Source organism: Candidatus Poribacteria bacterium (genome assembly GCA_009839745.1).
In the GTDB taxonomy this organism is placed as follows: Bacteria; Poribacteria; WGA-4E; order WGA-4E; family WGA-3G; genus WGA-3G.
Genome location: VXPE01000036.1, coordinates 115343 through 173013 on the forward strand (window position 1 = coordinate 115343; position 57671 = coordinate 173013).

The following is a 57671-nucleotide window of genomic DNA, read 5'->3' on the forward strand; positions in this document are numbered from 1 at the left end:
GAATGTCCATTGATGGAAATTGACGCGTGGTTCTTCGTATACGGAATGAAAATTCACCAACGCGAATCTGTAGTCCATCGTTTTCGTCTCTATAACGGTGAGCATGTCAACGAACCTCTTTTCAAGGTCGGCGAGATGTCCCAACATCTGTCTGCTACCGTCAACGACGAATACGACATCCACACTCGGGTTTTGAGCGTGCTGCGTTGCGCGTTTTGCGATGTCCTTGAGGCTTGCGCCTATATCTGCTTTGAGCACATCTTTTTCTTTTTTCGCCCCCGGATCTACCAGAATCCTGTGTTTCCGTCGAGGCGGACGAATCTGTGCCGATGCTTGCAATGTGCATAGCAACAGCCCCACTACAAGCAAGCAGCATATCCAGCCTTTTTGGTGCTGCTTGGAAACTAAACCTTGCTTAACAAAAGTCATACGATCTCCGATTAAAATTCAAGTAGAAGCTGCGGCACAATTGTCGCACTGCGTCCGGGTTTTCCGATGTTGTTCATTTGGTAAACAATCCGTGCCAATGCACCTTCTGTAAAATGCCACGTCAAAGCTCCACCGAGTGTTGTCCAAGTTTGGGCATCATCCGTCCGGTTGAAATTGAATGTTCTATACTTCTCGATGTCTGGGTTCCATACATCATATTTTAACCGAACATCCACGGTTTCTGTCAAGGGAATTTCTGCGTGTAGATAATAACCCTCCACCGCCCTCGTGCGATTGCTTGACGTTATCGGTGTTTCAGCGTATTTCGAGAGATGCATGTCTATTCCGCGTACCCATTCAGCAGCGAGATCAAATCGCCAAATCTTGAAACTCGTTACGAGCCCAACTCTGCGTTTGTAGAATAAGGTGGACGGATCCACATCACCGTTATTCGGATTGAAAGGATAACTATTGCCATCGAAATAGGAGCCCCCAAGCCAGATCCTCTTACCTAAGAGCGACAGCGTTCCATTGACATGTAGAAATATAGGTGGACTGTTGTTTTGGATGGGTTTCAAAACACCGCCACCACTGCCGTGTGGACCAATTCGGATACCAGACGTTACAGTACCATCCGTAACGGTACGGAGCGAATCCGGTCCATCTGCGAGTGATAACACGTAAGCAACGGGTCCAACATATCCATTCAACTGTAGCCCGCGATCAGAAATGAAACCGATATTTTTTCGGACTAAATTATACAACGGATTTGCGGCAGCATCCGACTTTGTATCAATGCCGAAAGTGTGTCGAAAGCGTCCCACTTTCAAAGACGCACCCTTCGGTAAAACTGGAAGCCCTGTGAGAATGGCGTAGACAAACCCATGGTCATCTGCGACCTGTGTGCCAAGAGGAGAGGTTGTCAGGAGTTGCTCCCCTAAGATCCCCACATGGTCGCCTATATTTGTTGTCAGGACGAACTCTGCGACGTGGATGAGTGTCGTACCCGTCCCCCAATTGTTTCTATCAGGCAGTAAATCGCTTCCGGGAGTGATTCGCCGAATATCCAATGCGCCACCAAAGACGAGATTCCCGAACGCGTCGTTAAAAAATCCAGAAGTATCTGTTTCTTGGGTTTCATCTGTCTCGTCAAAACTAAATATATTTTCATCATCTTCCATGAGTGCATCATCTGTTTCGGCGTTTTCTTTTAGAGGCTCGACATTTTCAGGTGTACTCGCTGGGTCACCAGGATAGGACCGGGCAATGATCTCAGCGATGTTACTAAATCCATCTTTATCGGAATCTTCCTGCGCGATTCTGATGAACGTTGACGGATTCATCCCATTATGTAAAAACGCTCTGCCGTAAGGATTCGGCGCATCGCCGCCTTTCCTTGACGCATGGCAGACATTACATCCACTCGCCCATCTATATTCGCCACGGAACATCTTGTAAAAGGCAGGTAGTGCAAACGCGGAATTCTCAGCGATCAAGGCACAAAAAAGGACTGTTAAGCAGAAAAGTAAAATTTTACGCATGATAAATTCCCTCTAAAAGGGGATGTAGGACGGAATCGCCGGACAAACCACCCTCAGTTAATATGTATCCAAGTCAATCTCTTCCTCGCTAAACCGGAGGTGTGCCTGATTGACTAAAGTAACAATGGTATCCCATTGCTCACGCGTTTCGTCAGAGATACCTTCTTTTTCAAGTGATTCAGCGAATTTAAGGAGATTTTCGCTAAATGTGTCTTGCAAGTAGCGATACTCCTCGGTTTGATCTGCGTTTTTGGGTGGCTCGAAATTGGAGATCCCCTTCGCATATTTAGCAAGTCGTTTCGCCGCTGCAATGGCTTTCTCCTTGCTCTCTTTTTCATCAAAGTAGTCAACGACAACAAAATAGTCATCTATCATCAACGCCATAAGAGTTTTCAAGTCTTCTGCTTCGGGCATCTCTTCCTCTGGTGCCTCAGGCATGGGCACTTTTGCAACATCAGGTTTCGGTTTCCGTTTCAGGAAGAGCGTATAACTCATTACCAACGTTTTTTTCGGAATCAGAGCAACGGCGTTTGAAGCAGCTTCATGCCCGTCAGCAGCCTCAACATCTTCCCCAACTTTGAAAGCGTTGTCTATGCCCATACCAACGAATTGCTTGAGAAATTCATCTCCGACAATTGCGTCTGATTCTTTGTGTTCATAGACTGCCACTTTTACAACTTTTCCCTTCATGTCAAGTCCGACTGCTCCCTCAATAACACCCAGCGGTCCTTTGGCATCAGCGAAAAACACCAAACCCATAGGCTTCTTTTTCTCACTGATTGGAATATAGAAGATCGGTTTCTGGTCTTCCGCCCGCAGTTTAGCCCCAAGTTCCTTTTCAATGGCGGCTATTTTGTCTGGGGTTAGTACAGCATTGCGCTGGACGAATTTCTTCGCTTCTGGGAAGATAGCCGCTAATTTTTGACCGGGCCACTCGGTTTCATGGGCATTCCCAAGTAGCGGCAGGCTTGCCATAAAAAAAACGAGTACCCATAGGATGCCTTTATGAGGTTGGCAATAGGTTTGGGAAAACATATGTAATCTCCTTTTTTAATTTTACCTTGCGGCGTAATTGAACGGATTCGATATTTGAAGTGCTATCCGCTTGGGTCGCCTGCGTATTTTTGCGATGTAATACATTGTCCCGCAAGTCCACACGTTGTCCTCGGATGCCACACGCGCATCCGTTCTGGCGCTACGGATTTAGTCTCTCGCCAGACTAAATCCAGTCTATTCCCATACTAAATCCGGTATTTCTGCGTATTGTTGCAGGCTTCCTATGAAACTGATCTTAATTCTGGAAAATTGTCCCGCGCCGCTTTACTTTTCAACTTCGACCATGAAACTGGACCATAGAATTTGATCGGCATGCTTCAACTGTCCGAAGATCTGATAAATTCCAACTTCAGGGAACGTTGTCATTAGCATCACAGTGGGACCAAATTTCTCCGGTGTGATGCCATCATGTTGATGATGCCCAGTCATAGCGGACTTTTTCATTTCGTGTCCGGCGTGTGGATCTTTCATCATTTTGCGGGTATCCTCAGTCCCAGGAACTGTTCCGTGCGTATGCACAACACCATCTAAGCGCGTGCTAACAATAGCGAAATGCATGGGTGCGTCCAGAAATGGAACGAGGTCGGTAAGTGGTTCTCCATCGCGCGAAAAATGGTAAGTAATGTGTACCATCTCGCCGGCTTTAATCCGTTCGGGTGCCTCTATTTTTGCGTAATATGTAGATGAACCCTTTTTATCCATCAGAGAAACGGCTTTCGTATACCGATCGCCGCCTTCGTCAGCATAACCGAAAACGACTTTTTCACGGCGGAAATCCTCTGTCATGTTAGCCAATTTCTCCTCGCCTACGACATCTACATATACGTATTTCGCGAATTCGGCCCCCATTGTCATCACATCAACAGCGAGAATGTATCTTCCTGCCGCAGGAAATGTGAAGTGAACCGTATACCGTCCCTTTAATTCAGCCATGATGTCGCGAGATTCAAAATCTTCAGGGTGAATATGCCCAATACTCTGTAGATTCTCGCTGACGACGAGCACATGCAGCACACGAGCGTGATGCACCAAAAGATCGCTAACGGGTTCATCTTTCGCATCGGTGAGATGGAAGGTCAGCACTGCAGACCTTTCCGCTTGAACGGTTTGCGGTTCCGTATGAAGTGCGACATTGAGAGATGCGGTGTTATGCATTTCATGAGCGTCGTGCGTCTGATGTTCTTGTGTATAACCTACCTGAACAAAAAACAGCATACCGACCCCTATCGCCATTGTGCAATACAGATAGGCACCCTTCGTCATAGGACGAAAAATCGAAGAAAACGTAAAATTCTGGGATTGCATCGTTGTTCCTCCGTAAAATTAAAATGAATAGGTCGTGGCTAAAGAGACCAAATTTCCAAATTCAATTGCGTCGCCGCCATCGTAAAGCGTTTCTTGCGTCAGTGGAAACATGAAATTCGCAGACACGGAGATGCCGTTTAGCGTTACCACGGACATCCCCAGCGCTGCCATGGTATAATGCAGTCCGGTGTTGATGTCACGCTCCCCAGCCCACGCGGCAGAGGATTGATAAAATCCGAGATAGTTCGCGTTAAATGAAAACCAATCGGAAAGGCGATACATAAAGCCAGCTGTGTAAGTTAACTCTACTGAACCTCGATACGTCTTGCTGTTCTCATAGAACGGAAACGTTCCGCGTGTAGAAGCCATAATCGTCAGACCTCGGTAGAGCGGTAAACTGTATTGCAAGTTGGCAATTGGGTTGAAGGTACCGGTCCCGAACTGGATATGGAGATGTTCAATGCCCGCATCTCCGAGTTTCCAAGGATCTTCCTCGGTTTTGCCAACCGGAAGTGTGCTGCCCAACCGCGCAAACAGTAGGTCATCCGTTCTAAAGAGTCCGCGGATTTTATAACCCAAAAACAGATCTGAATCCGTAAGTCCGGCGTAGGTTTCATCTCTATGATGGATATCCCGACTCCGCAAGATCGCTTCCCTATCTTCAGGACTTACTGGATCAATCCACTCAATACTTGCGTCCTGGTTCTTGACTGCATACGGAATGTTTGCTTGTAGCGTCCACTGATCGTTCAGCAAGTACTGGACTCCAACATCCATTCGGTAAGTGCTCAACCCTACATGGTGTCTATGTAAAGGGGTATCAACTACTTTTCCTGTTGGTGAAAGTCCCCTTGATTCAAGATGTCCACCCTGTGCGTCAGGGGACACTAACATATTGATATTTACTCGAAACTGATCTATCTCTTGTGAAGCCAAACTGACTTCATTCATCAGACCGCTGGGCGGTAAGACGGGATTACTTCAAGCGGGACAACTTTCTTGTGCGAACCCGAAAGAGATAAATACCGAAGTGAACAACAGCGTGCATAAAAACAGACGGATTTTCATAATTTTAATTTTCTCTCTATGAAAAATAGTGTAACGCGGCGAGACATGAAACCTCGCGCCACAGGTTTATTAACAAGTTCTTCTGGCAAACCTTTATAAAAAGGAAGCCCAAGAAAACGCTATGAAAAAAGTAATGGGATTAAGGAATAGAGGCGTGCTTAAGCGTCTTTTGTGGAACTCACTTAGCACTGGGTAAACGGAGGACCCCTATGGGATAGAGGGTGGTCAGGGAAAAACGTGGAGGTTAAAGGCACGGGGGAATTTTTGAATGATTCCCACGGTGTAACAGGTAAAGTTACTGAGATAGGAAGAATTGAGACGAGAGACTGCTCAAGCGACTCACGGGATTCATGCGGGTTGTATCTATCGTCTGGAAAAACAAGTTCTAAATCTTTTGAGCAGCACGGATCACCGCTCTCTGATGGAGCATCGGCATCACCCGCTGTGTCTGTTTTGGTGATTTGGCAGCAGGTTGATTGAGTATTGGTATCTCCACTCAGGACTTCCGGAAGCACGGTGTGACAGGATTTTTGCTCTAAAGTCGCACATAGAAACGGACACACCGAATAGATATACAAGAGTCCTACGAGTAGAATGAGAGTGTGCCGATGTTTTGCTAACACTGTTCAAATAACTCCGCTGTTTTCGTCAGAAAGTGGAAATCGAATAAAATCCTTTAGGATATTATACACCAAAATCTAAAAAAGTTGCAAAAAAAATCTGAATCGCGGATTGACGCGGATTTTTAGGGACTTCTGTGTATCAAGTGCCGTTTTTGAGTATCGCGTCTCGTATCCGCTGATGCCTATGGAGTCCTCAAAAAAAATTTGTGACAAAAATTTTCTTTTTTGCTATAATATATTTGACGTGAACGCAAGGCTTTGAAAGCATCTTTGCTAATAAAGAGTTGTTCACGTTAGGGCAGCTGCCTAATTCATTAGGCGCGCCGGAGATACCGCAAATATCTCCGACGCTTTAGCACTGCCATAGTACTGGTATGACAGCGCTGGTTTCTATTATATCACAACATACCCTTTGCATGTGAGATTAATGGAAACCAGCACCCTATAGGGAAGGTGGTTTCCGAATACCTTTCTATTCCCTCTCGACGCGCCTCTCCGCGCGCTCACCCCTATAGTCCTGTCATTTTCTTATATTTAGAGAAAAGGGTATGCCTTTCTCTCATGTTGCAGCCTGCCAGAGGACTATGAACATTCGATTTGCACCCAACACGCTCTATTACGGCGATTGCCTTGATATTATGGCGGACTTTGAGGACAGGTGTATCGACCTGATCTGCCTTGACCCGCCGTTCAACTCCAACGAGAAATACAACAAAGTTTTCAAGGATTAGCGAACGTCTCGGCTACCCTACCCAAAAGCCGCTCACACTTTACGAACGCATCATCAAAGCCTCATCTAATCCCGGCGATCTCGTGCTGGACCTGTTCGCGGGGTGTGGCACGACGATAGAAGCTGCCGCGAAAAACGGAAGGGATGTGATCGGTATAGACATCCTCCCCTTCGCACTCCGTTTGATAAACCGCTACCGCCTCGCACCCAACGGTATAACGCAGCTTCCAAGCCAAGGTGTGCCTGTTGATATGGACACTGCCCGTCAGCTCGCCAGAACTGCTCCATTCAAGTTCCAAGACTGGACGATCTCACTCATAGACGGCTTGGCATCCAACCCACAAAAAGTTGGCGATGATGGGATTGACGGGTTCGGGGTGTTCTTTAACACACCAGATAACATGGAGCGCAAAGCGATTCTCGTTCAAGTGACAGGTGCCGCCGGTTCGCAGGCGGAGTGCAAGATATTACCGCTCCCCATCCTACGAGCACGAGCAAGAGCACAGTTGAAAAGTTATATGAGTGCTACAAACACGCGGTATGGGGTGCTCGCTGTTGGCACGGATCCCCGGCATTGGGAGTTCTGCGAGAATAAATACAACAATTGGTTTGCTGAAATCAATAGGGAAAATTTTGAATGGGGCATTGAGAATTGGGAACCTGTATCGGCAGCGGCTTTAACCACAGACGCACAAGCAAAGCATAGAACTTCGCACTGGTGGAAACGGACTGCCCTGTTTTTAGGTGTTTTGTTTGTTGTTAGCTTCGCGTCACTTTTGTTGCTGTGGCCGGATCCGCCAGAGCCAATTGTTTATATCACGCGGACAGGCAAAAAATATCATACCTACGCTTGCGAGTTCTTGGTGGAGCGCGGTGTGGAAAAATTTGCGATTTATTTCGATGAAGCCGAAAAGAATTATGACCCTTGTGGGATTTGCAACCCGCATAGAACAGCAAAGTCCAGGTAAAAATTCAGAGATGGTTCGTGATCGGGTCTACGTTTTTTTAATTTCTCTTGAAAAAAAGCCCAAAAACCGCTATACTATCTATATCCCGTATCCTGAAAAAACCTGTAACAAATTCTCAGACACGGAGGAAAATATTATGGCGTATATTAAAATTCCGAAGGGATGGGAGATCCCTGAAAATCAAGCGACATCTGAGTCGGATTATACGAATCGCAGAAAATTCATCAAAGACTTGGGGATAGCAGGCGCGGGTGCGTTGCTCTTTTCGAGTTCAAATGCGTGCGCCCAGAATAAAGGGGTCGAAAAGCAGTTAGAACCTTTCCGTGCGCAAAAACTTGATGCTGAAAATAATGCGAACTTCACTGTAACTCGACAAATAACCGATGAAATTATTGCTGCTACTTACAACAATTACTATGAATTTACCAATAGAAAAGACATTGTTTGGAAGAAGGTGGATAAATTCAGAACACGCCCTTGGGAAGTTGAAATATCGGGATTGGTCGAAAAGCCGATGACCCTGGATGTGGACGATTTAATCAAGCAGATGCCGCTTGAAGAGCGTATCTACCGATTCCGGTGTGTTGAAGCCTGGGCGATGGTGGTGCCTTGGATCGGCTTTCCAATGAAAGCACTGCTTGACAAAGTTCAACCGAAGGCTGAAGCCAAATACGTTCGGATGCTCACATTTTTGGATGCCGACATGGCACCGGAACAAAATGATCTCCGTATGCCGTGGCCCTACTTTGAAGGATTAACGCTCGCCGAGGCAATGAACGATTTGACGCTACTCACTGTCGGCATCTATGGGCATATCATGCCGCCGCAGCACGGTGCACCCATTCGGCTGATCGTGCCTTGGAAATATGGATTTAAAAGTATCAAATCCATTGTGAGTATTGAGTTGACTGATCAGAAGCCGCGGACTTTTTGGAATACGCTCGCCCCGAGGGAATATGACTTTGACGCAAATGTCAACCCCAATGTGCCGCATCCTCGCTGGTCGCAAGCCCGCGAACGGATGATTGGCACGAACGAAAGACACCCAACGAAGATTTACAATGGCTATGGCAGTTATGTCGCGCACCTCTATTAAGGCACGTTTTTCAAAACGGCTGAAGACAAAGCAGGTTGTTTTTATCTTATTGCTGGTTCCTATGCTTTCGTTCGCTGCTACGTGGCAATCCGTGGAGAGTTCGCACTTCCGAGTCTACTACCAAAAGGGGACAGCGGATCCAGTGTCAATTCTTCAGGTTGCGGAGGATTTTTACGCTGAATTGCCGCAGTTGACCAGCCGCATGGCACCGGGAATGATTGACATCTGGGTCTGCGACACACAAAAGGAGTTTCAAAATTCGGTTCACGCGCCGATTCAGGATTGGGCGGTTGGATGCGCCTTTCCATTGAGTCGGCGTATCGTTATCCAAAACCCGAAGCATATTGCCCTTGCGAAGTTACAGTTGGTGCAAGTTTTGCGTCACGAGATTGCACATGTTCTTTTCGGACAGTGTACCCGCAGAGCCGTCAAGGAAATCCCACTCTGGTTCATAGAAGGTATCGCAATTTATTTCGCTGAGGAGTGGGTGCCGAGTCGCCACGAAACATTGCTAAAACATATTTTTTCAAAATCTATTATACCGCTTCAAGAACTGGAGCGGGGTTTTCCACGAACGCAAGCCGGGGCGGATTTGGCGTATGCTGAAAGTCAGGATACCGTCCGTTGGTTGGTCGAAGTCAAAGGGCGGGATGTGCTGTTTTCGCTCATCGAGGAACTCCACGCTGGCAGCAATTTTAACACTGCTTTTGAAACTGTCGTTGGATGGGATCTTGCCACTTATGATATGCTTTGGCGTGAATCGTTGACGGAACGTTATCACTGGGCATCTCTGTTTTCTAATTCCTATGTCCTGTGGGGGGGGTTCGGTGGACTTGGCCTTATCGGTTATCTCGTCTGCTGGCATCGGAGACGCCGGCACTTGAATAGACTCGCGCAGCAAGAAGACACCATAGACCCATTCTTTAGATTTTAATTTTACTTTTTAATTTTACCTTGCGGTTCGGTCGGGCGGGTTTGGAGATTACGGACTATGCTATTATGAACATTTCACTTATTGCCCTCACACTCTGCTTTATCTGTTTCACTTCCGTTGCGACCGCTCAACCCAAACGCCTCGCGCAGTATCCTAACCAACTGACGCGCGATGGACACATCGTTGTTCTCCCGGATCACGGCACTCTCTATATTGTTTCCGATCTACATGCGCATTGGGACGATTTTAACCAATGGCTCCAACTCACGAGACTGGTGGAACGCATTCAAGCGGATGAAGATGTTTACGGATTGATACTCGGTGATGCGGTTGATTATAAGCCCGATGAACCGAGACACCCCCCGTATGGGGATACACTTATCATTGACCGGGTTATGGAACTCCATAGACAACTCGGCGATAAGGGTAAAAGGATTATCTATCTTCGAGGAAATCACGAATTCGCTGCTGCAGATGCTTACGCAATGCTCAAAAGACAAGGGATGACAGTAGAGAATCGGAAACATTTTATTCGCACTTTATACGAAAGTCCTCTCGGCACCTACTATGAGCAGTTCAATTTTATCGAAAGAATGACGGACGCACACTACGAATTTCTGATGAATCTCCCGACGGTGGTCGTCGGCAAAAACGGCTTCGTTGGTATCCATGCGGGTCCCGCGCGTTTTGTCACAAACCTTGCTGATCTGATAAATCCGAACCCCAAAACCCTTGAGGAACTCCTTTGGCATCGTCCAGAGATTACTTATAGTGGTGGATACACCTTGACGCACATTAAAAATTTCCTTGAAGCCATCCATGGGAATATCCTTGTTGTCGGGCACACCCCGATCCACTATTTTCCAAGGCGGAATGTCAGAGATGGTATCGCGACGTTCGGTGAAAGCCAACTCATTTTTTCCACAGGCTACAGCGGTCGACCCGGAATTCCTGCGTATATTGAAATTGATTTAGCAGAGACGTATCCGTCTGTAGATGTGCTGAAGTTAGGTAAAAATATCCATCACCTCTATAGCGGCACCCGAAAGCCAAAATCTGACTGAACGGATATTTTCGTCAGAAAGACACTCACCATGCGACCACTCCTTTATATCATGATTCCAGTGTTGATCCTTACGATTATTCTCGCCGCCCGTTTTGTAACATGGGATGCAATAAAGGGTGCAAACCCACAGGCGCAAGCAGAGGTGCGGGAGGGGACAGCATCGTTGCGGACCTGGAAGATTCCACACGCAATAGCGGCGTTCACACGCGCTATTGAGACGGAACCTAAATATGCTGAAGCTTACGTGAAACGCGGACTGGCATATTATCGTGCGGGACAGTATAAAGCAGCCATCTCGGATTACACCCGAACGTTAGACCTGAATCGGTATCACGCCGATGCGTTCGCAAGTCGTGGCGATGCGTATCGAGCGTTAGGCGACATGCAACAGGCTATTACAGATTACTCAGCCTCACTAAAAAAAAGGTGGAACGCCCGTGTTATGCAAAGGCGGGCACATACCTATTTTGAACAGGGAACTATTGCGGGCGCGTTCGCCGACTACAACACTGTCATTAAACGGCAACCGAGTGCAGCGGCTTACTACGCCCGTGGTAATGCCTATCTACGGCTTTCCACCGAAAGTGACGAAGATCGTTTAAGACTCGCCTTGGCAGATTTGAATCAGGCTATCGGTTTGGAACAGCGTTTCTCGGGTGCGTATATCCATCGAGCGCAGGTGCATGCCCGCTTGGGAGAACAGGTATCGGCAAACGCTGATTATAGGAACGCTGTAGACCTTTTCACCGAAACAATTCGCACATGGCAGGGTGAACCGAACGCGCTGACACAAGTTTACCTCTGGCGTGCCTTCGCGCACCAAAAATTAGGCGAAGTCGATAAGGCAGAGATAGATGTCCAAGAAACGTATGAACGCATTTTTAGTTTTTTCTTGAAAAAAGTAAGAAATTGTGATATACTATAAGGGTGGAGTCAGGGTGAAATTTTAGCATTCTGCCTGATCTTCCCTTTTTTTGCCCGCGGATTCGCGATCAGAAAATAACTGCGACTGTCCGACTCACACGTTGAAACTTGATTTTATTCTTGAATTAATTTCCAATAGGAGGCGATTAGAATTAATATGACCGGAGAGGCATTGGGTTTAGTTGAAACGAGAGGCTTAGTTGGGAGCATTGAAGCTGCCGATGCTATGGTGAAAGCGGCAAATGTTCATCTTATTGGTTATCAGCAAATTGGTGCTGGCTACGTGACTGTCATGGTTCGTGGTGATGTTGGTGCTGTGAAAGCTGCAACGGATGTTGGGGCCGAGGCTGCGGCGCGCGTCGGTGAAGTAGTTTCAGTTCATGTGATTCCACGACCGCACGCTGAAGTCGAAACTATGTTGCCAAAATCTTAAATTTGGGAGTTCGCGGATTCATTGGACGTGCCTTGTTCTATGGCGTTCAGTATATCCTAACCAAGAAGGCAGAACATAGATGCCAGACCGTGCCCTTGTTGAGTTGATTACCCAGCGTGTTGTTAATAGACTCACGACAGACCAAGCCTGTAGCGGTTGCGCTTTGCGGACCTGCGATGCAGGCAACCGTGCTTGTGATGTCGTCGCACAACAGCAGCAAATTCCGGTTGGCGTTTCAGCACGACATGCCCATGTAACGCAGGAGCATCTTGAGATTCTATACGGTGCTGGACACCAACTGACTGTCTACGCTCCCCTCTATCAACCCGAAGCTTTCGCCGCCAATGAGACGCTAACGATCGTTGGGAAACGGATGCGTGCTATTGAAGCGGTTCGGATTCTTGGTCCCGTGCGAGATTACTCCCAAGTTGAAGTTGCTCAAACGGAAGCAATCCGGCTCGGATTAAATCCGCCTATTCGAGACTCAGGGGACCTTGCCGGTGCCGATCCGATTACCCTCATTGGTCCCGCAGGAAGCATTTATTTGGAGGAAGGGGCAATTTGTGCGACGCGGCACATCCATATGACCCCCGGAGATGCGAACGCACTCGGGATTCACGAGAACGACCTTTTAAAAGTGCATTTCCGTGGCGAGCGTGCGCTAACCTTTGAAAACGTCCGTCCCAAAATTCATGAAGATTATGTACTTCAGATGCACTTAGATACCGACGATGCCAATGCAGCAGGTTTAAAAGGCGGTGAACCCGTTGAAATCGTGCGCGATGTCGGTTGAGGCGTATAGAATTCCCAATATTTTGAGGCAGTATGAATCAGGAGCTGATTGACCAGATTCGGAGAATTGTGGAGAGGGTCCTGCAAGAGCAAACATCAGGCTCTACGCAAACCACACACGAAAAACGACTGCTCGCTATTTTTAGCGCAACACAGCTTGCGTTGGATGAACCCATCCAGCAACTTCAGACGTGCCAACAACATGGATGGGAAATTACAATAATTCTGTCCGATCTTGCAACCAAAGTTGCAAACCTCGAACCGATTTATGCCGCATTTGGTGAAGATAACGTTTTGCAAGAGAATGCTCTCAGCGATATAATAACTTTTGCGGAAACGTATCCACAAATTGTGCTCCCTGTCTTCTCATATCCGATGGCTGCGAAACTTGCGTTAAGGTTAGTGGACACGCCGTGTACCTATCTGGTGTTTGAAGCCCTCTCTAAGGGGAAAAAGGTTATCGCAGCCGCTGACGCACTTCATCAGAATGAAGTTTCCGTAAAAATAGGTACTATTTTCAGTAGACTTGAAGACGATTATGTAAACGCTTTGTCCGAATTAGGCGTTCAATTGGTACCAACGACCCAAATCGCCGAGTCGGTCGTAGAGAGCGTGAGTGGTTCGCGTGTTGCTGTGGAAAAAACTTTAATTAGCGCAACGACTATTTTAAATCTGGATGCGAATGTGCGAGAATTAGTTTATTCAAACCCAGCGATTATCACACCACTTGCCCGTGAGCAGGCGAAAAAAAGAGGTATTGAACTGATACCTAAAAATTGAGAAGACGTTGATTAACGCTTGACAATTCTTAAGGAAAATTGTATCATTTTTATGACAATTTGATTAAGATCGCCTAACTTTAGATACTCACGCGTCACCGCACTCGGTGGGTAGTAGAAGCCTATTGACAATGCCAAATCAAGGACATGAACATAGGAGGAGGATTCTCATGAAGACCCGTATTTCTATTTTAAGCGCAGTCTGCCTCATCAGTTGCTTTGCAATTGCTGGGTTGTTAGTGCCTGCCGTTGCGGATTACGATTATTACGCGGATCGATTGAGTCGAGAGCACCGCGTTGCAAATGATGTCGATGAATGGATAGAACGTGGGAATGCAACAATTACTGCGAGTCCGCGTTTTGAAGATGGCGTTCGACTCACGGCTTGGGCAAACGCTGCCGAGAACGCAAATAATTATGAATTCGCGATCGCCAGTGCGGTATACCTCTTTGAAATCCCAACAGGGACACAGTATATTGAAATTTTGGTGCGGTATCGAGGGGAACCCCATCGCCTGGAGATTGAAGACTACGAAGAACCGATCGCCGGACGCGTTTGGATTCGTAATATCCAACGCGAGGCGACGCGTCGCGGCTATCATGACGAGAATGCTAAAGAGACACGCTACGGGGACACCTTCGTCCTACGCGCAAAAAATCGTTCTGAATTAATTAAGATTCCTGCGGCGGGTCACGTCAAAAATGGCTGGATGGAACTGCATATCGTCGCAGAGGGTGGCGAACAGGTTGACGTAGAGCATCTTGAAGTATCTACGTATCGGAGACAACCGAAGGTTAAAGTGATTCAGCGGTATACACCGACCTATCGTTGGCGTCCGTGGCACCGTTACACCTACCTCTATTTTTACGATGGTCCCATCTATTACGCGACGGACTACGACTACTATCTCCGATGGAGCTATCCGATCTACGATCACCACTATCTCTCAATCCGTTCGTATTATGGTGGGTATCTTGGACGTTACCGTAGGTATCATTCAGGTGCGTACTACCGCGGTTATTCACCGTATTATGGTTCTTACCATGGTCACTATGGTCGCTATCGTGGAACACCGAAGGTCTATCAGCGACGGACGCGTTTAAATCGGTGGAGTGCAGAGCATGAAACAGCGCGTCGGCAGTACAGTCGTAGCCGATTGACTGCGACCAGTCGTCAAGGTGAGCGGACAACAGTTAGGAGAAACATCCGCACCACGCTTGAAAACCATCGGAGGCAGACACCCGCGACAACGGAACGGATGGCGCGCCAATCAATTATTTTGGAGAAACAGCGCTCGCGTGCCTCTGCCCCAACACTCCAGCGGAGCAGTGTCCGGCGAAGCACATACTCTGGTGCACTTAGCAAGCAGCGACGTTATACGGGTGGAACAGCACAGGGTGTGAGCAGCTATAGAAGTTCCGTAGAGAGGCAGCGAACGACACCGCTTTATAGACGTTCGACCTCTTCTTCAACCCGGTCATTCTCATCTGGGACGAGTAATGATTCGCGTTCAAAGTATAGGAGTTCAACGTCAAGTTCAAGTTCGACGCGCTCACGTTCAAGTGTAAGCCGTTCAACTGAGAGGTCTCGTATCAGTCGTTCAAGTTCGACATCAAGTTCGAGTTCGACGCGCTCACGTTCAAGTGTAAGCCGTTCATCTTCTTCTTCCACAAAGTCTCGGACCCGCCCGACAACATCAAGTTCGAGCTCATCGCGTAGTAGCTCCAGCAATAGAAATGATGACGATGACAACCGGAGTCGGACAACGGAACGGACGAAACGGAGACGTTAATACGTTTATTAGAGGTATCACAGGCTTTGCGCGGCTTTTTAGGTGCGTAAAGCCTTCATATTCAGATGCGATTTTTGCTAATTACATCCCTACTGTTGTTGAGCCTCCACGCCAGTTTCGCACAGGAAGCTGAAAACGGTTCATACACCGAACAACAATCCCCTGAAGTGGTGGAAGAGGAGGAACTCGTTTCACCGATTGGGGCTATGATACGCTCTGCCATACTCCCGGGATGGGGACAATTTTATAGCCGTGGTTACATCCGCGGTAGCCTCACTGTTCTTGGAATAAGCGGTTCTGTTGTCGGTGCCTTGTTGGCGCAGCAATCCTTTATGAATCGTTACAATGCCTACGCCGAGTACGCCAGTTTGTACCCTAATGACGATCAAGGTGTGTTTGCGAAGTATGAATTTGCGAATCAACGTTACAAACTGCGGACGTTTTTTATGTATACGGGTATCGGTATCTGGGTTTACAGTCTTATCGATTCTTATGTTGGTGCCAATTTTTACAATGCGACTACATTAATTCAATCTATTGAGCAGGATGCACAGGATATTGAAAAATTGGGGATTGAGGTCGGGGCAACCCCATCACGTCTTTATTTGGGTATTGTTAAAACCTTTTAAAATTAAGGAGGGTACTTAACTATGTTCAGGATTTTTGCCAAAGGGATTGGCGTACTCATCTTACTCATAGGTTTTATGGGGTGTGGGGACGCTGACAAGGTCGGTCAGGTGCCGCCTGAAGAACTCCTTCAAATCAATAAAATCTTAGATCAATGGCGGCAAGGTTACGAAACGGAAGATGTCAACTCTTACATTACCACTTTTTGGGAAGAGGGTTTCCTGTATGTCTCTGATATGGGAACAGACGGGGACAAAACAGATGATTTAGAGTTTGATGACATTCGACAGGAACGGGATGCCGCGACTCGGGTCTTTGAGAAGTTTCAGGATATTGAGATAGAACTCTCTGTTCCACCAGAGATTACTATGAATCAGGATGGCAACCAAGCGGAAGTCCGGAATCACTATAGAATCCAACTTTTCATATCCGATGGTCATTCGCTTGAGGGTGGATTTAGTGGTGTATATGCTGAAGGTGATAACCTTTTTATCTTTGAAAAGCGAAACAATGAATGGCGTATAGTTGAATGGCATGACGAAGCCTTTAACGAAGAAGAAATTCGTATTGCCAACAATCTATAGGTTTGAGAATAGGAGGGGCAATTTCCAGCCCAAACCTTGGGCAGGGATACCGCAGGTTCATGCCGCAGCAGGAGGAACATCTCCGAGATTATCTTCACCTCATTCGAAAGCATGATTTCACACTTTGTCTGAGCGTCTTGTTGGTATTAGGAACCGCCCTGATTGTTTCACTCCGTTTGCCTAAAACGTATGCCGCCTCCACTTTAATGTTACTTGTCCAACCCAATACAACGTCCGCCTTGCCTTCAACGAATCTGTTTCAAAGCGTCCTCTCTGGCGGTGTTGATCGGCGGGAAATGGAGACAATCAGTGCTCGATTTTCCACAGAATCAATGCTAAAAACGGCAATCGAAAACCTGGAAGAGAATGGCGATGTTGAAGGGGCTTCTCTCCTTCCGCCGGTAGGTAAACTCAAACGGATGCTGCAGGCGCAGCTGAATCCGGACTCCGACTATATCAATCTTTCGATTGCTTTGACCGAGGCGGAGGGTGGGGAACGCAATGCTGCGCTCCTTGTTAACCAACTCGTAGAGGACATGAAAACATTGAGGCGTGGAGATGAAGAAACAAAACTTAAAAGACGGATGGAATTTCTTGAAAGTAAACGACGAGAAATTCAGATCGAAATCGAGAAAGATTTAGACGTTCTCCTCCGATTTGCTCGCCAGAATGGAAGCCCAGAAACATGGGTTCCGACGCTTACGAATCTGCTTGAACGACATGCCAGTATCCGGGAAAGACTTCAAACGAACCAGCAGCAGCTGCATGCGACGCGTGTTCACATTTCATATCTACAGGAACAACTAAAACTTTTACCCGAGCAGACGCAGCTGTCAGAGACGACCTCCTACGATCCCGTTTGGCTTTTTCAGCAAGAGAAACTTTTCAACCTTGAATCCCAACGTGTTGGGGATGCAGAAAAGGTAGGTCAGACTGCCTCAGAATTGAAGGGTCTCGATGCTCAAATTGCGGAAATCCGCAAAAAAAACGCTCAAACCTCCCCCACAGCTACCACCGTTACGTCCGGCACCTCTGTCCATCATACTTATATAAAGAATCAGTTGTTGACCTTTGTTCCGAGTGTCCCGCGTTATGAACACGCTGCTGAACACCTGAAGCAGGAACTTCAGACATTGGAAACTGAATTGACGCAAATGCTGGAACAGATTCCAGAAAACCAGATAATTCTCACGCAGATGGGAGCTAAGATTCAGAAAACCAATGAACTCGCTGAAGAGATTGCGAAACGGTCTCTTGAAGTTGAAATATTATATGCTGAATCCAAGTTAAATACGGCTCGCAACCAGTTAGGGGGTATTGAAATCATTGACCGTGCGGTACCGAGAAAAATTCCGGTGAGTCCCCAACTGAGATTTATCTTGGTCATCGCGGGAATCGCCGGTTTGTCCTTAGGTGTTACGATTGCCTTGTTTACGGAATATTTCAATAAAAGTCCTGAACATCCAAAAGACTCGGTGTCTTAAGTTCAAAGTTTACAGCCGAATTTTCGGGGTCAGGCACTTGTATTAACATCAGTTTGAAAAAAAAATGTCAATTTTTCTTAAAATGTAGTATAATTATAATACGCCTAATGTGCAGCGGTGCATGACGTGTTCGCTGCCATTGTGAGGATATTTACAAAATTTATACGAGGACTCACTAATATTTTTTTCGGGTCCTATGCCAACACAACTTATTACTCATTTGCTATTGTCTTCGGACGTTTTCAGGAGGCGGTAGTTATCAAACCGATCCTCATATTAAGGATGCTCTATCCAGCGCAGTGTTCTGTGGGATAATTACTTGGGTGTATGCAGGAGTGATGTGTAACCCGCGATCCATCCTTAAAATGGGCGAAAAACCGAAAATAAGATGGTGCTGATATAATTAAACTTGAAAAATATGATGTTTGTGGTATGATTATGTGAAATTACCACCCCAATGCATGCGTTTTTTCTGTTAAAAACTTGACAGAAATTTGAATCAGTGCTATTTTAAAATGCTAAGAACAGTTTTGTGGGTATTTTATCACCTGTTTATTGAGAATTCCCGCAAAACGAACCCTTAATTCGTTGGAAGGAGATTTGCTTTTTACATGCTTCGTTCGGTGTTCGCAATTTTTGGATACCCACGTGGCAGTAACGAAAAAGAACAAAGTTGAAGTAATGTTGGTTTTATTAACGAGATTTTGGGCTTTTCGTTTACATTATAATAAAGCGGTTCTCATCCATTTTTAAGGTTTTTTGTCGGAAACCGAGGTAGGGACAGCGAAACGAGAAAACTCACATCGCGGTTCCGTCGCCCAAACATCCGATTCATTATTTCCAAGGAGGAAAAACAAAGTAATGAACAGGCTAAAACAATCATTTGATGTTTTACTTGTAGCGACCTGTATCCTGAGTGCTTTTGTGCTTTACGGTTGTGGTGCACAGAGCCTTGGTCCACAAGAGCCCCTATTGCCAACAATTGAGGGGAGTTCTAAATTTTCAGCACGGTTCCAGCTGGAAGAAGAACCACAGTTCTTCTATGACCTGTTTGGAAAAGAGCTGCTTGAGGGTAACGAGGTCTATAACTATATTGAGGAGAAAGAGTTTGACCAAGCTGGTACATTGATTGTTGGTCGGACCGGTCAGTTGGATAGTGAAAGATTCTCAGCGCAGCTGGATAGAACCGTCTTGACAGAAGACAGTTTCCGTGGTAGATATACCGAGTTCGCTATTGGCGATAGCATGCGTTTTAAGCCCTCTACACTGTTCCCGAACCGCTACATCCTCTACAAAACAGAGTTTGATGGACTTCGTTGGGATATTTCTTTTGCCCAAGAACGGCACCTTTTCACGCTGATTAACTCACGTATTTCAAACCCAGTTCAGTTGACAGACGCAGCGGCGAACCTTGCACCGACGCTCGGACGTCGGAACGGTTTAAATGAAGATGCTGGCGTTCGGCATATTGAAAACGCACGCCTCATGGGTTTCCGAGCCCAAGGGCTTTTGGGCGACATTTTCCGAGTTGGGTTTACTTATGTCAACCTTCATAAAGAGCATCCCGAACGCGTTGAAAACCCGATTATGGGTACGGTAGCAAATACACCGCCAGAGACAATCACAGTTGTTTTCCGCGATGATTCGCCTGAAGATAATTATGATGTTGCGGCACTTCAGAGCGACTACCCCCAATACCGTGCCTTTGATAAGGACCAACACAGCGATTATATTCAAGGGGGTGTCGGTGCGGCTTTCAAGCAGATGACAGCGACCGTCATCACGCAAGAGTTGGAAGACTTAACACCCGAAGAAGTTGAAGATGGTGTTGAACCGAAAGCACAACCCGCACAAACGCAAAAGATTGACATCTTCTCGAATGATGTTACTCCGATCGACGTCGGCGGACTTCCGTCTGAGATTCGGACATCTGGGGATTGGGCAATTGTGGACGGCTTCCATAAAATGAAGTACGATCTCGTCTTTGCCGACCATGACATTGATCCACGCACTGTTCAATCAGTCGTTTTTGACATGGTCGTCGCGGGTGATTATAATATCGCCGTTATCGGATTCAGTGATGCGAACAAGGCGGCTGAAGGTGCGGATCCGTTCGTTGAAGAATGGATTAAAACCGAGGATGGTCACATTGAAATGCCATACCGCGATGTGATTCAGGCACCCGGTAACTATGGACAGGACTCGGATTACACGCAGAACCGGGCTGCTCGTTACGATAACCCAGATAGCTGGACAGGTGACGGCAGACCGCGTAAAATTCGTTATCGTTACGGCGCGGCACGTGCGGCACTTCTCTACGGACTGGATTTAGAAGGCACTGTCGGCAACGTTTTCGTTCGTGCACACTACTCGATCAACGGTAAATATAAGCAGTATCCGACGATCCCTAAAGATCAGACCGGATTTAGTAGACTTACACCCACGATTATAGGCGAGGATGGCGAGGAAGAAACCGGTATCTCCATCTCCCCGGAAACAGGCTTGCCCTTAGATCGGAACGGTGTGCCGACCTATTCAGAGACACAAGGTGAGCGGTTTGAAGCCAGGTTGGGTGGTGACGGAACCGACGAGAGCGGCGACGGAGAAATGGGCAGAGAAACCGCCTGGTTCGTCCAACTCAAATCTCGCTTTGGAAAGTTATACCTTGAAGGTGTCTACTACCACATTGATCCCGGTTACACCACAACCTATCTCAACTTCGGTGCCAACACCGACAGAGACCAGCCCTACTCGCTGGAACGAACCCCTGAATCTCAGGCTGAAAGAGATCCGTGGGATGAAGTTAATTACGCCCTCATTGAAGATGATGATGATGATGACGATTGGCCCGATGATATTGACTTTGACGGAGTCCTGCCACGTGCTGATGACAGAGACCAGAACGGTGTTTTGGACTTCCAAGAAGACTTCCTCATCTTTGATGCCGATCCGCCGGTGTTTACCGACCTTGTTGATCTGAACAACAACGGCACTATTGATTCTCTTGAGGACGATTTTGAACCGCAATATGAGTACGGGGTAGACAGGCAAGGATTCCACGGCTTCGCTGAATATGACCTCCTTGATAACCTTTCTGTCAAAGTTGGGTGGCTCAATGAAAGAGAAGTTTCAAGCCGCCGGAAGAACGATTCCAAATATCTACATGTCACCTATCAACGTGACATCCCCGATTTCGGAACCGTGCTTTTCCAAAACCGTTTCGTCCGAGTCCAAGACGATATTCCAGATTACACCATTACACTGCGTGTCGGTGAATTGGAACCTGTCCAAATTTCCGATGAGCTGGATTTCTACAACGCTCGCGTGAATACGACAACGCTACAGTTCCTCTACACCGCGGTTCCGAATCTCACGCTTGAAGCGAAGTTCCTCGTGGTGCTCCAAAAACAATTCGAGCAGGATGAGGAAGGCGCGATCTTCCGAGATATTGAAGGATCAGGCGATGAAGCCGATCCGCTCAACGCCGATCAACGCGCAGACTTCATGGTGCCCCTTGAACAGGTTCGAGCCTCTGGTGACAAACGGGAATTCCCGTTCTATCCAGATCACGGCATTAACGCCCTGAATCCTGAGGATCCGGGCTTAATCTATGATCAAGGTAACTGGAAGCCACGTCGTTATCCGGAACGGGATATTCGTAATCAGCAGACGATTCTCAAAGCCAGATACGAGATTCCGCTTGGCGACCTTCCCTTCATCGACAGAATCGGTGAAGATTTGACGCTTACACCGATGGTGAAGTACATTTGGGACCGCGCTTTCGATCGCGGTGCCGAGGAAATTGGGGATGCCCTCAATCCCAGGCAATTTGTACCTACTGATACCGAACCTATCGAATACTTGCGTTTCAACCGTAGAAGTCGTGAAGATGTTCTCGGTGTCCGGCTTGATTATCAGTTCACGCAAAGAATGAACATTCTTGGTGGTTTCCAGTATAGGAAATTCACGAACCGGGATAATAACTTCAAACAATATTTGACGAACTTCCCGGAAGATGAGGATGTACCCGTCCTTTTCCGACCGGACCTGCGAACTCGGATATTTGAAGTCCAGGCAATCAACCGTGGTGAATGGCTTGGGTTTAACATTGTTATCCTCGCTGGCTACCGGCGAACCACCATCCTGCTTGACCACACGACGAGTAATACGACGTTTGTGCGAGCAATGATGGGTTTCTAAATGGTGTTTGGATCGCTGGACACGACGAAATCGTGTCCAGCGATTTCGCGTCTCGCTATATCACCTGTTTTTCCATTTTCCGTAAGGTTTGAATATAAGACGTAACTTCTTAAACACTCAGGTGTTATTAACGAGAATGGTGTTTAAACGGTGGGCGTGGTTTTTGATCGCTCTTACCCGACCTAAAAACTTCTGTATTTTTTGAATTGCTCACGTGTTAGCAAAATTGAGTTGTTGGGCGAATTCCGACAACATCTTATGAGATGACTTGTAAAACTTGCCAGTGTATTTGGTAAGTTATCCTAAGGAGGATCAGAACGAATGACTCGTTTAAGTTTGGTGTTAATGTTGGTCGCTTGTATCGGTATGTCTGCCGGTGTTGCTTTCGCGCAAGACAGTGGCGGAACCGTCCGGGGCCAAATTGTTGATACAACCACAGCACAGAACCCAATTGACGGCGTTGAAGTCAAGATTGTTGCCCAAAGTGGCGAGAAATTTGCAGCAACGACGGATGCCAACGGTGATTATGAGCGCTCCGGTGTTCCCGCAGGTCGCTACCTCATCAGTATCTATAGGGAAGGATACGGTGATCGGCTTGGTAAACCCGTTACAGTTGTTAACGGTGGCGACCACTTTGTCCCACTGAAGATGACCAAAAAAGACAATATCGTTACTTTCTTCCAGAAGTTTGGATTCGTCTTCTGGCCCCTCGCCCTGTGTTCAATCACGGCGCTGACTTTTATTATTGAAAGACTTTTCACCTTCGTTCGGAGCCGTTCGCGAATTGGAACCGAACAGTTTATCGCGAGTATCGCTGATTCACTGCGGAAAGAGAACATTATGGAAGCCGTTTCGACGTGTGAAGAAGCCGGTGGACCGCTTGCTAACGTTCTTAAAGCAGGATTGCTGCGATACAGCCAAGCCCAAATTGAGGAACGCGATATTACCAAAGAGGAAATTCAGGAAGCTATTGAGGAAGCAAGTCTGCTTGAAATCCCTGAACTTGAAAGAAATCTACCCGTTCTTGGTACTGTTGCAGTCGTGTCTCCGCTGTTTGGTTTGCTCGGAACAGTTACAGGTATGATTAGTGCATTTACCACAATCGCACTTGAAGGTACTGGTGACCCGCAGCAGCTCGCGGGTGGTATCTCACAGGCACTTCTCACAACCGCTGCTGGCTTGACAGTTGCTATCCCTTGCTTGATTTTCTTCCAGCTCTTTGATAGTTGGGTCAACAGACACATGGTCGAGATCTCTCAGGTTTCCACTGAGATTGTGAACCAGTTGATCGTTGGTGAAGGCGGAGATGCCTAATCTTGGAACGTTGGAACGGGCGGGTACTTCACTCGCCCTCTCCTAATAGGCTACCAGGCCCTTACGCCTTAGCCCTGGTCTCATTACGAGAAAGGAGACTTTGAAATGCAAGCACAAGCTGGTGAAGCCAAATTGAGTCTACTTGCGACCAAGATTCGGGAACGCAAGCCACCAACACTCAGTATGGCACCTATGATCGATTGTGTGTTCCTGCTCCTGATTTTCTTCATGGTATCGACAACCTTCTCGCCGATTCCGGGCCTTCGGGTACAGTTGCCCCCACCGGGGAAACCCTCACCCGATAAACCGAAAGGTTTGACTGTCCGAATCGCAAACCCGGAACCCAGTGAGGACAGAGGCACGATGGTGCTGAACGATGAGGTCGTCCAAATTGATGAAATGTTCAATCGATTCATCAATGCCCCTGAAGAAGCGACAAGTATGCTCATTATCCAATCCGAACGAGAAGTGCTACATGAGCAGATCGTGCAAGTGATGGATATCGCGAAACAGGCAGGTATAGATAAAATCGGGTTCGCTATTGTCGCGCGAGATTGACGTATCTGACGCGACGATAATAGCACTCCACTCTCTATAGAAGGAGAATTCAGATGGCTTTGAACATGTCTCGGCGGAAGAAAACAGGCGACGATGATGACATCCCGATGGCACCAATGATCGATTGTGTCTTTTTGTTGCTGATTTTCTTCATGGTGTCTGCTGTTATGCGGGTTCCTCCGCCTTTCACTGTCACCTTACCCGATTCCGCAACTAAACACGAGTTCACACGGAAGAAGTATAATCTCTTCATTAGTGGTGACGGACGGATTTCCATCGATGACCAAGAGATGTTGACCCTGGAAGATATGGAACTTTTTATTGCAGCGCATGAAAATCAGATCAGCACTCTAATTATCAAGGCAGACAAGCGTGCGAAACACGGTGTCGTCATTGATGTGGTGGAACGAGCGAAACAACGCTCCAGTAAAACGGAGGGGCTTGAAATCGCTTTCGCGGTCTCGGAAGAGGACTGAAAACTGCAATGCAGTTAACAAAAAAGGCAGCTTCGGCTGCCTTTTTTTATTATATAGACTGTCAGGTAGACTTCTGGTGCTTATCCTGCAGTTGCGTTTTTTAGCGTTTTCGTGCTCTGCGGCCAGCGGCTCTTCTTTTAAGTTGGACAGGGGCTGGTGGCGGTGGCGGTGGCGGTGTTACAACCTTCCAAAAGTATGAAAGGAAATCTTCCCAATTGGCAAGGATTTTCTCAGCGTGTTCACTGCCGGTATAAGCGGCGTGATTTTGTATAAGTGCCATCAGATTCTTAATATCTGTTTCACTGGTTACGCGCTCTAACTTCACCCAATCCGAGTTATACTTCCCCTCGAATTGTTGTTTTTCGTCGAGAACATAGGCAGTCCCACCGGTCATTCCGGCTCCAAAGTTTCTACCCGTTTCGCCGAGAATTACGACTGTCCCAGCGGTCATGTATTCACAACCGTGATCTCCTACACCTTCAATGACAACAGTTGCCCCGCTATTTCGCACACAGAACCGTTCGCCGGCTCTTCCGGCTGCATAAAGGGTCCCGCCTGTGGCACCGTACAACACAGTATTTCCGATGATTGTATTTTCATAAGTTGGGAACTGTGCATTCGGCGCGGGTTTAATAATAATTTCTCCGCCTGCTATGCCTTTACCTACATAGTCATTCGCTTCGCCTGTCAAGACGAATTGGACACCACTGATACAGAAAGCACCGAAACTTTGTCCGGCACTCCCCTGAAAGTCGCACTGGATCGTTCTATCAGGTAAGCCAGCGTCTCCATAGCGCGCCGCAATTTCACCGGACAACTTTGCCCCCACCGTTCGGTGCGTATTCCGGATGGAATAAGAGAGTTGGATAGAGGTTTTCTTCGAGATTGCGTCCTTAGCATCCTCCAGAATCCGGTCGTCAAGAGAAATGTCGTCCCGATCGTTCCGTTTTTGTAGATGGTAACGCGGCTGCGTTCCAGTTGGATCGGCAGAGGTTAGGATTTCACTTAAATCCAGTGTTTCAGTTTTTGGGTAATCTGCCAGATCGATCGGTTGCAGCAACTCCGGACGTCCGATAATATCGTTGAGGTTCCGGTGCCCGAGGTTGGCCAGAATAGCTCGGACTTCATTCGCGACACCGAGCATGAAATTGACTACCATTTCGGGAGTGCCTGGATACTTGGCACGGAGTGCTGGATCTTGGGTCGCTACACCCACCGGACATGTATTTAAGTGGCATTGACGTGCCATTACACATCCCGTCGCGACCATCGCTATTGTTCCAAATCCATATTCTTCTGCCCCCAACATTGCCGCAATAACAATGTCGCGTCCGGAACGCATCCCACCGTCAGCCCGTAAGACGACACGATCCCGCAATTCATTGGTCACGAGTGCTCGCTGTGTTTCAGCAAGTCCGAGTTCCCAAGGGGTCCCAGCGTTCTTAATGGAACTGAGCGGGGATGCCCCGGTGCCTCCTTCATGCCCACTTATTTGTATGACATCGGCGTAGCCCTTTGCCACGCCTGATGCAATCGTTCCAACGAGAAATTCGGATACCAGTTTTACTGCTACCTTTGCCCGCGGGTTCGCTTGTTTTAGATCGTAGATGAGCTGCGCCAAATCCTCAATGGAGTAGATGTCATGATGTGGGGGTGGTGAGATCAATGGCACTCCAGGCACAGAGTGCCGAAGCGCAGCGATTTCGGCTGTCACTTTATGTCCTGGAATCTGTCCACCTTCTCCAGGTTTTGAACCTTGCGCCATCTTAATTTCCAGTTCCTTCGCCGATATGAGGTAGGTCGGGGTCACACCGAACCGTCCGGATGCCACCTGTTTAATGGCACTGGAAGCAAGGTCTCCATTGGGTTGAGGTTTAAAGCGTGCACTGCTTTCACCGCCTTCCCCACTCCCTGATTTTGCGCCGAGGCGATTCATCGCGATTGCCAAGGTTTCGTGTGTCTCGCGACTTAACGCGCCAAAAGACATACTACCGGTTGTGAAACGCCGAACGATATCTTCTACTGGCTCTACCTCTTCAATCGGAATAGGGGTGCTGGGTTTGAAAGCAAGGAGGTCTCGTAAGCTAGAAGGTTCCCCACTCTCAATAGCAGCAGCGTATTTTTCATAGTCTTCCGACTTACCCCCCTTCACAAACCGGTGAAGTGACTTAAATACTGTTGGATTAAAGGCATGGAATTCGCCGTTTCTACGAAATCGGAAATAGCCTGCTTCCTCTAAGGACGTGTCGTCTTCACTGCCAGAGAACGCTTTTGTGTGGAAGTGAAGTGTCTCCGCCGCGATTTCAGCAAAACCGATGCCACTGAGGCGTGAGGTGGTTCCTGTAAAGCATTTATCAATAACTGTTGAATTGATACCAAGTGCTTCAAAAATTTGGGCACCGTGATAACTTGACACCGTCGAAATTCCCATCTTTGCCATAATTTTTAAAATACCTTTTTCGACGGTTGCTTTATAGGTTTCAACGGCTTCCGAGGGGGTAAGTTCTGCGAATTCACCGTCCTGAGCAAGTTGAACAATCGTTGAGAAAGCGAGGTAAGGGTTGATTGCAGTTGCACCGTAACCGAGAAGAACAGCAAAGTGGTGTTCTTCCCTTGCATCTCCAGTTTCAGCGATGAGGCTTGCCCGCATTCGCTTTCCTTCCCGAATCAAATGGTGGTGGACAGCACCAATAGCAAGTGCCATCGGAATCGGAGCAAGGTCAGGACTCACTTTTTTGTCACTTAGTACAAGGAGTGTTATACCGGCATCCATTGCCGCAGAGGCACGTTGACAGAGTGTTTTCAATGCGTCTTCCAAACCTTGTTTACCGGAGGCTACAGGGAAGCACGCAGGAAGTGTCTCCACCTGAAAATCGGATATATCCAGTTCACGCAATGCTTGCAAATCTGTATTCGTCAGAATTGGAGAATGTAACCGAATAAGTCGAGCGTGTGCTGGCGTTTCTGTGAGCAAACTATACTGCTTTCCGAGGTGTGTTGTCAGAGACATCACCAGCCGTTCCCGGAGCGAATCAATAGGTGGATTCGTAACCTGCGCGAAACGTTGCTTGAAGTAGCTGTAGAGCAAACGCGGATGCCGAGAAATCACAGAAGGCGGTGTGTCATCCCCCATTGAACCGATTGCTTCCTTCGCTTCCGACACCATCGGTTTAATAAAGCGCTCTATGTCTTCAGTCATATAACCGAAAGCTTTCTGATATGTTGACAATTTTTCAGGGACAGCATCTGTCGTGCCACACGTCCCATTTTTTTCGGCTGGGAGCGTTACGATACCTTTCTTCACCCACTCAGCATAAGGCTTCTGCCTGGCAACATTGTGTTTAATGTCGAAATTCTTCAGCAATTTTCCTTGGGCTGTATCGACAGCAATCATTTGCCCAGGTCCCAAACGTCCCTTTTCCACCACACAACTGTCATCAAGCTCAATAATGCCAACTTCAGACCCCATAACAACTGTGCCGTCTTCGGTGACCTTGTAGCGTGCGGGACGTAGTCCGTTTCTATCCAAACTTGCCCCGACAATAACGCCATCCGTAAAGGCGACTGCTGCCGGTCCGTCCCAAGGCTCGCTGACACATGAGAGATACTCGTAACAGGCTTTCAACTTGTCCGGCATATCGGGAATCTGCTCGTATGCTTCAGGAATCAGGCACATCATAGCATGTAGGATATCACGACCAGAGTGTGTTAATAACTCTAACACGTTATCCAAACTCATGGAATCGCTTCCATCCGGATTGATAATTGGAATGAGTTTTTGGATGTCCTCGTTCCAGAGGGACGATTGCAAGTCGGCTTCGCGCGCCCGCATCCAGTTCTGATTGCCCATCAAGGTATTGATTTCACCGTTATGTGCCAGTGTCCGAAAAGGCTGGGCAAGCATCCATGTGGACGAGGTATTTGTGCTGTAGCGTTGATGGAAAACGGCAAGTGCTGCCTGAAAATCAGGATCTTTTAAATCTGTGTAAAACTGGGTAAGCTGCGGGGCTACGAGCAACCCTTTATAGACAATCGTCCGATGTGAAAAAGAGGCGATATGGAATTCATCAAGTGCCGCGGCTGTAACACGATGCTCTAACTCTTTACATATCAGATACAATCGCTGTTCAAAAGCATCATCGGTGAGTTGCTCTGGACGTCCCACCAATATCTGCTGGATTTCTGGTAGCGTTTCGAGTGCTTTAGCACCGAGCGCGGAAAAATCCTGAGGAACGGAACGCCATCCCAAAAAAGGAATACCGTATTGCTGTAATATCTCTTCAACGACTGCGCGCCCCTGTGCCTGTGCATCTCGGTCGTGCCTGGGCAGGAAAATCATCCCGACCCCCATATCATCCATCGAATCAAGGTGGACACCGAGTTTCTGAAGTTCTTTTTGAAATATTTTCTCCGGAATCTGCGTTAAAATGCCTGCGCCATCTCCTGTCTTGGCATCAGCCGCTACTGCGCCTCGATGTGTCAAATTCGTGACCGCTTGTGTCGCCATTTTGATAATATCGTGGCTTCGATTCCCAAAACGGTTCGCGATAAAACCAACGCCGCAGGCATCTTTTTCTTTTAAATCATTATACATTTCTAAACTGACTCTCCATACATTCTTCTTTATTTTTTTGCATTGGCATTGTAGAGCGGGCTTTCCATCCCTCGCCATTTTGTATTTAATCTGCGGGGCGAGGTTTGCGCGTCTTAGCCCTGCTCCTTTTTATGAAGGATACAAACAATCAGAAAACGGATTTCGTTTTCAGGGGTGGATAGGATGTTTTTAAGGCTTAAATCGGATGCTGACTCCTCATATCCTACCAGAGGTAGCGCGCCCCAAGGCAAGAGCACCTTTGAAATCAGCAGCGATCCGCGATCGCGTCAAAGGTGATTCGCGACTGGCGTGGCGGGTTACATGCTTCGGTTCAGTCCTCAATCTTTGAGCCGAAACCGTCTGTTCACTTTAATATTATACCCTAATTTAAGCCAAAAGTCAAAAAAATCCTCTTGCCTCAATAGCCGACAGCACACCCATCTCGTCTTGGATCTGAACCTGCGATCAGCGTGCCGAAGGATGGGTTGATGAAAATTGCTTGTCCTCCCCCAAAAAAAGTGTTTCCGGGTATGATATGATGTCCTTTTTGTGCCAAAGCCGCTTGTGCATTCATTGGAATGCCTGCCTCCAGCATAATCCGCGAGTCATCCATCACGCGAAACCGAGGTGCGTCTAATGCGTTTTGCACGTCCATATTGAAATCCACCAGGTTGCATACGAATTGTAAATGTCCTTGTGCTTGCATCTGTCCTCCCATAACACCAAAGGTGACTAAGGGCACTCCGTTTTGCGCAATCATGCCAGGGATAATCGTATGCAGTGTGCGTTTATGTGGCGCAATACAATTCGCGTGGTCGGGACTCAACGAAAAACCCGCGCCTCGATTTTGTAACATAATTCCCGTGTCTCCAGCAACTAACCCTGAACCAAAACCCGCGAAGAGACTGTTGATAAAAGAGACGACATTTCGTTCGCTGTCAACCGCACAGAGATACACCGTATCGCTTCCCATTATTGGCATACCTGGGCTTGACTGCTCGTTTGCTCGTTCCGGTGAGATGCGCTCTCGCTGGCTTTCTGTATAATCGTTGGACAAGAGTCCGTCTACTGGGACATCCACAAACGTCGGATCCGTCACGTATTCGTAGAGGTCTGCAAATCCTAATTTCATTGCCTCAATTGCATGGTGTAAATGTTCAGGACTGTTATGCCCCATCATTTCGAGTTCAAATCCTTCAACGATGTTGAGTGCGAGGAGTGCAGCGATTCCCTGTCCATTTGGGGGTATTTCATAAACATCGTAGCCTCGATAATTAGTAAAAATCGGTTCTACCCAATCTGACGTGTGTTCAGTAAAGTCGCGTTGCGTAAATAAACCTCCGTTTTCATCGGAGAATTTCACGATTTTGTCAGCAATTTCCCCTTGATAGAAGGCATCGCGTCCGCCTTCTGCGATCAACCGAAATGTCCGTGCAAGGTTTGGTTGATAAAAGATTTCCCCGGGTGTCGGTGCCTTTCCATTCTGGAGGTATGTCCGTGCTGTGTCAGGATGCTGCGCCAACATCTGCGCACTTTCTTGCCACGCCAGACTAATCTGTGGACTGACAGGAAATCCTTTTTCCGCGTAATTGATGGCAGGCTGAAGGACCTCTGATAGCGACATTGTTCCGCATTCGTCGAGGAGTGTTGCCCATCCGTCAATTGTCCCAGGGACAGTGACGGGATACATACTCCCAAAAGCAGGAATGTTCATCAATCCCTGCTTGGTAAAGACTTCTGGCTCTGCGGCATAAGGTGCTCTACCGCTCGCATTTAAACCGCGAATTACCCCCTCTTTGGGTTGATAGACGAGCATAAAGGCATCGCCGCCGATGCCGGTTGACATTGGCTCAACAACGTTAAGAATTGCGGCAGTCGCAACCGCTGCATCAACGGCGTTTCCACCCTTCTGTAAAATCTGCAACCCACCCTGCGCTGCGAGCGGTTGACTCGTCGCAACTGCCCCGTGTTGGCAGATGACAGCTGAACGTCCAGGTCCAAATTGGTTTGGGGAGTACCCATCAAACATCTATCTTCTCCTACTTTCAGACTGATATCACTGTAGCACACCCCATGTTTTTTGTCAAATGTGGAGAATTCCGTCCATATTTCACAGATTTTTAGGAATTCTCAGGAAAAAATTGAAAAAAATTACGAAAATTTCTAAAAATTCTGTCAAAAATGCAAATTAGGACTTAACTTTTGCAGTTTCATGTCTATATTAATAGATAAGGGAAGGCAAAACCTTCTCCAAACGAAATGTAGATAGGAACGAGTTGGCTTCGACTCTACATAAGTAATAATTGCTAACCCGCTTTGTGGACTACACGCAAGCACCACAAGTGAAAAAAGGAGAACGAAAATGCGAAAAATCAAATCCAAAACCCGACTCGCGATAGCACTGCTGATTGGTGGATTCGTTCTTGCGAGTATGATGCTTTCAAAAGCCATCGGAGCACCCCGGGTAGACCCTTCAGCAAGTGACAATCTTAAAGAGAAATATGAGAATGTGTTTGTAGATGTGGAAAATAGAACAGCAGCCGTTTGGCTGAATGGATATATGCACGATGATAATGGAAATCGGATTGGTTACGTTGGTATCTATACAGGTCTGTCTGTTTACACAGACGCGAATCAGCAACTGGTAGCCTATTATTATGCAGACGCTACAAGCCAAATTGTGGACACAAATCTCAATGGAAGAGCCAATGCCTGGGTTAAGGTTCCCAATAAAGCTAGAGTCGGACAAGGGCATGACATTATGGTGGGGCGGAATCACCCTGTAAACTCCGTGACCGTATCGGATAGCAATACCATCCCTGCAAATCTAGCTGGTGGTAAGGCTATGAGGGCCTCTGCAGCATTTGGGCACGACGGGACTCGGGTGAGTGTTAGGTGTGATGTAACAGGTATTTAATGGATTATATCCATATCACAGGAACGAGATAAAAGTTCACACAACGTACAAGGAGATGCTAATCTAATGTATTACATCCGTATCGTAGCAACTCTTTTCATTATCACCTTGAGTCTCTTCTGGCAGCCAGGGTGTAAACAGGATGAGGGCACTTCGCTCTCATCCACATCTCATTCGTTTTTTCTTGAAAAACATAATAAGAAGGCGGCTGTAAAGGTGACAATAGGCGGAAAAGTGTGGAAAATCGATCCAAATATTTCCTATCAAGCAACAGGGGTGTGGACGAATCCAAATCCACGTTCGCTAACAGAGTCAGAAACGGAAAGGATCCAGAAAATTCCAGCACTGATCCAAACATTAGAAACGCAACTTGATGAACTCGACAAGGAGTTGAGATACCTCAAGCGACTCGACCAGCCCCATATAAAAATCCATTATAATTTTGGCAAACCACCCCACTTTTCACGGCAAGGCAAGATAAAAATGATTGACTTAGGTGAATTCCCTATGGAAATGGACCTCCCCGCTAAAATCCCATCAGGACAAGAGGAGAAACCATGAAATACGTTTTCATCAGTTTCTATCTTTGTTTCACGGTGCTGCTTCCATTTGCAACAACACAAGCGGAACTTACTGGGGAAGTTATCTTTGGACATCCTGAGCATTTCGACGAACTCTGGATGACACACGTAGAGGATCCCCGCGCCGCCCACAAGATTTTTTCAGACCCCGTAGAAGCAATTGGGAAATTTTCCGTGCAAAAAGGAGGGTCCCTCCTCGTCTTCATTTCTTTCAGAGGGATAGTCGCGGACATCCACCTTTTTGATAGAACGCAGCCTCGTCGAAAAACACGTAACCTCACAAAAGGCTTGTTTGATGGGATTTCCGATGTCGCTATCTCAAAAAACGGAGATGTCGCCTTTACCACGGCACTCTTAGATCCACCGGAGGCTCGGGGCATTTATCTCATTCCACATCGTGAACTCCAACGCAACCTTCCCGCAGCAACCCTGTTAAAACACGTGTCTGCCTCTAACGTCGAGTGGTCACCAAATGGCAGGGAAATTGCCTATGCCACCGTCTCCGAGGTTTTTCTGTTGAATCCGTTCACCGGCAAGAGTTTACGGGTCTCAAGGACGGGGACGGTTCCCGCGCTCTCACCTAATGGTCAAAAAATCGCGGTCGCTCACGCTTTTTGGCCCGCCCCTCGCGAAAACCATCTGAGCATTCTCTCCCTGGCAAGCCTGCAACCGGTGGCACACATAAAAGTGAAAGACATTCCAGAGGACGCGGTTGGCTGGTGGGGCTTGTCCTGGTCCCCGGATGGACAGTATCTCATTTACACGATTTTCACTAAGAATTTCCAATCATTTCAGAATACCGCCGTGCCTATTTCCGGGGCCCCCCAAGAACGGGTTTTTGAGAAACTACCTGGGGGCGGCGTGCCAGAGTTCGATTGGACAAACACGGCATACGCCGTTGAACCGACCGACCGAATTACAACACTCTGGGGCGCGTTGAAAACAGACGATTTAAAATGAAACTTTCACCGGACAGAAGGAGGAACATAATGAACTGTCTAAAAACCTCTGTTCTTTCACGAATAATAAGGTTTTTCTTTACGTGCTGTCTGTTCTATCTCGCCGGGGATCTAACTTCAATAGAGGCGAAGATCGTGTTTTGTGTCGATGATGATATTTACGTTATGAACGATGGCGGCTCCCGCAGACGCAGGCTCACGCACAGCACGCAGGCGACACACCGGTATCCCCGCTGGTCACCCGATGGGAAGCGGATCGCTTTTACCAAATACTTGGACAAAACGAAGAGCCAAACCACGGCGGAAGTGTTCGTCATGAACGCAGATGGAACAGACCCGCAACGCCTCACCCATAACAATGTCCTCGATACAGATCCGTCCTGGTCACCAGATGGCCAACACATCGCCTTTTCAAGTACGCGTAGCGAAAGTTGGGAGATCTTCGTCATAGAAGTAGCGACGCGCACTGTCAGGCAAATAACAGGTATTGAAGGTGAGACAGATTCGGCAGCACCCGACTGGTCCCCAGATGGCACACAGATCGTTTTTGAGCGGTTCATTGACATTGAAAACGGGATCGTCCCGAAAACCATCTACGTGATGTCCGCGGACGGACAGAACCAACGCCCTGTTCTCCGAGATCCACCACGCAATGGACCCCTCACGTTGCGGTACTTCCCTCGCTGGTCGGCAGATGGACAACGTATCCTCTTTTCTGAATCCAAATGGTTTGAGAAGGGGGATGTCGAGAAACTCATTATTCAACGGATCGGCGGCGGGAAACAGGAAATAACGGATATTAATGACAGACTTGGAAACAATTGGATGAGTACAAGTACGTGTTGGATGGAGAATGATCGTGCGCTTCTCATCTCACTGATGTTAAAGGATAAACCGAACCCAAATTATAACCTCTATCGTTATGGGCTCGAGACACGGAGTCTGAAACGTTTGACACGTGAGCCGAGCGATGAGACGTGGCCCGATTGGACTGAAGGCTCTTTATCCGTTTCACCACACGGAAAGTTGAGTACGCTCTGGGGCGAACTCAAGAAGACTGACTACTAAAGTGAAAAGTCTGAAAACTCAAGAGAGTTCTCTTATTGAAACGTGAAAGTTTCTGATTTTAGTTTTGGCTTTTTTTCGTTAAATAAAGTATAATAGATTCATCATAGCGAATATTTGGTGTCTCACCAATATTCAATGGATGCAGAACTCGTATTTTTCTCAAAGAGGAGGGTAATTCATGACATTGAGATGTCATCAATCCAAAGGCACAAAATGCCCGCGTTACATACATCAAGGATTTTTTCGTCCTACTGATGAAATGGTAAAACCGCTCTTACCAGATTTGCGCCGATGTGCGGCGTGCATAGCGTCCGCTGCCCCGCAACGTTTCGACCTCCGAGACGACTTATTCCAAGTCGCTTCCCTAACCCTCATCGAAAAGGGACCTGCGTTCAATCCAATACATCAGAGTGGCGCGAGTTTCGGGACCTTTATTCGCCCGCGTATCTGTGGAGCCTTGACGGATGGGAAAAAACGGGAACTCACCCATAGCCATCGCGAACATCCTATTTTTGAAGGCACATGGGATTCATCCGAAGATACTGAAACTGAAGGCAATCAGGACATCGGATGGTTGTGGGAGGTGCCAGACGCTCACGCTGAATTTGAGACGGCACTCGTTCGGGACATCAGTTTTGCGACTGCGTTGCCGAAACTCCTAAAAATACTAACACCCCGCGAACGAGAAATCTTCGCTTGCCTTCGTGAGAATCAACAGAATTGCGAGATTGCTGAGGCGTTGACGATCTCTGAAGCGCGTGTCAGCCAACTGGTGAAACAGGTAACCCTGAAACTGACAAACGCAGGCCGACACCTGGGTTTGGCGGAATAACAATTTTCGGAGGTTCACACTATCGTGGAAATCATCACACTACACATATAGGGGCGATTGTGGATACCAGGGAGACTGGAACACAATCGCCTTTTTTCTTTTTTGGGTCGTTCCAAAACTAAACATTGAGTTAGAATCACGTCCATATTCCACAAATTTTCAGACGTTATGAAAAAAACAAGAAAATTGCATAAATTTCTAAAAATTCTGCGAAAAAACGTAAATTGGGCCTTAACTTTTTCAAGTTCATGTCTATATTAATAGATAAGGGAAGATGAAAGTTTTTCAAATTGGTGCCAACTAACATTGAACGCTCATTTTCAGATGAACAATAATCCGGAGGTCAGATCATGTTGCAGCATATACTCTCAAGCCGAGTGGTTCTCGCCTCACTCATTTTCTGCGTGCTAATTGTTGGCAGCAGCTTGTTCTATCATTGGCATATCCGACGCACTACGGATGCTGAACTGGCACAATCAGAGGCGTTGTTACAGCAACGCGAGAATCAGAATGAGACGTACACGACACAAGACACCGTAGATACAGGCGCGATAGACTTTGAACACGCGGCAACACTCATGGAAACCGACGAAACGGATGGATCATCGAGTGACGATGCAGCACCTATTGATCTGTCAGATGCATTCCTACCCGACGATTTTCTATCCGAGGAAGAACAGGTCTTCAAAGATACGCCTGCCTCTCCCTTTGGTTATGGACCTTACCCAGAAGTGCCCTTCGATTATTTCGGTGAACCCATTTGGGTCCGGGAGCCCTACATCCTCTCGGATTTCCCAGATGAAGCTCGAAGAAATATTGAACTCATAGATAGAGTTCTGGTCAAATTGTGGCAGCAGGGAGACCGCGGCATCGTTGGCGGGAGCACTTACGATGGGAAAGTCTATCCGCACTACGACGATGTCGTCTATGTCCGGTGGAAAGAAACTGAACTCCCAGATGGAAGTGTCCTTTCTTCTTTCTCACAAATCGGAGGCTACAAGGGTCCAGAATTAACCTCTGAAGCCTTCAGAACTGGAAATATCCCAACAAACTTAGAAGTCATTGACATTGATGATGCGGGTTTTGACCCGTATCAATTTCTGAATCTCCGAGATAACGGATATTAGAAAAGCACAGTCCTGAAAATAGCAACGTTACAGGAGGAAAAAATGTTTATTAGATTTTCCCGTGTTTTCACCATTGTCTGTGTATTAACCATGTCTATCACAATTTTACCCCCAAGTTCCGGTGACCACAACAACAGTGGCGGTTACCAGAGCGTTTTCGCCTCTGCATCATGTTCTGAATTTGAGCGTATACAAGGTTATCATTGGTATACAGTGCATCAGGCAGTTGCCCGGGCACGCGCGAACATACACAACGATCTGGGCGACTATAATGGAGGGTGGTATGGAATCGGTGCAACAGTTAATGGAACAAGCGATGCCGCGGGTTTCCCACAGCATTCCCTGTGCAGAAGGAGGCACACAATGAACTCTCTAAAACAACCGTGCTTTCACGAACAATCCGTTTTTGCTTGGCGAGTTTCCTGCTCTTGTTCGCCGGTGCGACGACTTCCATAGAGGCGAAGATTGTGTTTTGTGTGGGATGGTGAGATAGGGTCAGCTGCCCCGACTGGTCGCCCAATGGCACACAGATCGTCTTTGAGCGGTTCATTCAGGTCGGAATTTGACAACCCTCCACCTTTCGTGTTATAGTAGATTTCGGAATTACTTATACATTTCGCATCGGCGATGTTAGAAAATCTCGCCTACCAGAGGGTGGAGGTGTGCATTTATTTTCGGACTTCATTATAAAATCAAATACATCTCGTCATTTTTGCGAAAAACTTGGTGTATTCCGTGCCGTTTTCGGCAGGAAGATGCACAGAAGACTAACGGTTTCCTACGCTACAAACTGGTAAGTTGGGTTAAAATAGGAGCGGTTATGGCTACATACAACGTCGGAATTATCGGTGGCGGACCAGGGGGTTACGTCGCAGCTATTAAAGCGGCGCAACGTGGCGGCAGCGTCTGCCTGATAGAAAAGGGAGAGTGGGGTGGGACTTGCCTGAATCGCGGGTGTATCCCAACGAAAACGCTTTTTGCGGTTGCTAACTTAGCAACACAGGTCCAAGAAGCATCCTTTTTCGGTGTGAATATCAATGGCGACGCAACAATTGACTATCCTCAAGTATTGTCCCATAAAACCTCGGTGGTCCAGCAACTTACAGGAGGCATTGCGCAACTGCTGAAGGCAAATGGGGTTGATACCTTCAACGGAACAGCGACACTTATTGACAGAAATACGATTGTCGTCAGCAAACCTGACGGAACAACCGAACAATTAGACGCAAAAAATATTATTATTGCGACAGGTTCTGAACCTGCAGAACCACCTGTCTTTGAAATTGACGAAAACCAAGTCTTGACGACAACAGGTATCCTCAATCTCACAGAACTCCCCGAAAGCCTACTGATCGTTGGTGGCGGCGTTTCAGGCTGTGAATTCGCTTCCATCTTTAATGCCCTCGGTTGCCACGTGACTGTGTTGGAACTCCTCCCTACAATTTTGGCAACTGAAGATGTTCAAGTTATCCGACATATCCAACTTTTCATGAAACGGAAAGGTATCACCATCCACACAGGTGCGAAACTGACTCATGTCAAAAAATCGGATGCGGGTGTCACAGCAGTGCTTGAATCCGGCGAAGAATTGATCGCACAAAAGATGCTCGTCTCGATTGGGAGGCGTTACAACACAGACAGGATAGGTTTAGAAAAGGTTGGCGTTCGGACAGAGGGCGGGAAAATTGTCGTAGACGCTCGAATGCAGACGAACGTTGCGGGTATCTACGCCGTTGGAGACGTGGCGAGCCGGTATCTGTTGGCACACGTTGCATCGGCAGAGGGAAAGATAGCAGCACAAAACTGTCTCGGTGACACTGTCGAGATGGATTATCAGGTCATCCCGTGGTGTGTTTTTACGCTACCTGAGATTGGGCACGTCGGTATGACAGAAAAAGAGGCGACGGATGAGGGTTACGAAGTAAAGATAGGACGGTTTCCATACGCTGCGAATGGGAAGGCATTAGGACTCCGCGAGACAGACGGGTTTGTTAAGACGGTTTCTGATGCCGATAGCGGGGACATCCTTGGCGTCCATATCGTTGGTGCCCATGCTTCAACCCTTATTCATGAAGCTGCTGTCGCGATTCGCACGGGCGCGACTGCGATGGACATAGCAGGGACGGTGCATGCCCATCCAACCCTCGCAGAAATGGTGATGGAATCCGCTGAAGCAGCGTATGACAGAGCGATTCACAGTCTACACTAAAAACGGACGGCTTCTTGAAGTTCACAGTATCGCGATGAAATCTCTGAAAACTGGACATCTTTTTGTCGGCTGATGCTGAAACCTTCAATATTAAAAGAGGCAACAACGGTTCCATATACCATTGCGCTGCGTATCGCTTTTTCGGACGTGTCTTCAATAGAGGCGAGATACCCCATCATACCCCCAGCAAAACTATCACCAGCACCCGTCGGATCAACCACCTGTGTGAGGGGATACGCTGGCACACTGAAAAAAGATGATTCCGTCACACTGATTGCCCCGTGCTCCCCTTTCTTAATGATAACTCGCTTTGGACCCCGGCGTAGGATTATCTGTGCGGCTCGCATCAAATTAGACTCACCTGTTAATAAAAGTGCCTCACTGTCGTTCAGGATAAGAATATCCACCCGCGCTAAGAGTGCTTCCAAAGCCTCCCGCTCTTCATTAATCCAGAAGTCCATCGTGTCACAGACAATCAGTTTCGGTTGGGTTGCCTGCTCAATAATGCTCAATTGTAAACCGGGCGGGTTATTTGCCAAAAAGAGGTAGGAGGTTTCTTTGTAGGTTTCAGGCAAAACGGGCTGAAAATCACCGACAACATTCAATTCCGTAAACAGCGTATCGCGCACGTTAAAGTCGTCGGTGTAACGCCCACCCCATCGGAAGGATTTGCCGCCGTTTACCCGTTTTAATCCTTGAAGGTCAATGCCTCGGGTGTCGAGAAAATCTGTGTAAGCGTGTGGAAAATCAGTCCCGACGACTCCAATAAGCCGAACAGGGTTGCCAAAAAAACTGGCGGCGACGGCAGCGTAGACCCCGGAACCGCCCAAGACATCCTCCACGCGTTTACTGGGTGTTTCTACGGTATCTAAGGTGACCGTGCCAACGACTAAGACTCCCATTCTAAATTCTCATCTCCTTCTGCGTAAAGGCGCGTTTTGCAGGCACGCCGGTCTCTAAATCGCGCCCATCGCTGCACGTTCGCTTTTCTTAAAAAGGTCCCGGTCTATTTTTGTTTTCGCGTAGTGCGCGGATAACCCGTCGCAGTCGACGAATAAAAATAACACTCAGCACAATAATGACTGGATACTGCAAGAAACTCAACACTTTTAGCAAGGTCGGTGGAAGTTGCATCTGTTGGGAGGATGCCATCCAGATCGGTAACAATAGCACCGCCGATAGGAGTAATATCACTCCCTCCAAAATCTCTGATTTCTTCATAGGGACTTCCTTCAAAGTGTGCTAAAGTTTTAGAAGAAGTTGATGCCACAATCAAGTTTAGTTCACTTCCCAACTTTAGATACACTTTACAACTTTTTTACGTTCCCATTTCCCACGAGTTGAGGTATTTTTCCTGTTCTGCCGTGAGTGTATCAATTTCAACACCGAAGGCTTCCAACTTGAGTTGTGCTACGGTTTCATCTATAGATTCAGGGACATCATATACACGATTCTCAAAATTATCCTGATTTTGGGCGATGTACTCAAGACATAATGCTTGGTTCGCGAAACTCATGTCCATGACACTTGCCGGATGCCCTTCAGCAGCAGCGAGATTTACCAATCTGCCTTCACCAACAAGATAGAGTTTCCTGCCATCTTCGAAGGTGTAGACATCTACATAGGGACGCGCGCTTCCTTTATCAACGCTCAATTTCTCTAACGCCGGTATGTCAATCTCAACATCAAAATGACCGGAATTCGCGATAATCGCGCCATCTTTCATCACTTCAAAATGTTCCTTGCGTAAGACGTGAATATCCCCTGTAAGCGTTATGACCAAATTCGCTTCCTGGACTGCCTCCTGCATCGGCATGACCCGGAATCCGTCCATCACGGCTTCTAATGCTCTTAATGGATCGACTTCGGTTACAATGACGTTCGCGCCTAAACCGCGCGCCCGGTTCGCAACGCCTCTACCACACCACCCATAGCCTGCAACGACAACCGTCGTTCCAGCAATGAGCAGATTCGTCGCTCTGATAATACCATCTAATGTGCTTTGTCCGGTGCCGTATCGGTTATCAAAAAAATGCTTTGTTCGTGCGTCGTTGACAGCAATGATCGGATATCTCAACACGCCCTCGGTTGCCATACTTTTGAGTCGGATAACGCCGGTTGTTGTTTCTTCTGTTCCTGCAACGACTTGCTCTACTAAAGCTGGATTCGTTTCTTCAGAATGAAGTCTTGAAACGAGATCAGCCCCATCGTCCATGGTGACTGCTGGTCGCGTCTCAAGAGTGGCATCAATGTGTTTGTAAAAGGTTTCTATATCCTCTCCGTCAATAGCAAAAACGCCAATTCCCTCATCAACAACGAGAGATGCGGCAACGTCGTCCTGCGTACTGAGTGGATTTGATGCACAAACAACCGCCTCGGCTCCGCCCGCCTTCAGGGTTTTCATTAAGTTGGCTGTTTCAGTTGTAACGTGTAAACACGCTGCTACTCTCAATCCTTCTAAGGGTCGTTCATTTTGAAACCGATCCCGGATGGAATCCAAAACGGGCATGAACCGGTTTGCCCAGGCGATGCGTTGTTTACCGGCTGGTGCAAGCTCGGTTGTTTTTATATCGTAGTTCATTAGTATCCTTTTTGTTTATGGGTATTTTCAATTTTTCCAATTTACCGAAGTTTTTCAACGGAGTCGGTTTCTTCCCAAGTAAAACCGGGTTCTTCACGTCCGAAATGTCCATAGGCGGCAGTATTTTGATAAATAGGCTGGCGTAATTTCAGCCGTTCTATGATGCCCGCGGGTGTTAAATCAAAGTGTGCATTGACAAGTTTAGTGAGCGTCTCTGCATCGCCAGTACCAAACGTATCCACCATGACAGAGATAGGGTCTTTTCTACCGATTGCGTAGGAAATTTGAATTTCGCAGCGTTCTGCGAGCCCTGCGGCAACGAGGTTCTTAGCAACGTGTCGTGCTGCATAAGCCGCGCTCCGATCTACTTTGGTAGGATCTTTCCCAGAAAGCGCGCCTCCACCATGCCGTCCCATCCCGCCATATGTATCAACGATAATTTTTCGTCCGGTTAATCCGGCATCACCTTGGGGTCCTCCGGTCACAAAACGTCCGGTTGGATTGATATGATATTTAATATCTGGACTTTGGAGATTTTCAGGGATAATTTCTTTGATAACCTCTTCAATAATCGCTTCACGCAGCTCGCTATCCGCCACGTCAGGATCGTGTTGTGAAGAAATGACAACTGTAGTGACAGCCTTAGGTTTACTGTCAACATATTCTACTGTTACTTGAGATTTCCCGTCGGGACGGATAAAGGGGAGGGTACGATCTTTGCGAACTTTAGCCAAACGCTGTGTTAATTGATGTGCAAGGGTAATCGGCAGTGGCATCAATTCTGGTGTTTCGGTACATGCGTATCCAAACATTAATCCTTGATCGCCTGCACCGCCAGGGTTCACACCCATTGCTATATCAGGTGATTGCTTATCAATGATGCTCAATACGGCACTTCGTTCGGCATCAAAGCCATATTCAATATCAGTATAACCAATATCAGTTAGTACTTTCCGTGCGATTTGTTGGGCATCGTAGTTTGCTGTAGTTGTGATTTCACCAGTAATGATGGCAAGTCCTGTTGTAACCAAGGTTTCACAAGCGACTCTCGCCATTGGATCGGTTGTGAATATGGTATCAAGTACGGCATCAGAAATCTGGTCCGCGATTTTGTCCGGGTGTCCTTCAGTGACGGATTCGGACGTAAAAAGAAAATTCTTGCTCAATTCCACGTCTCCTAAGCCTACGTATTTACTCTCGCTCCACCGTGTGGAGCAAGGGCTTTGTGCCTCATCCAACCTTTCGTGCAAGAGAGGACGGGTGGGCAATATGCCCACCCAGGCAGGTGAAATAACGAAAATGAACGCGCAAAAACCCGCCCCTACATTTTAAAAATGTAGACACACGCCGTAGCGAGATTTTTTCGCCTTATATTTTCGCCTCTGCTCCAAAAGCTTGGATTTAATTGGGATGAAGATACGAAAAACATTAATTCTCAGAGTTCTTCGTGTTCTCAACGTCCTCAGAACCCTCCACACTCTCAACGTTTTCAGTGTTCTCAACGTCCTCAGAACTTTCCACACTCTCAACGTTTTCAGTGTTTTCAGGATTCTCCGCGTTCGACTTACCCATTTCCTCTTTGAGCAATGCCCCTAATGTGGTGACAGTCTCTTCGCGTGCTGGCATTTGCCGTCTCGGTTCCCGTTCGCGTCGTGATCGAGGGGGTCGCTCGGATCTCGTTCTTGCTGGCTGTTCTTCTTCAGATGTCACAGCGCGTTCTTGTTCAGCAAGGAGTGCTTTCAAACTCAATCCGATCCGTCGGTCTTTTGAAGACAGATTAATCACTTTCAAATCTAACTCGTCGCCTACAGAAACCACTTCTTCTGGTTTTTCAATCCGTCGGTCGGCGAGTTCAGAAATGTGAATTAAGCCTTCAATACCTTCCTCAAGCTTGGTGAACGCTCCGAAACTCGTAAGATTGACAATTTTACCTCGGACAACAGAACCGACCTTGTATTTTTCGGGTACTTCTGCCCATGGATCGGGCTGTGTCTGCTTGAGTCCCAATGAAACTCTACGTTCAGCGGCGTCAATCTGTAATACGACTACCTCAATCTCACTGCCTTCCTTTAATTCATCATTGGCTGCAACGCCCCGTTTCGTCCATGAGAGATCTGAGGTATGGATTAAACCGTCAATTCCCGGTTCGATTTCAACAAACGCCCCAAAACTCGTTAAGTTTCGGATACGCCCGGTGATCTTACTGCCAACAGGGGATCTCTCTTCCAAAAGTTCCCAAGGATTCTGTTGCAGCTGCTTCAACCCAAGTGAAATACGTTTGTCGTCCCTTGAGATTTCCAGGACAACGGCTTCAATTTCATCACCCTTATTGACGATCCTGGATGGGGCAACGTTACGGCGGGTCCATGCCATCTCAGAGACATGAATTAAGCCTTCAACGCCCTCTTCGAGTTGTAGAAACGCCCCATAATTGACGATATTAACAACAACACCCCGGACCGTGGCGCCAACCGGATATTTTGCCTCAATGTCTGTCCATGGATCGGGAGTTTTCTGCTTCAAGCCCAAGGAAATTTTCTCATTTTCTTGGTTGATACCGATGACCTGGACTTCGATTTCTTCTCCAACAGAGACGACATCAGATGGATGATGTATCCGTTTCCACGCCATATCTGTCTTGTGAAGTAACCCATCAACGCCCCCCAAGTCAACAAAAGCCCCAAAAGCAGTGATGTTCTTTACCACGCCTTTCACCTGTTGACCAACCCCAAGTGTGTTGAGCACTTCTGAGCGTTTCTGGACGAGTTCGGCTTCCAACCAAGCACGCCGCGACAGAACAATGTTATGCCGCCGTTTACTCAGGCTGATAACCTTCATTTCAAGCGTTTGTCCTACATACTGTTCAAGGTTCTGGATAGGGCGCAATTCAACTTGCGAAGCCGGTAAGAAACCTCGGAGGGATCCAACGTTGACTCGCAGCCCTCCCTTAATCCGTTCGCTGATACGTCCCATAACGGGTGTACCTGCTTCGTACGCGGTCGCAATTTCATCCCAAATGAGTGTTTGATCGGCGATCTTTTTCGAAAGAACTATTTGTCCTTCAGAGTCTTCACGCCGCACAATATAGACATCAATCTCATCGCCCACCTGAACAGTAGGCAAATCGTTTTGTCCAGCATCGAATTCAGATGCCGGAATATAACCTTCGGACTTAAAGCCGATGTCAATCATGACTTCATCGCGATTGACATCTACGACGACGCCTTTAACAATTTCGCCATCTGTAAACGCTTTGATCGAATTATCATACGCTTCTTCAAGAGATTCCGGACTCATTGATTCCGCGGGTTCTTCCGGTGCTGCCTCCATCGCTACCTCTTCCGAGGGGGTTTCTTCAGTGGGTGCTACTGTTTCTTCAGCATCCGCAGCGACTACTTCTCTGCCCTCTTCAGGTAGGGTTTCATCAGCGGCTGCTTCTGCTTCTTCAGCCTCGCTATCAGCCACTGCTGCCTCTTCGGGGGCACTTTCATCAGTAAGCGTTGTTGCCTCTTCAACATCAGCGTCGCCAGCAGTCGCTTCCACTTCAGTGTCCGTGACTTCTTCATGCTCCTCAGCGTCTACGTTGGTTGCAGAAGCGGCTTCTGCAACTTCTGAAGTTTCTGTCTCGCTGGCTACTTCCTGATTCACTTCAACTGAACCCTCAGTTGAATGTTTTTCCTCTTCCACATCAACAGTGGACGCATTTGTATTTGCCTGTTCGTTGTTCATTAAGATACCTGGTCCATTTAAAAACGCACAACCGCGTTAATCCGCCAGTTCCTCCTTATATTCAAAGTGCTTTTGGCACTTTCAAATCGGTTGCATAATAGTATATCATAAATGCAGAAAGAAAATCAACAATATTTTTTTTATTGATATGATTTAACTCTCAGAAAGACCTGCGATTGGAAAATATCTCTGCGATTTGGGGTTCAAACACAGAATTTTGCTTGCTTTTTTTCTGGATTTAAGATAGAATTTAAGAACGGTTCCTTGAGTTAGGACTGGCTTTAATCTATGGGAGGTGATTTCTATGGATTCGACAAAATTAATGAAACTCCGAGAGGAATCCGGTATCAAAATAATTGAAATAAAAACAGACTTGAGTAGTTACGCAGCATCCGATTTACGGAAGATGCTTGAAGGACTCTTAGCGGAGAAAGTCGAGAAGGTTGTTGTGAATCTGAGTCAAGTGAGTCATATAAACAGCACAGCTGTAGGTGCTTTGGTAGGTGTTGCAAAACGACTTCGCCAAAGTGGTGGCGACCTTAAAATTTGTGCACTCGCGGACAACTTAACACGGACCTTTAATCTCATCGGGGCATCCAGTGTCGTCGAAATCTACGAATCAGAAAACAGTGCACTCGCCGCGTTTTAAGCAAAGTAAATTTAGTACATGGCGCAAGCAGATATTCAACTTCAAATTCCGAGTGCTGCCTTTTATATAGAGCCTGTTCGGGGATTTGTTGGCAACCTCGCAAAAAGCCTCGGATTCTCCAGAAAACGCGTAGCAGACATTCAACTTGTGCTTGACGAAGTCTGTAGCAATGCAGTACATCATGGCTCGGTTAATGCTACAGTTGGCGTTAAATTGTGTATCAGTATTGATACAGATGCCCTTGAAATTTTAGTAAGGGATACGGGTACGCGGGCTGCGGGGAAAAAGAGTTGGCTAACACATGAAAGACTGTCGGAGATTGAGATGAACCGTTCCCCAAACAATGAGAGCGGACACGGTATTTTCATCGCTAAATCTCTCTCGGATATGCACGAAATGCAAACGAATGCGTCAGGTGGAACCGATGTTCGCGTGGTTTTTCGTTTTTAAAACCGAGAGATATCGAAATTTAATCTCCCCCTGAAACTTCAATCGCGATCAGTGTTAGATCGTCGTCTTTCGGGCAGTTGTCGGTGAAGGCATCAATCGCTTCCGAGACGGTGGTGATGAGTCCTGCTGCGGATTCTTTTTCGTATGTACACACCAATTTTTGGAGGCGATCTACTGTAAATTCCTCGCCTTGTGGGTTTTTAGCTTCGTAAACACCATCGGTATAAAGGAACATTCTACTAGCCCCATCAAATGGATAATGTATCGTTTCATAAACTGAATCTCGCCAAATGCCTAACCCATTTCCTGTGTGTTGATCGCCAACGGCTTGGTATGTCTGTTGATGGGTGTTGTACAAAAATGGGAATGAATGCCCGGCGTTTGCACAGATGAGTGCGCCCTTATCCAAGTCAATGATCCCGCAAAAGGCTGTTGCAAACATGAACAGTCGTGAACTAATCAAATCATTAAAACGGGTGTTTAGTATTTCAAGCAGATACCCTGGATTATCTTCGACTTGTTGCTGGAATTCCGCCAAAATTGTTTTAATGAAGACTGTTACAAAAGCCGCTGAAACCCCATGTCCCATAACATCAGAAATAAAAACCCCGAGTCGATTGGGTGCGATTTCCCAGATGTCGAAAAAATCTCCACCGACTGCCATTTCAGGACGGCAGTGTGAAGCAATTCGGAACCCCGACAATTCCTGCACACCATTCTGAGGAATAAGGATTTCTTGAATACTTCGTGCCATTTGGAGTTCTTCTTGCAAACGGGTGTTATACGCTGCGAGTGTATCCTGGTAGTGTTTAATTCGCAAGAGGGAACGCACCCGGGCGAGGACTTCTAAACTATCAAAAGGCTTCTCAATAAAATCATCGGCACCTGCTTCAATGGACTTAATTCGATTTTCGCGGGTGTCCCGTAGAGCGGTTATCATCACAATTGGAATGAATTCGGTAGCCTCATTCGCTCGGATCCGTTTGACGACTTCAAACCCATCCATTCTCGGCATGTTGATGTCCAACAAGATGAGATCTGGCATATCTTTTTCGACGGTATCAAGTGCCTCAAGCCCATCTGCAGCTGTGTAGACTGTATAGCCTCGTGCGTTGAGTTGAATTTGGAGAATTTTGACATTCTTGGGTTCATCATCAACAACAAGGATTTTCGCCCCTTCTTGCTGCTCAGATATTACTTCCTCATTCATTTGTTTGTCCCCTTGATGTGAGTCTCTACACGCTCCATCAAAACTTTGATGTCAATAGGTTTACTGAGATAATCATCGCACCCAGCTTTAAGAATGCGCTCCCTGTCCCCAGACATGGCTGCGGCTGTGAGTGCAATAATTGGTATATCTACCCATGCAAGATTCGCCTTAATGCGTCTTGTTAAATCTTCGCCGCTTTGTCCGGGTAAGGCAATATCCATGAGGATAAGTTGTGGTATTGCGTCTTCCAAACTTGCGAGTGCTTCCGTAGCATCAGTCGCTTCCACGACTGTATACCCCTTTGATTGCAGGACAATCCGCACAACTTTGCGGTTCAACTCTTGGTCTTCAATCACCAAGATCCGCTTTTGCGTTTCTGCCTGTTCTTCGGCTGGGGGTGGTTTTTCAGTTTTCACAGGTTGCCTTTTATTTAAGCCAGCAGTTATGCAATGAACCGAAGTTTTAAATTTACACTTTAATTGTTGCAGGGCGTTGAAGGGGGACGCTCAGCGCGAAATTACTCCCTTCTCCTTCTCGGCTTGTCACACTAATCTCGCCACCGTGTAACATGATAAGCCTATGCGTCAAGGCTAACCCGAGGCCTGTTCCACCGTACCGCCGAGATTTTGACGTATCAATTTGTGTAAACGGGGCAAAGAGTTTCGCCTGATCGGCTTCGGAGATACCTATACCTGTATCAATAACTTCAGCTCGCAGTTCCGTGGTTCCAACTTCCAGTTGCGTTGCTACTTTACCGCCTTCTGGGGTAAATTTCACTGCATTGGAGAGTAGGTTATAGAAAATCTGCTTGAATTTAACTCGGTCGGCTTCAATCATACCATTCTGGTTATAGCTCAAGGTAAGGTCGAGATCCTTCTTTACAGCGAGTGCAGTGATAATAGCGTTGACTTCCTCGACGGCTTCAACAATAGAGAACGTCTCTAATTGAAGTGCCATTTTTCCGGCTTCGATCTTTGAAAGGTCAAGGATGTCATTGATCATTTCCAGCAAATGTTCGCCGCTAATGTGAATATCATTAATGCATTCTTTTTGCTCGGCGTTAATGCTGCCGACGAGTTCATCTCGTAGAATTTCAGCGAATCCAATGATTGCATTCAAAGGCGTGCGTAGTTCGTGGCTCATGTTTGCGAGGAAATCACTTTTGGCACGGCTTGCGTACTCAACGGCTTGTTGGGCACGATAGTACTCAGTTATGTCGCGTGAAATACCACATGTTCCTACGATACGGCCCTCTCTATCCCGAATCGGGACTTTAGTCGTTGATACCCATGTATCCTGTCCATTGGGCCAGGTCTCCCTTTCCTGTTTCGCCTCAATGGGTTTCCCAGACTCAATGACATCCTGCTCATCCTGATATGCCTGTTGGGCGTGTTCACGGGTAAAGAAGTCAAAGTCGGTTTTCTGGACTGCCTCTACGGGATTTCTTAAACCGAACCGATCTGCTAAAGAACGATTGATTCGTATAAATCTACTCTCTGTATCTTTGAAATAGATGTGGTCAGGGGTATTTTCCATCAGAGTATGCAACAACTCAGCTTCTTGGACATGTTTCGCCGCCAATTGCTGGAATCGGGTTTCACTCTCTTTCAATCTTGCTTCTAACTGCTTTCGGGGTGTTATATCTGTTGCGACGACGTAATAGCATTGTTTTTCACCATCCGATGTTATGTGCCATCTTAGCCATCTGTAAGACGCGTCTTTATGCTGAAATCGATTTTCAAAGATAACAGCATCGCGTTCTCCTGTTTTCACCTTTTCGATCTCGGTAAGCATTTCCTCCCGATCCTCCGGATGTATGAATGCGGACCATTGGGAGTTTTGAAGTTCTAATCGTGTGAATCCGAGGATTTCTTCCCAGACGGAGTAGTTGAGAGCAGCGAATCCGCCGCCCCAATTGATAAGCCCGAACATATCCGTGGAAATCCGTAAAAAATGCCAAGGTTCCATGATTTCACCCATTAATATGTGCGTGCGAGTAGTGTCTTTACGCTTCTTGTTTACTTCGACAAAATGAAAGGTAAGAGCATCTCGTGCGTCCCGTAAATCTATGTTGTTACGAGAACTGCCCGGTTTGCAACTTTTACAACACTTTGGGTAGTGCTTTGGAAAACAAGCTCGTACAATCTTCCATGATGACTCGCGCTCAATGCAATAAGATCGCAATCATTTTCTTCTGCGTTTTCCAAGATGTTTGTTACCGTAAAGCCACGAGCAGCGAGGAAGTCGGCTTGAACATCATAATATTCCAAATATGCTTCCATCTGCTGCTTAATCTGGGTTGCTTCCTGCTGTGTGCTTGAAAGAGCGAGTCCCAATATCCCGGCTTTTGTTAACTCCCCGATTTCGGCGACAAGTCCTAAGGCATGATCAGAATAGGTGTCTCCATGATGGACAGCGAGTATTTTCCGCAAGAGTGTGCATTGTTCGTGCACCACAATAATAGGTCTCGTGATGTGGAGCAGCACGTCGTCGATCTGGCTCTGGATAAGTTTGAGGCGACGCTTTCTTATATCTTCAGGAAGCCCAACAACCACCAAGTCGGCAGAATGTGCTTTTTCGCAGATCATCTGCCGTGGATTGCCAGCGACAGATTCAACGTGGTAATCTAAGAAATCGTAGAGCGAGCATTCCGTCTCGGTTCGACGGATGACAGTCTCTGCGACATCAGCGTTTCCACCGTGCTGGCTGTCCTGAAAGAAAACACACGATAAATGTGTTCCTAAAAGGACTGCGAGTTGTCCAGCGTACTCAAAGGCATTTTTCTCGTAATCCGTATCGCCGATGGCAACGAGGATATTTTTTATCATGAGACATTCCCTTATAGATGCGAGGCAGTAGGACTTTACTGAGAGGTTTTCGACGTTAGCAAAGCACCTCCGCTACAATAAAACTAAGATTAGTCTGAATCTCACTCGGCGTGCTGCAGCAAGGCAGCAACAGCATCTTCTTCGCTCTCAAAGTTTTTAAAGACGGTGATTAAGCGCGCCATGACGATGAGGTTCTTGACATGTTTGTTGACATTAATCACTGCTATTTTCCCCCCGCGCGGATGGATGTCGGAATAGACTTTCATAAGGACACCAAGCCCAGAACTGTCCATTCCCGTTACTTCTTTGAAGTCAAACACGACTCTCGGGGGTGAGGAGCGCACTGCAAGTGCCTCCTCTACGGTCTCCGAAACCTCTTTGACCCCTGGGGTGATAATTCTGCCACTCAGTCTGAAAATAACGACCCCTTCTTTCTCAGACACGGTGATTGCCATAGTGTACATACTCCTAATGCTACTGCGCGTTTAAGTCACGGATGGGTGTTCCAATCATGACCTTTAACTCTCGCTTGACAGCGCCGAAACTGCAGCGTCCTCGGTATCAAAATGCTCAAAGATACTGACAAGCCGACTGCGGACAATCAGATTTTTAATGTTTGTTCCGACGTTGATGACACCGATACGCCCTTTCTTTCGCGTTGCGGCTACATGTGCCCCCATCAGCGTGCCGAGACCCGAACTATCCATCATGTTGACTCGATCGAAATTAATGAGAATGCGTGGCTCATCGGAGGCATCGATCTGTGAGGTAATTGCCTCTCGTAATTCCGATACTGAGGCTCCCATTATTTTTCCACTCGGTTCTAAGATTGCAACACCATCTTTCTGGCGAATCGTGGTTGCCATGGTTGTCTCCTTTTGTTGTTTGCTGGAAAATTGAAATTTCAATTCACACTTCCAATTTTAAACTATTTAAAAATATTTGTCAACCTGCAAATTGGATACCCGTTTGATTTTGTGAAATGTTGCCAAAAAGAGTGGCTCTTTCCAATTTTAAAACTTTTTTCAACTTTAAACTTCAATTTTGAAATTTTCTTCAACTTTAAGGACAGCAGTTCACCTACGCGGAAAACGACTCACTATTGACCCATGTTCCTTATATTTTTCGCGGAAAATGGGGACGCAATTCCCGTGAAATGCAATCGGATTTTGTTTGTTTTTAATGCTGAAATAGAGTATAATGTTGACGAATTTCTATTAATAGAAAGGAAAGCAATGTACGACCCAGACCGTATACGAATTAAGGACCTTCCCGAAGATGAACGTCCCCGTGAAAGACTTCGGAAACATGGGCCGGAGGCATTGAGGGACTCTGACCTCTTGGCTATCATTCTTAAAAGTGGTTTCCAAGGAACGACCGCTATCCAACTCGGTGAACAGATTCTCATGGCATTTGAAGGTGATTTGAAGCGGATGGCGGATCACAGGTCCAAACAATTTGAGAAAATTAAAGGTGTTGGTGAAGCGAAAGCTGCACAGATTGTCGCGGCACTTGAACTCGGCAAACGATTAGCACGTTTCCACGCCGAGCGCGATAAAATTACATCTCCAGCGGATGTCGCAGATCTGATGATGTCCAGAATGCGGTACCTACAGAAAGAAATTGTTTGCGTCCTTTGCCTTGACACCAAGGGTGGTGTGACAACCAAAGGCATCACGGGTGATCTGAGTGAGGATTTGGATTGGGGCAAAAGATTATTGTCAGAAGGAACCGTCTTTGAAGGCACGCTCAACGCCAGTGTTTTTCACCCACGCGAAATTTTTCGGTTCGCTATCGAGGAGTCAGCGAATTCAATTATCCTTGTTCACAATCATCCATCTGGAGATCCTCAGCCGAGCCAAGAGGACATTCGGGCAACAAAACAGTTGATTGAGGCTGGAAATCAGATTGGAATAAAAGTGTTGGATCACATTATTATCGGCGACGGGATTTTTGTTAGTCTGAAGGAAGAAAACTTCATTTGAAGCGCGCTGATTCATTTCACATCGCGTTGCCGAATTACTTCATATAACAGCACACCTGCTGCAACTGAAACGTTCAGCGAATCAATTTTGCCTAACATTGGCAGGTGAACCAGATAATCACATTTCTGTTTGACAAGTCGTCGGAGTCCCTTACCTTCACTTCCGAAGACGAGACACAATGGCACTTTAAAGTCAGTATCCGTATATAGACAAGATGCATTCTCGGCGGCACCGGCGACCCATATTCCCTCGCTTTTAAGGGTGTCTATGGTATGCGCTATGTTTGTCACTTTGACGATGGGCATATACGTAGACGCCCCCGCTGATGCTTTGTGCACAGCTGCTGTGATGCCGACAGCACGATTTTTGGGAATGATAACGGCATCGGCATTCACAGCCTCAGCAGTGCGGAGAATCGCTCCAAGGTTTCTTGGGTCTTGAATGTTATCTAATATAATTAACAGCGCGTTGTGTTCACTGCGTTCTATTTTCGCGAGTATTGATGACAGATCGTCGTAACGCGCCGGACTCACCAAGGCGATAACGCCTTGGTGTGGCACAGATGGCTCAAGCCTATCCAGTTCGCGGCGTGGGCAGTGTTTTATAGGGACCCCCGCTTCTTCTGCCATTGTAACGATATGTTGGATGCGCGAGTGGGTATTCCCCTTGGCAATCCAGATCTTTTCCACGGCTTGCGTCCCACGCTTTAGATGTTCTATAACTGGATTTCTACCAACAATGTATTCGGACATATTGTTGTGTGAGCAAAGTAAGATTCTTAACCTATCCTCGGCAATTTGGCAATATTCAGACGAAATGTCTATCCCCAAGTACGGACGTTGGAGTTTAAGTGCTGAGAGGCAAGTTGTTCCAACTCCCGCAAAAGGGTCAAGAACAACATCCCCTTTGAAACTGAAGAGTTGCAGCACTCGATTCGCTAATTCTTCTGGAAACATCGCAGGATGTTTGAATTTGTGCATGTTCCGTTCTGGCGCGATTGTCCATTTTGCCGAAACCCATTCTTTGAATGAATCAGCATCAATATCAGCATTTTTTGGATCGCCTGACTTTTTCAAAGACCCTTTGCAAAAGACTTCTAAAAATTCCCACGTATATTTGAGATAAGGACTTGATGGACTTTTCCAACTTCCCCAAGCGGTATACTTACAGTTATAGTGGTTTTTTTCCCATAAAATCTCACCTTTCCAGATGAGTTTTTTTCGCATAAAGTACTGAGAAATGAGGTGATGCGTTGGAATATAATCTGAAAATAGGGGTTGGACATTAACGATCATACGTCCACCATATTTCAGAATTCTGATGCACTCATCAAAGATACTAAACAAAGCCTTGAAATAAGAGTCCCACGCAAAAGCATCTTCGGTATCCTCATAATCCAAACCAAAGTTGTAGGGAGGTGAAGTAAAAATGAGGTCAATGCAATTGTCTGGTAGTTGCTTAAGAACGACTTGCGAATCGCCACAGATAATTTTATCGGTAAATTCGGCTGGCAATGGGTTAATTTTCTTATTAAAATTATGAGAGTTAGCATAATAATGCTTCCCGCGTGCTACCTCTTTTTCTTTTCGATTTTTAACCTTCCGTTCTTTGGTGTTATCTATTCTTCCTAAGTTGTTCTTTTTTTCAAACATAAGTCCCTCCAACTGGCAGCTTAAGTAATACCATTTCTGAAAATAAATATCACAGAGACGATTTTTCTGAACGGATACACGGTAGCACAGCCTAACAGGCTATGCTACAGAAAACCTAAGGTAGGGAGGTGACAAACATACCAAGTGGTCGACTTCGCAGTGCCTCCTCCCGAACCGGCTGTCAGTTAGTTCCCGCGAACGAATTTAACATCTGGTCCGCGCGGTTCAATATTAATATCTGGATCTGCAGTTTGGCATTTAACGCAGATAATATCACCGACGTTTGCGTTTCCCATGCGCGGCGCGAGTGCTCCCAACTTAAACACAAATCCCAAAATGTCATTCGCTGGGATTTTCTCATCACATAAATCGCAAGGAATAGCGTATCCCGATTTGGCTTTTGCTAACAGTTCTGATGCTTTCATGGCTTCCCCTTTGTTCGCATCGATTCAAAGACTAAAGGAAGTAGCGTTCCTTTCGCTTATCCAATTCGTATTCTTCATACGCCTCTTGCGCCGTGTCGACTTCGGAGACTTGTGCGATCGGAACATCCCACCAAGATTCGTAGCGCGGAACCCCTTGGTAGTAATCCACATCAATTTTCACAACGGTTGTGTGCTCAGCTTCTCGTGCCTCATGTAGGGCGGCTTTTAGGCTTTGCAAGGTTGTTGCTTCAATGACCTTGGCACCAAGACTGGCGGCATTCGCGGCGAGATCCACCGGTAAAAAGTCGCCTTCAAGTTCACCCGTTTTTTCGTCCCGGTAGCGGAAACGGGTGGCGAAACCTTGCGCGCCGGTTGCCCGAGACAATCCCCCGATACTGCTATGTCCCTCGTTGTTCACAAGCACAATAATGAGTTTAAAACCTTCCTGAATTGATGTAATGATCTCTTGTGCCAGCATTAAGTATGAACCATCACCGACCATAACATAGACATCGCGATTTGGGTCCGCCATTTTGATGCCTAACCCACCAGCGATTTCATAGCCCATACACGAGTATCCGTATTCTAAGTGGTACTGTTTCGGATTACGGGTTCGCCATAACTTGTGTAAATCTCCCGGAAGGCTCCCCGCCGCGCACACCATTACATCTTCAGGACGTGAAAATTCGTTAACTACACCGATGACCTCGCTTTGACTCGGTAAAGGACCGTGACCAAGGTGGTAAAGCCGATCCACTTCCTCCTCCCATTCGTCGCGATAGTTCTTGATTTGTGTGGCATAGGCGGCATTAACGTGATAATTCCCGACAGCGGTAGCAAGTTCTTTGAGTGTGACGCGTGCGTCTGCGACGAGCGGTAAGGCGGCATGTTTAAAGGCATCGAATTCCGCAACATTAATGTTGATGAAACGGACGTTGGGGTTTTGGAAAGCAGTCTTGGAAGCAGTCGTGAAATCACTCAAGCGCGTGCCGATTGCAATCACCAAATCTGCTTCTCGGGCAGTGATATTCGCCCCTGGCGTCCCCGTCGCGCCGATCGCTCCAAGATTCTGCGGATGATTGTAGGGCAGTGAACCCTTTCCAGCGAAGGTTTCACCGACAGGAATACCCGTTTGTTCTGCGAATTGTGCGAGGTGTGCTGTGGCTTCACTGTAGATAACACCACCACCGGCGATAATCAACGGAGATTTACTCTCACGAATCCACGCCGTCGCGCGATTCAGTAGGCTGACATCAGCACGCGGGCGAGATATGGTATAAACGCGTTTTTCAAAAAGTTGTGCTGGATAATCATACGCCTCAGCTTGAACGTCTTGCGGAAGTGCTAAGGTTACTGTCCCGGTATCAGCCTGCGATGTTAGGACTCGCATCGCCTCTGGCAAGGCAGTAATTATCTGTTCTGGACGATTAATCCGATCCCAATACCGTGAAATCGGCTTGAAACAATCGTTCACTGAATAATCCTGTGAACTGGAAGACTCCAGCTGCTGTAAAACTGGGGCGACTAAGCGTGTGGAAAAAATGTCTCCCGGTAGTAAGAGCACCGGCAGTCGGTTAATTGTTGCACCCGCAGCCCCTGTGATCATATTTGTTGCCCCCGGTCCGATGGATGTCGTGCAGGCAAAGGTTCGCAGGCGATTGTTCATTTTGGTAAACGCAGCGGCGGTGTGTACCATTGATTGTTCGTTACGAGTCTGGTAGAAACGGAAGGCATCGGAATACTGATGCAACGCTTGACCGATACCAGCAACGTTTCCATGCCCGAAGATTCCGAACATACCGGCAAAAAATTGGGTTTCGTTTCCATCCCGTTCGACATATTGTTGTCGGAGAAATTGAACGATGGCTTGTCCCATCGTGAGTTTTTGTGTTTTCATGAAAGTTGCTGCTCCTTTGGTAAAGTAGTGTGTGGCTGCGGTATGGAACCCAAACCAAATTGTATTTACCATCCGCCGCGTTCTGCGACAAATTCATCAACTTCGGGCATTGTCGGCATAAAGTTCGCACAGCCGTGCCGTGTTACGACAATCGCACCCGTGGCGTTGCCGAGCCGGGCAGATTTCCGCCAACCCCAACCACTGAGATGACCATAAATAAAACCGCTCGCAAAAGCATCACCAGCACCCAGCGTATTGTAAACTTCGACAGGAAAGGGTTCAGCGTGAACGATTTCTCCGGTCGCCAAATGAACATCCGCCCCTTCAATCCCACGTTTTACTATCAGCGCATCTGGACCCGCACTTAAAAGCGTCTCAATAGCAAATGCCATATCCCCTTCAATCGTAGGATTTGAGATTTGAGAGTGTTCAATTGTGAGTTGTGAAAGACTCGTAAGCGTTGCCGCTTTGATCTCTTCTTCCGTTCCGATGGCAATATCAATATAACGTAACGCTGATCGCATGACAACGCCAAATGCCCTTGGATCGTGCCACTGATCCGCCCGAAAATCAAGATCCAAAAAGACGTGTTTGCCGAGTGCTTGTGCGTGTTCAGCGGCGTAGAGTGTTGCGCTGCGACTCGGTTCCTTACTCAAACCGGTCCCAGATATTAGGACTGCTCGACTTTCAGCGATCGGCGCGGCGAGAACATCGTCAATAGTGAGTTCAATATCTGCACAGTTATCGCGGTAATAGATGAGCGGGAACCGATCTGGCGGTTCAATACCGAGGACGACAGCACTTGTTCGGTGCCCCGGTTTGTGCGGAATAAACTGGATTTCAACGCCTTCATCTTTCAAAAATTTGAGTAGGAACTCTCCAACGGGATCCTCACCGATGGCAGTAAGGAGTGCAGCTTGAAGCCCAAGTCGCTGGACACCAACGCTGATATTCGTAGGACATCCGCCAACAAAGGCACCAAAACTTTTAATATCTGGAAACGCGGCACCGATATCGTTCGCGTAGAGGTCTAAAGAACTTCGTCCGATTGTGAGAATATCGTAAGTTTCCATTCTTTAATTTATGGCTCCTGGGCTGCTGCGTCCCTTTTAACCATCCACTCGTGCTTTGCTGTCTTGTATCGGAGTCAAGTGGATGGTTAACTTGCAGGTTTTCGGTGTATTCGCGGCTATATTTG

General features: G+C 47.1%; 50 protein-coding genes and 1 pseudogene (2 of these 51 running past the window's edge). 26 read left to right on the forward strand and 25 right to left on the reverse strand.

What is annotated here, in order from left to right; genetic code table 11:
- From F4X88_05430 to F4X88_05450, 5 genes are all read right to left on the reverse strand, one after another.
- A protein-coding gene (locus F4X88_05430; GenBank protein ID MYA55716.1) for a VWA domain-containing protein crosses the window boundary here: on the reverse strand, positions 1 to 429 show its 5' portion. 1002 nt of this gene lie to the left of the window's left edge; the window shows 429 of its 1431 coding nt (coding positions 1-429); its start codon is at positions 427 to 429; the stop codon falls past the left edge of the window.
- A gap of 11 nt (positions 430 to 440) precedes the next feature.
- Positions 441 to 1970 carry a hypothetical protein gene (locus tag F4X88_05435; GenBank protein ID MYA55717.1) on the reverse strand — a complete coding sequence of 510 codons (1530 nt, stop codon included), beginning with the start codon at positions 1968 to 1970 and terminating at the stop codon, positions 441 to 443.
- Positions 1971 to 2027: 57 nt separating this feature from the next.
- The gene (locus F4X88_05440) at positions 2028 to 3005 is read right to left on the reverse strand and encodes a hypothetical protein (protein ID MYA55718.1); all 978 of its coding nucleotides are present in this window, start codon (positions 3003 to 3005) and stop codon (positions 2028 to 2030) included.
- Between the two features lie 285 nt (positions 3006 to 3290).
- Positions 3291 to 4331: a hypothetical protein gene (locus F4X88_05445; protein ID MYA55719.1), complete on the reverse strand. Its 1041-nt coding sequence runs from the start codon at positions 4329 to 4331 to the stop codon at positions 3291 to 3293.
- An 18-nt stretch (positions 4332 to 4349) separates the two neighbouring features.
- On the reverse strand, positions 4350 to 5282 hold the full coding sequence (locus F4X88_05450; GenBank protein MYA55720.1) for a hypothetical protein: 933 nt from the start codon (positions 5280 to 5282) through the stop codon (positions 4350 to 4352).
- Positions 5283 to 6700: 1418 nt separating this feature from the next.
- Between F4X88_05450 and F4X88_05455 the strand changes: the two genes are divergently transcribed.
- From F4X88_05455 to F4X88_05530, 16 genes are all read left to right on the forward strand, one after another.
- A complete protein-coding gene (locus F4X88_05455; GenBank protein ID MYA55721.1) occupies positions 6701 to 7720 on the forward strand; it encodes a hypothetical protein in 1020 nt (339 codons plus the stop codon).
- Between the two features lie 136 nt (positions 7721 to 7856).
- Entirely contained in the window at positions 7857 to 8816 is a 960-nt protein-coding gene (msrP, locus tag F4X88_05460) for a protein-methionine-sulfoxide reductase catalytic subunit MsrP (protein MYA55722.1), read from the forward strand.
- A complete protein-coding gene (locus F4X88_05465) occupies positions 8782 to 9750 on the forward strand; it encodes a hypothetical protein (protein MYA55723.1) in 969 nt (322 codons plus the stop codon). The genes msrP and F4X88_05465 overlap by 35 nt, the downstream gene beginning before the upstream one ends.
- A gap of 65 nt (positions 9751 to 9815) precedes the next feature.
- Positions 9816 to 10814, forward strand: coding sequence for a hypothetical protein (locus tag F4X88_05470; GenBank protein MYA55724.1), 999 nt, complete (start codon positions 9816 to 9818; stop codon positions 10812 to 10814).
- Positions 10815 to 10844: 30 nt separating this feature from the next.
- Positions 10845 to 11741, forward strand: a complete 897-nt coding sequence (locus F4X88_05475) for a tetratricopeptide repeat protein (GenBank protein MYA55725.1) — start codon at positions 10845 to 10847, stop codon at positions 11739 to 11741.
- 156 nt (positions 11742 to 11897) lie between these two features.
- Positions 11898 to 12173, forward strand: a complete 276-nt coding sequence (locus F4X88_05480; protein MYA55726.1) for a BMC domain-containing protein — start codon at positions 11898 to 11900, stop codon at positions 12171 to 12173.
- 79 nt (positions 12174 to 12252) lie between these two features.
- Positions 12253 to 12966 carry a phosphate propanoyltransferase gene (gene pduL, locus F4X88_05485; GenBank protein MYA55727.1) on the forward strand — a complete coding sequence of 238 codons (714 nt, stop codon included), beginning with the start codon at positions 12253 to 12255 and terminating at the stop codon, positions 12964 to 12966.
- A gap of 32 nt (positions 12967 to 12998) precedes the next feature.
- The gene (locus F4X88_05490; protein ID MYA55728.1) at positions 12999 to 13745 is read left to right on the forward strand and encodes a hypothetical protein; all 747 of its coding nucleotides are present in this window, start codon (positions 12999 to 13001) and stop codon (positions 13743 to 13745) included.
- A 169-nt stretch (positions 13746 to 13914) separates the two neighbouring features.
- Positions 13915 to 15537 carry a hypothetical protein gene (locus F4X88_05495; GenBank protein ID MYA55729.1) on the forward strand — a complete coding sequence of 541 codons (1623 nt, stop codon included), beginning with the start codon at positions 13915 to 13917 and terminating at the stop codon, positions 15535 to 15537.
- Between the two features lie 74 nt (positions 15538 to 15611).
- Positions 15612 to 16166: a hypothetical protein gene (locus F4X88_05500; protein MYA55730.1), complete on the forward strand. Its 555-nt coding sequence runs from the start codon at positions 15612 to 15614 to the stop codon at positions 16164 to 16166.
- 21 nt (positions 16167 to 16187) lie between these two features.
- Positions 16188 to 16748, forward strand: coding sequence for a hypothetical protein (locus tag F4X88_05505; GenBank protein MYA55731.1), 561 nt, complete (start codon positions 16188 to 16190; stop codon positions 16746 to 16748).
- A gap of 59 nt (positions 16749 to 16807) precedes the next feature.
- Complete coding sequence (locus F4X88_05510) at positions 16808 to 18232, forward strand: hypothetical protein (GenBank protein MYA55732.1); 1425 nt, start codon at positions 16808 to 16810, stop codon at positions 18230 to 18232.
- Between the two features lie 861 nt (positions 18233 to 19093).
- Positions 19094 to 22432 (forward strand): hypothetical protein, encoded by a 3339-nt coding sequence (locus F4X88_05515; GenBank protein MYA55733.1) that lies wholly within the window; start codon positions 19094 to 19096, stop codon positions 22430 to 22432.
- A 321-nt stretch (positions 22433 to 22753) separates the two neighbouring features.
- The gene (locus F4X88_05520) at positions 22754 to 23746 is read left to right on the forward strand and encodes a hypothetical protein (GenBank protein ID MYA55734.1); all 993 of its coding nucleotides are present in this window, start codon (positions 22754 to 22756) and stop codon (positions 23744 to 23746) included.
- A 105-nt stretch (positions 23747 to 23851) separates the two neighbouring features.
- Entirely contained in the window at positions 23852 to 24304 is a 453-nt protein-coding gene (locus tag F4X88_05525) for a biopolymer transporter ExbD (protein ID MYA55735.1), read from the forward strand.
- 53 nt (positions 24305 to 24357) lie between these two features.
- Complete coding sequence (locus F4X88_05530; protein ID MYA55736.1) at positions 24358 to 24780, forward strand: biopolymer transporter ExbD; 423 nt, start codon at positions 24358 to 24360, stop codon at positions 24778 to 24780.
- A gap of 100 nt (positions 24781 to 24880) precedes the next feature.
- Here the strand turns inward: F4X88_05530 and gltB are convergent, their stop codons facing one another.
- Both gltB and ggt read right to left on the reverse strand, forming a co-directional pair.
- Positions 24881 to 29452: a glutamate synthase large subunit gene (gltB, locus tag F4X88_05535; protein MYA55737.1), complete on the reverse strand. Its 4572-nt coding sequence runs from the start codon at positions 29450 to 29452 to the stop codon at positions 24881 to 24883.
- A 340-nt stretch (positions 29453 to 29792) separates the two neighbouring features.
- The gene (ggt, locus tag F4X88_05540) at positions 29793 to 31403 is read right to left on the reverse strand and encodes a gamma-glutamyltransferase (protein MYA55738.1); all 1611 of its coding nucleotides are present in this window, start codon (positions 31401 to 31403) and stop codon (positions 29793 to 29795) included.
- Between the two features lie 333 nt (positions 31404 to 31736).
- On the opposite strand from ggt, the gene F4X88_05545 reads away from it, so the two are divergent.
- The 6 genes from F4X88_05545 (at position 31737) to F4X88_05570 (ending at position 36858) form a co-directional block, all read left to right on the forward strand.
- Complete coding sequence (locus tag F4X88_05545) at positions 31737 to 32291, forward strand: hypothetical protein (GenBank protein MYA55739.1); 555 nt, start codon at positions 31737 to 31739, stop codon at positions 32289 to 32291.
- Positions 32292 to 32357: 66 nt separating this feature from the next.
- Positions 32358 to 32852 (forward strand): hypothetical protein, encoded by a 495-nt coding sequence (locus F4X88_05550; protein ID MYA55740.1) that lies wholly within the window; start codon positions 32358 to 32360, stop codon positions 32850 to 32852.
- Positions 32849 to 33832: a WD40 repeat domain-containing protein gene (locus F4X88_05555; protein ID MYA55741.1), complete on the forward strand. Its 984-nt coding sequence runs from the start codon at positions 32849 to 32851 to the stop codon at positions 33830 to 33832. Before F4X88_05550 ends, F4X88_05555 begins: the two co-directional genes overlap by 4 nt.
- A complete protein-coding gene (locus tag F4X88_05560) occupies positions 33829 to 34899 on the forward strand; it encodes a hypothetical protein (protein MYA55742.1) in 1071 nt (356 codons plus the stop codon). Before F4X88_05555 ends, F4X88_05560 begins: the two co-directional genes overlap by 4 nt.
- A 178-nt stretch (positions 34900 to 35077) precedes the next feature.
- Positions 35078 to 35731 carry a sigma-70 family RNA polymerase sigma factor gene (locus tag F4X88_05565; protein ID MYA55743.1) on the forward strand — a complete coding sequence of 218 codons (654 nt, stop codon included), beginning with the start codon at positions 35078 to 35080 and terminating at the stop codon, positions 35729 to 35731.
- Positions 35732 to 36081: 350 nt separating this feature from the next.
- Entirely contained in the window at positions 36082 to 36858 is a 777-nt protein-coding gene (locus F4X88_05570; GenBank protein MYA55744.1) for a hypothetical protein, read from the forward strand.
- Between the two features lie 301 nt (positions 36859 to 37159).
- Here F4X88_05570 and F4X88_05575 read toward each other — a convergent pair whose 3' ends face one another.
- Positions 37160 to 37408 (reverse strand): hypothetical protein, encoded by a 249-nt coding sequence (locus tag F4X88_05575; GenBank protein ID MYA55745.1) that lies wholly within the window; start codon positions 37406 to 37408, stop codon positions 37160 to 37162.
- A gap of 270 nt (positions 37409 to 37678) precedes the next feature.
- Here F4X88_05575 and lpdA point away from each other — a divergent pair, with 270 nt between their 5' ends.
- Positions 37679 to 39067, forward strand: a complete 1389-nt coding sequence (lpdA, locus tag F4X88_05580; GenBank protein ID MYA55746.1) for a dihydrolipoyl dehydrogenase — start codon at positions 37679 to 37681, stop codon at positions 39065 to 39067.
- Here lpdA and F4X88_05585 read toward each other — a convergent pair.
- The 5 genes from F4X88_05585 to F4X88_05605 form a co-directional block, all read right to left on the reverse strand.
- Positions 39064 to 39969 (reverse strand): sugar kinase, encoded by a 906-nt coding sequence (locus F4X88_05585; GenBank protein ID MYA55747.1) that lies wholly within the window; start codon positions 39967 to 39969, stop codon positions 39064 to 39066. The genes lpdA and F4X88_05585 overlap by 4 nt on opposite strands.
- Before the next feature lie 88 nt (positions 39970 to 40057).
- Positions 40058 to 40288, reverse strand: a complete 231-nt coding sequence (locus tag F4X88_05590; protein MYA55748.1) for a hypothetical protein — start codon at positions 40286 to 40288, stop codon at positions 40058 to 40060.
- A gap of 97 nt (positions 40289 to 40385) precedes the next feature.
- A complete protein-coding gene (locus F4X88_05595) occupies positions 40386 to 41648 on the reverse strand; it encodes an adenosylhomocysteinase (GenBank protein ID MYA55749.1) in 1263 nt (420 codons plus the stop codon).
- A gap of 41 nt (positions 41649 to 41689) precedes the next feature.
- Complete coding sequence (locus tag F4X88_05600; GenBank protein MYA55750.1) at positions 41690 to 42814, reverse strand: methionine adenosyltransferase; 1125 nt, start codon at positions 42812 to 42814, stop codon at positions 41690 to 41692.
- A 262-nt stretch (positions 42815 to 43076) separates the two neighbouring features.
- Positions 43077 to 45377, reverse strand: a complete 2301-nt coding sequence (locus F4X88_05605) for a 30S ribosomal protein S1 (GenBank protein ID MYA55751.1) — start codon at positions 45375 to 45377, stop codon at positions 43077 to 43079.
- Positions 45378 to 45681: 304 nt separating this feature from the next.
- Here F4X88_05605 and F4X88_05610 point away from each other — a divergent pair, with 304 nt between their 5' ends.
- A complete protein-coding gene (locus tag F4X88_05610; GenBank protein ID MYA55752.1) occupies positions 45682 to 46026 on the forward strand; it encodes an STAS domain-containing protein in 345 nt (114 codons plus the stop codon).
- Positions 46027 to 46044: 18 nt separating this feature from the next.
- On the forward strand, positions 46045 to 46476 hold the full coding sequence (locus F4X88_05615; protein MYA55753.1) for an ATP-binding protein: 432 nt from the start codon (positions 46045 to 46047) through the stop codon (positions 46474 to 46476).
- Between the two features lie 19 nt (positions 46477 to 46495).
- On the opposite strand, the gene F4X88_05620 is transcribed toward F4X88_05615, so the two are convergent.
- The 6 genes from F4X88_05620 to F4X88_05645 all read right to left on the reverse strand — a co-directional run bounded on the left by F4X88_05620 (position 46496) and on the right by F4X88_05645 (position 51380).
- The gene (locus F4X88_05620; protein ID MYA55754.1) at positions 46496 to 47686 is read right to left on the reverse strand and encodes a SpoIIE family protein phosphatase; all 1191 of its coding nucleotides are present in this window, start codon (positions 47684 to 47686) and stop codon (positions 46496 to 46498) included.
- The gene (locus F4X88_05625) at positions 47683 to 48102 is read right to left on the reverse strand and encodes a response regulator (protein ID MYA55755.1); all 420 of its coding nucleotides are present in this window, start codon (positions 48100 to 48102) and stop codon (positions 47683 to 47685) included. Before F4X88_05625 ends, F4X88_05620 begins: the two co-directional genes overlap by 4 nt.
- Before the next feature lie 52 nt (positions 48103 to 48154).
- Positions 48155 to 49666, reverse strand: coding sequence for a PAS domain S-box protein (locus tag F4X88_05630; protein ID MYA55756.1), 1512 nt, complete (start codon positions 49664 to 49666; stop codon positions 48155 to 48157).
- An 86-nt stretch (positions 49667 to 49752) separates the two neighbouring features.
- Complete coding sequence (locus F4X88_05635) at positions 49753 to 50514, reverse strand: universal stress protein (protein ID MYA55757.1); 762 nt, start codon at positions 50512 to 50514, stop codon at positions 49753 to 49755.
- Between the two features lie 101 nt (positions 50515 to 50615).
- Positions 50616 to 50978 carry an STAS domain-containing protein gene (locus tag F4X88_05640; GenBank protein MYA55758.1) on the reverse strand — a complete coding sequence of 121 codons (363 nt, stop codon included), beginning with the start codon at positions 50976 to 50978 and terminating at the stop codon, positions 50616 to 50618.
- 54 nt (positions 50979 to 51032) lie between these two features.
- Positions 51033 to 51380, reverse strand: coding sequence for an STAS domain-containing protein (locus F4X88_05645; protein MYA55759.1), 348 nt, complete (start codon positions 51378 to 51380; stop codon positions 51033 to 51035).
- 369 nt (positions 51381 to 51749) lie between these two features.
- Here F4X88_05645 and F4X88_05650 point away from each other — a divergent pair, with 369 nt between their 5' ends.
- Positions 51750 to 52499: a JAB domain-containing protein gene (locus F4X88_05650; GenBank protein MYA55760.1), complete on the forward strand. Its 750-nt coding sequence runs from the start codon at positions 51750 to 51752 to the stop codon at positions 52497 to 52499.
- Positions 52500 to 52510: 11 nt separating this feature from the next.
- Here the strand turns inward: F4X88_05650 and rlmB are convergent, their stop codons facing one another.
- The 6 genes and pseudogenes from rlmB to F4X88_05680 all read right to left on the reverse strand — a co-directional run.
- The gene (rlmB, locus tag F4X88_05655; GenBank protein MYA55761.1) at positions 52511 to 53251 is read right to left on the reverse strand and encodes a 23S rRNA (guanosine(2251)-2'-O)-methyltransferase RlmB; all 741 of its coding nucleotides are present in this window, start codon (positions 53249 to 53251) and stop codon (positions 52511 to 52513) included.
- A gap of 27 nt (positions 53252 to 53278) precedes the next feature.
- Positions 53279 to 54151 (reverse strand): annotated as a pseudogene (locus tag F4X88_05660) (site-specific DNA-methyltransferase).
- A gap of 185 nt (positions 54152 to 54336) precedes the next feature.
- Positions 54337 to 54576 (reverse strand): hypothetical protein, encoded by a 240-nt coding sequence (locus F4X88_05665; protein ID MYA55762.1) that lies wholly within the window; start codon positions 54574 to 54576, stop codon positions 54337 to 54339.
- Positions 54577 to 54607: 31 nt separating this feature from the next.
- Positions 54608 to 56473, reverse strand: a complete 1866-nt coding sequence (iolD, locus tag F4X88_05670; protein ID MYA55763.1) for a 3D-(3,5/4)-trihydroxycyclohexane-1,2-dione acylhydrolase (decyclizing) — start codon at positions 56471 to 56473, stop codon at positions 54608 to 54610.
- A 65-nt stretch (positions 56474 to 56538) separates the two neighbouring features.
- Complete coding sequence (iolC, locus tag F4X88_05675) at positions 56539 to 57546, reverse strand: 5-dehydro-2-deoxygluconokinase (GenBank protein MYA55764.1); 1008 nt, start codon at positions 57544 to 57546, stop codon at positions 56539 to 56541.
- Between the two features lie 116 nt (positions 57547 to 57662).
- A protein-coding gene (locus F4X88_05680) for an aldolase (GenBank protein MYA55765.1) crosses the window boundary here: on the reverse strand, positions 57663 to 57671 show its final stretch. 843 nt of this gene lie beyond the right edge of the window; the window shows 9 of its 852 coding nt (coding positions 844-852); the start codon falls outside the window, past its right edge; the stop codon is at positions 57663 to 57665.

Bases quoted from the DNA above. Each gene is read 5' to 3' on its own strand.
- F4X88_05645 (MYA55759.1), bottom strand. From the start codon at position 51,380: ATGGCAACCACGATTCGCCAGAAAGATGGTGTTGCAATCTTAGAACCG.
- F4X88_05585 (MYA55747.1), bottom strand. From the start codon at position 39,969: ATGGGAGTCTTAGTCGTTGGCACGGTCACCTTAGATACCGTAGAAACA.
- iolD (MYA55763.1), bottom strand. From the start codon at position 56,473: ATGAAAACACAAAAACTCACGATGGGACAAGCCATCGTTCAATTTCTC.
- iolC (MYA55764.1), bottom strand. From the start codon at position 57,546: ATGGAAACTTACGATATTCTCACAATCGGACGAAGTTCTTTAGACCTC.
- F4X88_05505 (MYA55731.1), top strand. From the start codon at position 16,188: ATGTTCAGGATTTTTGCCAAAGGGATTGGCGTACTCATCTTACTCATA.
- F4X88_05440 (MYA55718.1), bottom strand. From the start codon at position 3,005: ATGTTTTCCCAAACCTATTGCCAACCTCATAAAGGCATCCTATGGGTA.
- F4X88_05450 (MYA55720.1), bottom strand. From the start codon at position 5,282: ATGAATGAAGTCAGTTTGGCTTCACAAGAGATAGATCAGTTTCGAGTA.
- F4X88_05565 (MYA55743.1), top strand. From the start codon at position 35,078: ATGACATTGAGATGTCATCAATCCAAAGGCACAAAATGCCCGCGTTAC.
- F4X88_05590 (MYA55748.1), bottom strand. From the start codon at position 40,288: ATGAAGAAATCAGAGATTTTGGAGGGAGTGATATTACTCCTATCGGCG.
- F4X88_05575 (MYA55745.1), bottom strand. From the start codon at position 37,408: ATGAACCGCTCAAAGACGATCTGTGTGCCATTGGGCGACCAGTCGGGG.
- F4X88_05665 (MYA55762.1), bottom strand. From the start codon at position 54,576: ATGAAAGCATCAGAACTGTTAGCAAAAGCCAAATCGGGATACGCTATT.
- pduL (MYA55727.1), top strand. From the start codon at position 12,253: ATGCCAGACCGTGCCCTTGTTGAGTTGATTACCCAGCGTGTTGTTAAT.
- F4X88_05525 (MYA55735.1), top strand. From the start codon at position 23,852: ATGCAAGCACAAGCTGGTGAAGCCAAATTGAGTCTACTTGCGACCAAG.
- lpdA (MYA55746.1), top strand. From the start codon at position 37,679: ATGGCTACATACAACGTCGGAATTATCGGTGGCGGACCAGGGGGTTAC.
- msrP (MYA55722.1), top strand. From the start codon at position 7,857: ATGGCGTATATTAAAATTCCGAAGGGATGGGAGATCCCTGAAAATCAA.
- F4X88_05650 (MYA55760.1), top strand. From the start codon at position 51,750: ATGTACGACCCAGACCGTATACGAATTAAGGACCTTCCCGAAGATGAA.
- F4X88_05510 (MYA55732.1), top strand. From the start codon at position 16,808: ATGCCGCAGCAGGAGGAACATCTCCGAGATTATCTTCACCTCATTCGA.
- F4X88_05445 (MYA55719.1), bottom strand. From the start codon at position 4,331: ATGCAATCCCAGAATTTTACGTTTTCTTCGATTTTTCGTCCTATGACG.
- gltB (MYA55737.1), bottom strand. From the start codon at position 29,452: ATGGCGAGGGATGGAAAGCCCGCTCTACAATGCCAATGCAAAAAAATA.
- F4X88_05615 (MYA55753.1), top strand. From the start codon at position 46,045: ATGGCGCAAGCAGATATTCAACTTCAAATTCCGAGTGCTGCCTTTTAT.
- F4X88_05620 (MYA55754.1), bottom strand. From the start codon at position 47,686: ATGAATGAGGAAGTAATATCTGAGCAGCAAGAAGGGGCGAAAATCCTT.
- F4X88_05465 (MYA55723.1), top strand. From the start codon at position 8,782: ATGGCTATGGCAGTTATGTCGCGCACCTCTATTAAGGCACGTTTTTCA.
- F4X88_05480 (MYA55726.1), top strand. From the start codon at position 11,898: ATGACCGGAGAGGCATTGGGTTTAGTTGAAACGAGAGGCTTAGTTGGG.
- F4X88_05490 (MYA55728.1), top strand. From the start codon at position 12,999: ATGAATCAGGAGCTGATTGACCAGATTCGGAGAATTGTGGAGAGGGTC.
- F4X88_05635 (MYA55757.1), bottom strand. From the start codon at position 50,514: ATGATAAAAAATATCCTCGTTGCCATCGGCGATACGGATTACGAGAAA.
- F4X88_05550 (MYA55740.1), top strand. From the start codon at position 32,358: ATGTATTACATCCGTATCGTAGCAACTCTTTTCATTATCACCTTGAGT.
- F4X88_05640 (MYA55758.1), bottom strand. From the start codon at position 50,978: ATGTACACTATGGCAATCACCGTGTCTGAGAAAGAAGGGGTCGTTATT.
- F4X88_05470 (MYA55724.1), top strand. From the start codon at position 9,816: ATGAACATTTCACTTATTGCCCTCACACTCTGCTTTATCTGTTTCACT.
- F4X88_05495 (MYA55729.1), top strand. From the start codon at position 13,915: ATGAAGACCCGTATTTCTATTTTAAGCGCAGTCTGCCTCATCAGTTGC.
- F4X88_05570 (MYA55744.1), top strand. From the start codon at position 36,082: ATGTTGCAGCATATACTCTCAAGCCGAGTGGTTCTCGCCTCACTCATT.
- F4X88_05520 (MYA55734.1), top strand. From the start codon at position 22,754: ATGACTCGTTTAAGTTTGGTGTTAATGTTGGTCGCTTGTATCGGTATG.
- F4X88_05435 (MYA55717.1), bottom strand. From the start codon at position 1,970: ATGCGTAAAATTTTACTTTTCTGCTTAACAGTCCTTTTTTGTGCCTTG.
- rlmB (MYA55761.1), bottom strand. From the start codon at position 53,251: ATGTCCGAATACATTGTTGGTAGAAATCCAGTTATAGAACATCTAAAG.
- F4X88_05475 (MYA55725.1), top strand. From the start codon at position 10,845: ATGCGACCACTCCTTTATATCATGATTCCAGTGTTGATCCTTACGATT.
- F4X88_05515 (MYA55733.1), top strand. From the start codon at position 19,094: ATGAACAGGCTAAAACAATCATTTGATGTTTTACTTGTAGCGACCTGT.
- F4X88_05545 (MYA55739.1), top strand. From the start codon at position 31,737: ATGCGAAAAATCAAATCCAAAACCCGACTCGCGATAGCACTGCTGATT.
- F4X88_05560 (MYA55742.1), top strand. From the start codon at position 33,829: ATGAAACTTTCACCGGACAGAAGGAGGAACATAATGAACTGTCTAAAA.
- F4X88_05605 (MYA55751.1), bottom strand. From the start codon at position 45,377: ATGAACAACGAACAGGCAAATACAAATGCGTCCACTGTTGATGTGGAA.
- F4X88_05630 (MYA55756.1), bottom strand. From the start codon at position 49,666: ATGGGTGAAATCATGGAACCTTGGCATTTTTTACGGATTTCCACGGAT.
- ggt (MYA55738.1), bottom strand. From the start codon at position 31,403: ATGTTTGATGGGTACTCCCCAAACCAATTTGGACCTGGACGTTCAGCT.
- F4X88_05530 (MYA55736.1), top strand. From the start codon at position 24,358: ATGGCTTTGAACATGTCTCGGCGGAAGAAAACAGGCGACGATGATGAC.
- F4X88_05595 (MYA55749.1), bottom strand. From the start codon at position 41,648: ATGAACTACGATATAAAAACAACCGAGCTTGCACCAGCCGGTAAACAA.
- F4X88_05555 (MYA55741.1), top strand. From the start codon at position 32,849: ATGAAATACGTTTTCATCAGTTTCTATCTTTGTTTCACGGTGCTGCTT.
- F4X88_05610 (MYA55752.1), top strand. From the start codon at position 45,682: ATGGATTCGACAAAATTAATGAAACTCCGAGAGGAATCCGGTATCAAA.